We start from the raw sequence: 57671 nt of genomic DNA, 5'->3' as shown, positions 1-57671 counted from the left end.
GATCGTTTTGCCGTCATCGTCACGAACCGTCACGTTTCGCAACTCGATATCCCCGGTGAGATGCGGGATGGTATCTGGAACGCCATCAAACAACCGCTCAGGTATCATGTTTGAAGGCGCAAAACGCTCGATCACGATCTCCCAGCGCAGCGACATATCCTGCACCTGATTGTAGTAGGTCAACAGGTCTTTCCACGGGCCGCTGAGGTCCTTGTAGGCACCAAGCGCGGCCACCAGCGCGCCCACTGTCACCTCACCGGTGATCGCCAGATACCCGCCCACCGAGTAAAATAAAAAGGGCGTAATCTGAGTGATCAGATTATTGAGGAATTTCATAAAGAACTTTTTGTTGTAGATCTTGAAACGGATCTCGAACAAGGTTCCCAGACGATGGCTGAACTGCGCCAGTCTATAGCGCCAGCCACCGTTGGTGCGCAGGTCGCTTATCCCGGCAGCGCTTTCCCCGATTTCAGAGCTCAGCCGCCTGACCTCCTGAATGCGGTCTTTGTTCAGCAGGTTGATCTGGCGTTGCAGCTTGGGGATCAGCCAGGCCTGCAGTGGGATCAGTGCTATACTGGCAAGCCCGAACCAGACGCTTTGCATGAACAAAAAGGTGACGATGGTCATCATTTGACCAAACTGAAACACCGGCTGCGCTATTGCATCGCCCATCAGCCCGCCCATTGGCTCGGCCTCGGAAGTAATCATCGACACCAGCTCACCCTGACTGGTTGTCGCAAAATAGGATTTGGGAAAACGCATAGAGCGACTGATCAGAGTAAAGCGAAGACGCCGCAACATCCGTTCGGCCAAAATGCCTTTCATAGTGTTGATGCGCATTTTCATGACACCGCTGGCGATCACCGTCGCCAGGAAGGCAAAACACAGAATCATCAGGTACTGCACCTGGCTCACAGTGATTCCAAGCACAGTCACAGTGTCCGTTGGTGCACCAATAGCATCGTTGATAATCTGCTTTGGAAGCTCCAAAGAGGCATAGAGAAACGGAAATGATAAAATCGTCAAACACAGCAGTACCAGTTGCTGTTTCTTCGAATACTTCCAGATGAATGAAAATAGGGTGGGTTCCATGCCCCTGCCTCGTCGTGACTTTAATTGATCTGGGGCCATTTCGCCAGAACGCCGACGGTAAGCTGCAGCCCAGTCCATTGCAAGAATTGTGAAGTACCGCCGCCGTAAATTCCAGCTGATCTGCGTGTCTTGTTCAGATCTCAGAAAATATCACTCGTTATTAATCAGGACAGGTTTGTCCATTGCACGGCTTTTGACTAAAGAGAGACAGGTTTGGAAGAGAGGATGATGAGGGAATTTCTGGATCGCTATATTCTGCGCAAGACAATCCGGCGGTTTCAGCGGACAGAGCAGTTGGCCGACCAGTTGGCTTTGCCCAAGCTTAGGCGTCAACGCGATGAGGCGCGGCAATTGCGGGGGCAGCTGGAACGGGTCATCCAAATTGCTGATAATCGATTGATCCAGCCGCGGCTTGGCTCTGATCAATTTCCGAAACCACTGGGAACCGACTGGTCATGGCGCCCAGATTTTTGGCGTTTACCTGCATCGCGCAAGGGACTGGCATCCGCACCGCGTAAGGCGAAGATAGATGGGCAAGTAACCTTGTTTCACGACTGCTCTTTGAGCGAGATTGGATTGCAGCAAACCCGCAATCGGCGGGAAAAGGACTTAGCACCATTTAGCCTGGCGATAGAGATCTTTGAATTTCAAGGGTCATTTCTGTCGTTGTCCATCGAGCTTCCACCAGATGCCGCCGTTGGATTGACTCGTCAGCACATGATGCGGGTGGACACTGTGATTGAATCCGAACGCCCGACAACCGTCTTTTCCCGACTCAACATCCAACATGGCCCCAACTCCGAGCAGGTTCTGCGCGAGCTCGATCTTTCGACGCCAGAATGCTCGGTCGATTTCGATCTGGCACATCTAGAATTGCACGAACGTCGGATTGAAAAACTCTGGCTGGACCTGATTATTGATCAACCTGCAATGAATCGTGTGGTTTTACGCGATTTGACATTTTGCCGCCATCACAGGGCAGATCTTTAGAGGCACATGATGACGCAAACAAGCTTAACCCCAATTAGTTTTGAGAACGCTGTATGGGAAGGTCACCTGAGCAGTGAAAGTACTCCTCAGGTTGAAGTGCAGTATCTGGGTGAGCAATTGCCAGATGTCGAACTGATACCCGATGATGAGGGGTGGATATTGCGCATTCCAGTACCGTCTTCCGCCGTTTCCGAAGGTGTGCAGTGTTTCTTAATCCGTGACACGATAACAGGTGAGAAGTTGGGTGAATTTACCGTCATTGCCGGATCTCCCGCTGCTGATGATCTGCGGGCCGAGGTTGCGTTACTTCGCGCTGAACTTGACATGTTAAAGAGCGCGTTTCGCAGATCTCAGGCATCTTAGACCCGGCTTTGACGCGATCACTAACAGCCATGCGTGATAAAATTCTTTCATTTCAGCGTTGTCCGTGCATCATTGAGGCTTACCGTCATCAAGTGATGAGGGCATGGATCGCAAGAGCATCATAAAAATCATCGCCCTGATGGTGACGGCATTCGGTATCGGGATCGATTTCACCGGGGCCTTGATGCTGGTGCCCGCAATTGAAAGCAGTTTTGACGCAGACATAACCAGTACCCAATGGGTTCTGAATATCTACGCCCTGTTTTTTGCCATGACGATGGTGGCCGGTGGTCGCTTGGGTGACATGTATGGCCATCGCAGGATGATGATCATTGGCCTTTCGATTTTCTTGTTTGCGTCGATTTTGTGCTTTGTCTCGCCCGGATTGGACTATTTGATCGGAGCGCGCGCGTTGCAGGGGATAGGGGCAGGTTGCGTCTGGCCATGCACTCTAGCATTTGGTGCGACCAAAGTTGCGAAAGAGGAACACCGCGCGCTTGTTATGGGATTAATTCTAGCCGGTGTTACCACAGGCAACGTCTTCGGCCCAATGATCAGCGGCGCAGTGGTCAACCTGGGTGACTGGCGGCTATTTTTCCTGGCAAACGTAGTGTTCTCCTGCGTTTCAATGGCCACAGCCATCCTACTGATGGAGCGTGAAACCGAGCATAAGAAAGGGGAGCATATCGATTTTGCAGGTATGGGCATCCTGTCATTGGCGGTATTGTTACTGCTTTACGGCTTAGACGTAGGGGCCGACTGGGGCTGGACGTCGCTACCTCTCATACTGCTGTTTTTTGTCAGCGCTGTATTGTTTTTCTTGTTTCCGAGGGTCGAAAAGAGGGTCAAGGAACCATTGCTGCTGCCTCAGTTAATGCAGAATCGAGAGTTTCTGATCACCCTGGGTTTGAACATGTTCAACGTCTCCGCCGCTTTCGTGGGGTTGTTATATTTTCCACAGTATATGCAGAAAGTTCTTGGGTGGTCTGTCTTTCAATCCGCGTTGGGTCTGGCCCCGCTGACGGTCCTGTTGGCCGTTGGCTCGATTGTCTCGGGCACGCTTTACAATGACTTCGGACCCAAACGATTGCTCTTTTGGGGATATGTCTGTTCGACACTCGGCGCAGCAAGCGTGGTCGTAATGCCTGCCAGCGCCGGATATCTTCAGATATTACCGGGAATGGCCCTGATTGGATTGGGTGCAACGCTGACAGTTGGTCCGTCAGGCACAGCAGCTGTATGCGCAGTCAAGCCCGAACGCGCCGGTCTGGTCGGCGGGCTGAGTTTCATGACCCATCTTGTCTACGGCGCAATATCTGTCGCCTGCGCGACTGCGGTCATGTATGTATCCAGTCTGCAAAGCCTGAAAACTGGGCTTGCGGCTGCAGACATTGATATGTCTGACACCGATCAAAAGGCAATTAATGGTGGGACGCTGACCACAGAATCTGCAAAAGCGGTAATGCAGAAATTAAGTTCGGATGAAATCGAAAAAGTTAAGTCTGCAATTACCGCAGCCTTTGACACCGGAATGAACATGGCCTTTGTCTTCGCCACTTTCTCAGTCGCGGTAGGAATTATCCTTGCCCTGATGCTGGACGAGAAAAAACTGCACAAGATCGAAGAATAAAGCTGAATAATTTGGAGGTGGGGCCGCCTATTGCGGCCCCACGACTATTATTGCGAAGGTCCGGTTGGGTTGAATGCCGAAAGACCTTTGAGGATGTCGATTGCATAGGCCAACTGGTAGTCTTCTTCCCGAAGTTCTGCTGTCGCTTCAGCTTTGGCCCGGTCCTCTTCAATCTGGCGAATCTCGTCTTCGCTCAGGCTGTCATTGTTCAGGCTACCACGAAGATCGGCCTCAGACCGGGTGCGGGCGTTTGCATCGTCCTCATCTTCTTCATCGGGTCGGTTACGGGGTTGCTCGACGATGATGTCCGGGCTGACGCCAAGCGCTTGAATCGAACGACCCGAGGGCGTGTAGTAGCGAGACGTAGTTAGACGCATCGCGCCATCGCCGCGAATTGGCATTACCGTTTGGACTGATCCTTTGCCAAAGCTCTTAGTGCCAACCACAATCGCACGATGGTGATCCTGCAGTGCGCCAGCCACGATTTCCGAAGCCGACGCTGAGCCGCCGTTTATCAGCACAACAATAGGCTTACCACCGGTCAGGTCACCGGGTGTGGCGTTAAACCGTTCACCGTCTTCCGGATTGCGACCACGGGTCGAAACGATCTCACCTTCATTCAAAAACGCATCTGAAACCTTGATAGCCTGCGTCAGCAAACCACCCGGATTATTCCTCAGATCCAAAACGACACCGTTTACATTTTCGATACCACCCGCCTCTTCAATTTGTTCTTCCAACCCTTCCTTGAGGTTTGGGAAGGTCTGATCATTAAAGGTTGTGACACGCAGCACCACACTGGTGCCTTCAGTGCGCGCGCGGACGGCTGTCAGTTTGATTGTGTCGCGCACGATCGTAACATCAAAGGGTTCCTGCTCACCTTCGCGCACGACTGTGATAACGATCTCCGACCCTACCGGGCCACGCATCAAATCAACCGCTTTATCCAGAGTCAGGCCAAGAATACTTTCGCCATCGACATGGGTAATGAAATCACCTGCTTCGATCCCGGCCGCGTCTGCCGGGGTATCATCCATGGGCGAGACAACTTTGACAAAGCCTTCTTCCTGCGTGACTTCGATCCCAAGACCGCCGAATTCGCCTCGCGTTTGCACTCGCATTTGTTCGGCGTCATCAGGCGACAGATAGCTGGAATGCGGATCAAGCGAGGTTAGCATCCCGTCAATCGCCGCTTCGATCAATTCATCGGATTCGACTTCTTCGACATATTGGGCGCGGATACGTTCGAAAATATCGCCAAACAGATCAAGCTGCTCATATACTCCAGCCTTGTTTTCGGCCTCTTGCGCCAACAAGGGCCCCGCAATCTGTGTGGTTGCGATTAACCCCGCCACGGTGCCGGCCAGACCGGCGATCACAAATTTCTTCATACTCGTTTATCCATCCTTGTCCGTCCGGAACCATAATTCCGGGTCCACTGGGCTGTTATCTTCTCTTACCTCTATATAGAGCGTTTCTGACCGATCAGTTCCAGTGCCATCACCGCTTGTTGACATAATAGCGCCGATTCCCGGGGTTTCACCCGGCATTAAACCCACTGGAGTGCCTTCCGGGATCACCTCTCCCGTATTGCCATACACCTCTTGTAAACCCGAGAACACAAAGAGCAGCCCAGATTGAGGCTCAAGGATCACTAGGTTCCCCAGATCCAGCAATGGTCCTCGGTAGCGGATCGTTGCGGCTGTGGGTGACGTTACCAATGCGCGAGGCCGCGTTCCCAACACAAGACCGGCGCGCGTAACGCCAGCCGCATCTGTTTCCCCCGATCGGTGAAGAATGACCCCTTTGGTGGGTAGGGCGATATGGCCTTTCTGATCCGCGATATCGGCGTTTGTATCTGCGATTTCGCCATCGGAAATCTCAGACAATCCACTGGCAAACCCGTCCAGCGTTTCGGTCGAAGATATCAAAATAGCGGTGCGCACGGGATCTTCGACAAAGCGGCGCGGTAGGTCAGTACGGTCCGCAATAGCCTCGCTCAGTTTCGTACGAGCATCTTGCACCCCCGTCAGACCTTTTGTCAGGGTATTGGCGGCATTCTGCTGGAGCTGGCGCAGCGTTTGGACTTCTTGCAAATCGGCTGCAAGATCCTGGGCTTGAGTGTTCAGGCCAGGCGTAACCTCTGACAGCATCATACCCGTTCTAGCCGCTCCCAATGGGCCGGAGGGGTGCAGCATCAGTACCGGTGGCGCGGTGGTCTCGATAGTCTGCAGAACACCAAGCAGCTGCGCCACCTCCTGTTCCCTCACCTGAAGTTCCGCCGTCAATTGCGCTTCTCGTAGGGCCGCACGACGCAGGCCGTCACGCATCGCGGTCAGACCAGCCTCGTACGCCTGAAGCGTTTCGGTCAGCGCTTTGACCCGATCACGTGCACTGTCAGCCTCGGTCAGAGCTATCGAGGCTTGCTCAAGCATCTCCGCCGCCTCTAGCGCCGCCATAGACGGGTTAGTTTGCGCATTGACAGGCGTCGACCAAATCAACACTGATATGAGGACCGGTCGAATCCTCATGTCAGCAGACTTTCTCCAGTCATTTCTGTAGGTTTTGGTAGTTCCATAAGTTCCAGCAGCGTTGGAGCCAGATCGGCCAGACGCCCATCGCGCAGGGTTGCATTTTCGGGGCCGCCAACCAATACAACTGGAACAGGGTTCAAAGTATGTGCGGTGTGCGGACCGCCGGTTTCCGGATCAACCATCATTTCACAATTGCCATGATCAGCGGTCACGATCATCGCGCCACCCACCTGCTTTAAGGCAGCTACGACTTGGGCCAATCCCTGGTCGACCGCCTCGCAAGCATCAATCGCAGCCTGCAGATCACCGGTATGACCGACCATGTCGGGGTTGGCATAATTTGTGACTATCAGATCATATCCGTCATGTATTGCCTCGACGAATTTACTGGTCACCTCGGCCGAGGACATTTCGGGTTGCAGGTCATATGTCGCCACTTTGGGCGATTTGGGCATGAAACGATCTTCGCCCTCTTCGGGTTGTTCTATGCCACCGTTTAGAAAAAAGGTCACATGGGGGTATTTTTCAGTTTCGGCCAGCCGAAACTGGCGCAAACCCTGTTTCGCAACCCATTCGCCCAGAGTATTCACGATGTCCCGCTTAGGAAATACGGTCGTCATATAGGCATTGTGGCCGTCGGAGTATTCGACCATGCCAAGCAAAGCCGATAACTGCGGGCGCGGGCCAGTGTCAAAATCTGCAAAACCTGGTTCGCCAATTGCGCGCAGTATCTCGCGGGCGCGGTCGGCACGGAAGTTCAGACAGAAAAATCCGTCACCGTCCTGGATGTCCGAGTACCCGTTGACCACCGTGGGCGCGATGAACTCGTCTGTCTCGGATTGGTTATAGGCGTGATCAACAGCCTCATGTGCCGAGACCACGGTACGCCCCTGCCCTTTGACAATCGCGTCATAAGCCTCAGAAACGCGTTCCCAGCGATTATCACGGTCCATGGCATAGTATCGCCCGCAGACCGTGACGATCTTTGCCCTTTCGGGCAAACGATCTTCGAGCTCCGCAATGTAGATAAAGGCTGATTTCGGCGCCACATCGCGCCCGTCTGTGATGGCATGCAACGCAACTGGAACGCCGGCATCGGTAATGGCTTTCGCAGCGGCTACGATGTGATCAAGGTGTCCATGTACACCACCATCCGAGACCAATCCCATCAGATGGGCTGTACCACCTGTTGCTTTCACCTTGGCGATAAAATCTTGCAGTGCTTCATTGTTGGAAAAAGAACCGTCTTCGATCGCCAGATCGATCTGGCCCAGATCCATCGCAACCACGCGCCCTGCCCCAATATTGGTGTGACCGACTTCGGAGTTTCCCATCTGGCCGCTTGGCAGGCCCACATCCGGCCCGTGCGTAATCAGTTGCGCATGTGGCCCTTCCGCCACGAGGGCATCAAAGGTTGGCGTGTTTGCCAGATATGGCGCATTGGCTTTGGTGTCATCGGACAGCCCCCAACCATCAAGGATACACAGAACAACGGGTTTGGGGGCGGTCATGAGTGCTCTCCGATTTCGGCGTCGCCATCTTCTACCCCCTGCCCGTGCAAGGTTGAACCGTCTTTTGAAGCTACAAGAGCAGAATTAATCTGATGTGTAGTCCCCAAAGGGCCGTGCCTTACGGTTGCGATACTTCACAGTCAGCTCGAGCGGCATATCATTTTCGTCATAAATGCCGATCACGATGCCAGTCCCGCCGCTCGATCCGCGCATGTTTAGCAGTTGCTCTTCGGACCGGGTGGTACGCTGCGACGGACGGCGGGTCCAAGCAAACAAGTGGTCATACAATTCTGCAATGATGTCTGCGTGCTCTGCACTATTACCCAGATCGGTCAGCTCATTTGGATCATTCTCAAGGTCGAACAAGAGCGGGCGATAACCACCCTCGCAATGGATCAACTTCCACTTCTCGTTCGCGACCATAAACATGACCGCATCCCGAACCGAGACATTCAGCTTCTGAGCTATTGGTGATGCAGAGTAGTCATATTCGCAGATTGCCACATCGCGTGGCGTGCTATCGGCCTGACCGTGCAAAATAGGCAGCAGCGAATGCCCTTCGAGGATGTGGCCTGCGGGCTCCCCGCCAGCAATCTCAAGAAATGTAGGGGCCAGATCGATGGACTCGACCAGTGCGTCACAAGTGGTGCCGCGCGTGGAATCAGCCTCGAACGATGGATCGTAAATGATCAGGGGCATTTTGGTTGAAGCGTCGTGGAAAAATGTCTTCTCGCCCATCCAGTGATCGCCCAGAAAATCCCCGTGGTCCGAGGTTAGCACGATCATGGTATCCTGCATCCGCCCGGTTTTCTCCATCCAGTCGAACAGCCGCCCCATCTGGTCATCGGCTTGCTTGATTAGGCCCATGTAAGCAGGGATAACGGCCTCGCGTACGTCCTGACGCGAGAAAGTTTGGCCAATTTTCGTGTCCATGAATGCCTTCAGCACCGGATGCGCATTCTGGCGTTCTGACTCAGACCGAACCACCGGCAGAACGTGCTCGGGACCATACATCGATGCATAGGGTTCCGGCACAATATAAGGCCAATGAGGCTTGATATAGCTGAGATGACAACACCAAGGGCCGTCATGAGAACCCATGAACTCCATCCCACGGGTGGTCAGATATGGGGTTTCACTGTCTTCCTCGGCAATATTGGCCGCCTCGGAGGAGTTTTTCAGAAACCACCCGGACAGTACATTACCATCCGCATCCAATCCCGAATTGGCAAAGTCGTGCCAGGGGTTGTCGCTCTCATACCCTTTGTCCTTCAGGTATTCGTTATACTTCTTGGCCCCATCCGGATCGTAAAAACCATCTGGTCCCTCGGCCCGCAATCCATCGTCACGCTCGAACACGTCAAACCCGCATTCAGCCACGCGCGCACCAATCACACTGTCGGGCTCCAATCCCAGCCGGGCCATGCCTTCGGCATCCGCGGCCATATGGGTCTTGCCGACCAGCCAGCAATCCATCCCCGCCTTTCGCAAGTGATCACCCAAGGTGATCTCTCCGACTTTCAGCGGGATATTATTCCAGGACGCGCCGTGCGAATGCACATAGCGACCGGTATAGGTCGACATGCGCGAACTGCCACAAATGGGGGACTGAATGTAAGCGCGGGTAAACCGCACGCCCCTCGAAGCGAGCCTATCAATGTTTGGCGTATGGAGATGTGGGTGTCCGTAGCAGCTGAGGTAATCCCAGCGCAATTGGTCGAACATGATGAAGAGGACGTTCTTGGCTTTGCTCATGCCAAGAGGACTATCCTAGCCTTCCATCTGTTGCAGCATCTTTTTTGCACGCTTGCACTGCAACTGATCACGCAGGGGGCTATCGGGGTCGATATCCTTTTGACAAACCACACATTTGTCAGCACCGGAAATTGCATTCAAGCCACCGCAGCTGCCTTTGATGGTCTTACCCATTAGCATCACGCCCAACGACATCCCGACCATGATGATCAGTAACAATACGAATGCCAGAATAAAGGTGCTCATAGCGGTGCCTACCGATCAGTTGGTTCCCAGCGCATCCTTGAAAGCGCTGCTTTGTACGGTGATATAGGCTTCTTCCCCGCTTGTCACATCGCGCGAGATAAAAAACACGGCAAGTTTATTCTTTTCCGCGATTTCCATTCCTTTTTCCTGACCAAGTGCCAGCATCGCTGTCGCCCAGGCATCTGCCATCATCGCATCATCCGCCAGAACCGTGACGGAAGTGGTGCGATGAGTGATCGGCCGTCCCGTGACCGGGTCGATAATGTGCGAGTAACGCACACCGTCTTGTTCAAAGAAGTTCTTATAATCACCCGAAGTTGCCATCCCCAGATTATCCAGCGGAACGATTAGCTGGATGGCTTGTGTGCCAGCTTCGGGCTTTTCGATACCAATCCGCCAGCTTTCGCCCTTGTCGTTCTCACCCATGGCCACTAGATCACCACCAATCTCGACCATATAGTTCTCGATACCAGCGTCGCGCAGCTGTGCAGCAACCGCATCGATACCATAGCCTTTGGCAATCGCAGACAAATTGATCCCCACTCCTGCGTCTGATTTCGCAAGTGTGCGGGCCGCACTATCCAATATCAGTAGGCGGGCCTGACCCACCTGAGCCAACGCTGTTGCAATTTCAGCATCGGCAGGAACCGGGTCTTCGGGTTTGCGCGGGCCGAATCCCCACAACTCGATCAGCGGACCAAGGGTGACATCGAACGTACCACCAGACTTCTCATGCACCTCGTTTGCGGCTTCGATCACGAACGCAAACTCATCTGAAACCGGCATTGGTTCTGTGCTGTCTGAGGCCGAGAAGGTCGAAACCTCGGAATTCGGGTCCCAGTTTGACATCTTTGCGTTAACTTGTGCCAGTGTCTCCTGAACCGCCTGACCCAGTGCAGCTTCGTCCAGATCATCGCCGATAGCGGTAATGTTGAACGTGGTACCCATAGTCTCGCCAGACAGGCGCACCACATCAGGTTCCTTGTCAAACAGGCAAGCCGAAACGAACAACAACGAAGCCAAGGCAATCAACGGGCGCATGGGGCGATCTCCTGCGAGTAGTCTTGCCCGGCATATGCCAGCGGCCCTGTTCAGAGTCAAACCGGCGTCAGATCTTGAGCGGCAAAAACGCAAGGGCAAGAAGCCCAATCGTGGCTGGCACACCAAAGATCCATGCGCGTTTTTGCCAGCCTGAGGGTTGTTGTTTCCACACCATGCGGAAATTGTGACCACAGACAACGACAACAAACAAGATCAACGCAGCAACCGGCGGGGTCAGGTAAAGCTCGCTCAAGAACTTGGAACTCCTTGTAAAGTAGTCCGGTACTTCGGTTTTCGAATTTGCACCTATACAGCGCCTATCCCTGCGGTAAGGTAGAGAATAAGGACACTACCTGTGAAAGAGGAGACCGCCCATGGCCCCAAGCTCTTACCAGCCCCCGACCCGTGGCGACAAGGCCGCGAAGGCGACTCGCAGTCAGTCAGTTGAAACAAACCTGTCGCACACACAGACAACGGTTTCAAAACTGCTGGAAGGCAAAGGGGATGCTGTTTTTTCTGTACGACCCAACGATACGATCCATTCAGTTGTAGATATCTTACGGGAAAAGCGCATTGGTGCGGTTGTGGTCACGGATCAGAATGGTTCGTTGCAAGGGATCCTATCTGAACGTGATATTGTTCGCCGAATGGCGGAAACACCCGGTCAGACATTGCCTCAATCTGTGGCCGACCTGATGACGACTGAGGTCAAAACCTGTAGCCCAGACGACTATCTGAACGATGTGCTGAAAACTATGACCGAGGGTCGCTTCCGGCACATGCCTGTTTTAAGTGACGGCAATTTGCGCGGCGTTATTACTATCGGGGACGTAGTCCATTTCCGATTGAAGGAACTGGAATATGAAGCGCTTAGAATGAAACAGATGATTGTCGGCTAACTCTTAAGCCAATTCCCAGTCGATTCCGGTGTGACTCGCCGAGATAAATCGGACAGAACCGGGTGAGATTTCCGCGGCAGTCAGTCGGTCGGTGACGAATGCACCGGTGTCGATAGAAATGACGTCATTCTCAATCATGGGCTCGTCGACGATCGTATGCCCATGCACTACCCACTGCCCGTCTTTTCGACGTTTCTTACGAAATTGCGGGTGTCCCCAGAGGCAGGTGCTGTCTTGCTGTCCGTCGACCAGCTGCGACGGGTCAAGCGCAGCGTGAACAACGGTCACATTGCCACTTGTCCAGGTCAGCGGACGATCAAACAGCCAATCCACAAGGGATTGCCCCATCGCACCCCGAAGCGCTTCAGCGACGGCATCTGGATCAGAGAGTTCAATATCTGTCAGGTCAAATGAGGCCAAGGTCTGGGCACCACCATTGTGCAGCCAAACACGCTCCCATTTTCTTGGATCATGTAGAAACCCAAGCAACATGTCCTCATGATTGCCCTTAAGGCAGATCGCTTTCTTTTTCGAACGTGTGTCGAGGTGATGCAACTGACGCAACACCTGTGCGCTGTGCTCACCTCGATCAACGTAGTCGCCAACAAACACTGTGGGACAATCATCGTCCAATGCAGGCAAAAGCATCTGCAGGAGGTCCAGCCTGCCATGAAGGTCGCCGATGGCATAGAACTTCTCTGTCGGTGCCAGTGAGGATGTGCCTATTACCTGATCAGGTAGCGCTTGGGACGCAAAAAGCCTTTTGATCCATCCGGTTAGCATATCGCCTGTTACCTTCTGAGACAAAAACGGCGCAGCATCAGTCGAAAATAGGGCACCGGAGTGCCTTTTGACTGATCAACTCTGAGAAAAAAATCGGTTCCAAAGGATGGAACCGATCAATACTGTCTATCCGCCGAAATCGTCGAGCATAATGTCTTCGCGATCCACGCCCAGATCCAGCAGCATGTTGATGACCGACTGGTTCATGATCGGCGGACCACACATGTAGTATTCGCAATCTTCAGGTGCGGGGTGGTTCTTGAGGTATTCTTCGAACAGAACGTTATGGATAAAGCCGGTGTAGCCTTTCCAATCGTCCTCGGGTTGGGCATCCGACAGAGCGACGTGCCATTCGAAATTGTCGAACTCTTTGGCCAGAGTGTCGAAATCCTCGACAAAGAACATTTCTTTCTTCGAACGCGCGCCATACCAGAAACTGATCTTGCGGTTGCGGTTCTCAAGACGTTTGAGCTGGTCAAAGATATGACTGCGCATCGGGGCCATACCAGCACCACCACCGATGAAGACCATCTCTTTCTCGGTCTCGCGAGCAAAGAACTCACCAAATGGACCCGAGATTGTGACTTTGTCGCCCGGTTTCAGGTTGAAGATATACGACGACATCTGACCCGGCGGGATACCTTCGGACCCCGGAGGGGGCGACGCCACGCGGACGTTCAGCATGATCATGCCTTTTTCATCCGGGTAGTTGGCCATGGAATAGGCGCGTTCGATCGGTTCGGCGACGACGGATTTGTACTGCCACAGGTTGAAGCGATCCCAATCCTCGCGGTACTCCTCTTCGACGTCGAAATCCGTATAAGCCAACTGGTGCGCGGGCGCTTCGATCTGGATGTAACCACCGGCGCGGAAGTTCACATCTTCGCCTTCAGGCAGGTCCAGTGTCAGGGCCTTGATGAAGGTTGCTACATTCTCGTTCGAACGAACGGTGCATTCCCATTTTTTGACGCCAAAGACTTCTTCAGGAACTTCGATATCCATGTCCTGCTTGACGGCAACCTGACAAGATAGGCGATCACCGCAAGCCGCCTCACGCTTGGTGATATGGCTTTCCTCGGTGGGCAGGATAGATCCTCCGCCCGAATGCACTTTAACACGACATTGCGCGCACGTCCCGCCACCGCCGCAGGCCGATGGGACAAACAGCTTCTCCGCCGCAAGCGTTTGCAGCAGTTTGCCTCCTGCGGGAACCGAGATAGTTTTCTCGCCATTGATGGTGATGTTGACATCACCGGTCGACACCAGCTTGGATCGGGCCGCCATAATGATGGCCACCAGCGCCAGAACGATCAGGGTAAAAAGGATTACGCCAAGGCTAAAAGTTTCCATTGCGCCCTCCTTACAGTTTCACGCCCGAGAAGGACATGAAGGCCATTGCCATCAGACCTGCGGTGATGAAGGTGATGCCCAGCCCCTGCAGGCCATCTGGAATGTCCGAATATTTCAGCTTTTCCCGAACACCTGCCATTGCGGTAATTGCCAGCGCCCAGCCAAAGCCCGAAGACAGGCCATAAGTCGCGGCCTCGGCAAAGTTATAGTCGCGTTCAACCATGAACAGCGAGCCGCCTAGGATGGCGCAGTTCACTGTAATCAGGGGCAAGAAGATACCCAGCGCGTTGTAGAGTGGCGGGAAGTACTTATCGAGAACCATCTCAAGGATTTGCACCATCGCGGCAATCACGCCGATATACGAGATCAGACCAAGGAAAGTCAGGTCCACATCCGGGAAACCCGCCCAGGCCAGCGCACCCGGTTTCAGCAGATAACTGAGCAACAGGTTATTGGTCGGCACAGTGATCGCTTGCACGACCATGACCGAGATACCCAAACCCAGTGCAGTCGAAATCTTCTTGGATACGGCGATGAAGGTACACATCCCCAAAAAGAAGCTGAGCGCGAGGTTTTCGACAAAGATCGCCTTTACGGCCAGAGAAATAAGCCCTTCCATCAGTGCGCCTCTACCTGCTGGATCTTATATTCACGTTCTTCGACCTGGTTCGGCTTCCAGGTGCGGAAAGCCCAGATCAGCAGGCCGATCACGAAGAAGGCCGAAGGCGGCAGCAACAGCAGACCATTCGGTACATACCAGCCGCCATTATTCACAGTTTGCAGGATCGTCACGCCGAACAGGCTGCCCGAGCCAAACAGTTCGCGGATGAAACCAACCAACATCAGGATCAGACCATAGCCGAGGCCGTTACCTACACCGTCGATGAACGAAGCAATCGGAGGGTTCTTCATGGCAAACGCTTCGGCCCGCCCCATAACGATACAGTTTGTGATGATCAGGCCAACAAAAACCGACAGGGTTTTCGATATCTGGAAAGCATAGGCCTTAAGGATCTGATCCACCAAGATCACCAGTGAAGCGATGATCACCATTTGCACGATGATCCGGATCGACCCCGGAATCTGGTTGCGCAACATGGAGATGAACATTGACGCGAACCCGGTCACGAAGGTCACTGCCAGCGCCATAACGAAAGCAACCTGTAGCGATGAGGTCACCGCAAGTGCGGAGCAGATGCCCAACACCTGCAGTGTGATCGGGTTGTTGTCGACGAGCGGATCGATCAACAGCTCTTTCTTGGTCTGGGACATCATAGATCTCCTGCTTGCAGTTTGGCCAGGAACGGGCCGTAGCCCGCATCGCCCATCCAGAATTTTACCAGGTTATCAACACCGACAGAGGTCAGCGTGGCACCAGCCAACGCATCGACATAAAAATCGGCACCAGCTGCGGGCTGAGATTTGGCGACTGTGATCTGCAGATCACCCGCATCGTCCCGCAGTTTTTTACCGTTCCACAGCGCTTTCCAGCGTGGGTTATCCACCTCGGCACCTAGACCCGGGGTTTCACCATGCTGATAGAACTGAAGGCCGTAGATATCGTTGCCGTTATTCTCCAAAGCAATAAAGCCATAGAGCGTCGACCAGAGGCCATAGCCATGCAGCGGAAGGATCACCTTTTCCAGATCACCGGCATCATCGCGCAGCAGGTAGATGACGCGATACTTGGCCTTGCGACCGATCCCGGCCGGGTCATCGTCCAATGCAACGCTTAGTTCCGGATCACTGGCAGCAGCGATATCATCAAACGTGGCAGGATCGAACTGGTCGTCCACGAAGTCACCAGCGGCAAGATCCAGTACATGCGGTTCAAACGCGGCGAAGGCTTCGGTTACATTTATACCGGGTTCATAAACACCCGCGACTTGCAAAACATTGACCTGCTTGTCCTTCAGCTTGTTCGCTTCCTGCACAGGGCGCAAGCTGACCGCAGCGGCTGATACGACCATCGACGCAACTAGGCATACAGCCACAGCGACGAAAATCGTCTTGCCAACAGAATCCGGCGAGGCCGCCAGAAACTTGGCAATCGCGCCTTTAGGTTCTTGGGATTGCGGATCAGACATGGCGACGCGCCCTCCGTTTGATATTTGCCTGGACGACGAAATAGTCGATCAGCGGTGCAAAGACGTTTCCGAACAGGATCGCCAGCATCATGCCTTCGGGGAAAGCCGGGTTCACCACACGGATCAACACAACCATGACACCGATCAGCGCCCCGTAGATGTAACGCCCAACATTGGTGTGGCTGGCAGAGACGGGCTCGGTGACCATAAAGGCCAGCCCGAAGGCATACCCGCCAAGTACGATGTGCCAATACCAGGGCATGGCGAACATTGGATTGGTGTCCGACCCAATCACGTTCAGTAGCAGGGTAAAGCCGATGGTTCCGGCCAGACATCCTAAGATCAATCGGTAGTTCGCGATCTTGGTCAGAAGCAGGAAGCCCAAGCCGATCATACAGGCCAGTGTCGATGTCTCACCGAAACTTCCTTGGATGGTGCCGTAGAATGCGCTGGACCAAGTGATGCCTTCGGCGGCCAGAGCCTGAACCCCCTCGGCTGCAGAAACAGCTAGGGCAGTGGCGCCGGAAAACCCGTCAACAGGTGTCCAAACCGAGTCGCCAGACATCTGAGCCGGATACGCGAAGTATAGGAACGCACGGCCCACAAGCGCGGGGTTGAGGAAGTTCTTGCCGGTCCCGCCAAAAACCTCTTTGCCGATCACAACACCGAATATGATGCCCAGAGCCACCTGCCACAGTGGTGTCGTTGCCGGCATGATAAGCGTGTAAAGCATAGAAGTAACAAGAAAACCCTCGTTTACCTCATGGCCCCGCACTGTCGCGAAGATCACCTCGAAGATACCGCCAGCAACCAACGTCACAATATAGATTGGCAGGAAGTAGAGCAGCCCGTGCGCTACATTGGCAAAGATACTGGACGGGTCCAGCGAGATGCCGAACATCTGCAAAAGGGCGATCCGCCAGCCTGTGGCCGCATCAGGTCCAAGCGCGGCAATTGCCGAGTTCGCCTGATAACCGGTGTTCCACATCCCCCATAGAATGCAGGGGATCGTGGCGATCACGACATAGGTCATGATCCGCTTCATATCCACATAGGACCGCGCGTGAGGGGCGACGGAGGTTACGGTTTTCGGAGTGTAGATGAAGCTTTCTACCATCTCGTAGATGGGAAAATACTTCTCGTACTTACCGCCTTTGGTAAAGTTCGGCTCGATCCGATCAAAGAAGCTGCGCAAACCCATTCGGCTCAGCCCTCCTTTTCAATCTTGCTAAGGCAGTCGCGCAGCGCCAGCCCGTATTCATATTTCGCCGGGCAGGCAAAGCCCACAAGGCCCAGATCTTCTTCGTCCAGCTCTAACGCACCAAGCGCTTGGGCGGTATCGGTATCCATCACCAACAGAGCGCGCAGCAGCTGTGTCGGCAGGTAATCCTGTGGCATCAGCTCTTCAAACGTGCCGGTCGGAACCATTGCGCGTCGTCCACCATTCAGATTGCTGGTAAACGCATAAAGCTTTTTGGCAAAAGCAGACCCCAGGACCGGCTGAACGGCAAATTTCGACGGCATGGGGAGAATCCAACCCATAGTGATCTGGTCGGGATCTTCGCGGATGATGGTGATCTGACGTGCAAAACGACCGAGATACGCAGTCGGGCCTTCAGCATGGCGTCCAGACAGGATCGAACCCGATATGATCCGAGCGGCTCCATCGACATTGACCTCATCACGGATCAGATCGTCAGTTGAGGCGCCCATGACCGTACGGATCAAACGTGGTTGCCGCGCACCCGGTCCGGCCAGTGCGATCACAACATTCGGATCAAGGTGGCCGGATTGCATTAGGCGTCCGATGGCAATCACGTCTTGATAGCCAATTGTCCATACCTGCTTGTCAGCGGCTAAAGGCTCTAGAAAGTGAATATGTGTCCCGGCCAGCCCGGACGGATGCGGGCCCGAGAAAGCCGCTGCCTCAACCTTAGGAAGATCAGCACCTGGGATGGCTTCTCCATCTTTGTAGCAAAGATAGGTTTTTCCTTCAGTCAGATGTGAGATTGCGACCAAACCTACCGTAAAGGCCTCTGATGCATCGGCGATTACCACGGCAGCATCTGCAGCCAGTGGATCGCTGTCCATCGCGGTGACAAAAATCGCTGCTGGTGTTGTCCCCGGTTCGGGCATCTTCGAATAGGGTCGCGTGCGGAAAGAAGTCCACAGCCCGGCCGCACACAGCTTGGCGGTGATACCAGCGCCTGAGACCGCATCACCAACGCCCGAGAAATCAACCCCGGTATCATTGACGTCGGATATTTCGATCACGACGCTTTGAAGAACACGCCGCGCACCACGGTTAACGGCAACAACTTTCCCACTCAACGGTGCGACCATCATCGCCTCTGGCGCATCCTTGTGACAAAACAGCGGCGTACCGCGCTGAACATCATCCCCTTCCTGAACCAACATGCGGGGTTTTAGACCTAGATAGTCCCCCCCCAGAACGCCAACACTGGAAAACTCAGGCCCCGGTTGGATGTTTTGCTCGGGCGCGCCTTCAATCGGCAAATCCAACCCTTTTTTTAGTTTGAAAGTTTGCATGTCGCTACGTTCTTCCAAGCCTCTGTCCTGCGCCTGCTGCTTGCCACCTTACAATGATGGCAACAAATATCACGATTTTTCCGATCAGTCCGGTCGCAAAAGCACTACAAACCGACCAGAATCCGCAAGCGTAATTCCGATCAAAGCTCCTTTACGCGGGGATGCACGCAAACGCAAACCTGTTACCGCTCTATTTCGAACCGGAAATTCACATTCTTATGATTCAGTTTCACATTGAGTGGATTTTTGCCCTCAATTTGTATGTCGCACCTAATGTTCATCCGGTGTAAGCAGCCTGAATGAAAGACGAAGATGATCTCGAGATATTTTTGGTCGCCACGCCCGGCCTCGAAGCGCCTCTGTATGCGGAAGCGATCGAGGGGGGATTTGGTAGTCCGCAAAAACTCGCGGGTGGTGTTGTTTGCCGTGGGGGCTGGCGTGAAGTCTGGCGTGCCAATCTTGAGCTAAGGGGTGCCAACAAAGTTCTGGTACGGCTGGGCAGTTTTCCCGCAGTCCATTTGGCGCAGTTGGACAAGCGGGCACGCAAGTTCCCTTGGGCCAAGTTCCTGAGACCCGATATTCCGGTAAGGGTCGAGGCAACCTGCCGTAAATCACGCATCTATCATGACAGGGCGGCCCGCCAACGTATTGAACGCGCCATTTCTGAGACACTTGGCGCGCCGGTCTCATCTGATGCCACTGTTCGTGTGCTCCTTCGGATCGAAAAAGATATTTGCACTCTGTCGCTGGACAGTTCCGGTGAGCCATTACACAAACGCGGCCACAAACCCGCCATTGCCAAGGCTCCGATGCGTGAGACCATGGCGGCCATGTTCCTGCGCGAATGTGGTTATGATGGATCTGAGCCGGTCTTGGACCCGATGTGCGGCTCGGGCACGTTTGTTATTGAGGCTGCTGAGATAGCGCTTGGTCTGATGCCGGGAAGATCACGTAAGTTCGCTTTCGAGAACTTTGCCAGCTTTGACCACGATGCTTGGCACGAGTTGCGCAAGCGGACTCAAACGCACGAAACCGAGTTGAAATTCTTTGGTTCCGATCGGAATGAGGGCGCAATTGAAGCGTCGCGTTCGAATGCAATGCAGGCCAATGTGGATCAGATAACCCAGTTTCAGCACCGTTCGGTCAGTGACATCAAACCTCCCACCGGGCCGACGGGGCTGATCATCGTGAACCCCCCTTACGGGGCCCGCATCGGTGACGAAAAGCGCTTGCGATCACTATATGGCAGCCTTGGCAAGGTACTCGCCAACCGTTTTCACGGCTGGCGTGTGGGCATCGTCACCACGACACCTGGACTTGCTCGCGCTACGCGCCTGCCTTTGCTCCCGCCCGGTCCGGTCGTCGATCATGGCGGAACCAAAATTCGGCTGTTTCGCACTGAGCCATTGAAGTGAGATGCGGTCCAATTCCCACTTGGACTTGTTGCGACGGTCGCCATTCTGCCCCCGTGGTTTACCCTATACCGATCTCAGAAATCCTCTTGCACATCCAAATCGCGAGGTATAGATCACCCGCCACGGTCGGAGTGTAGCTCAGCCTGGTAGAGCACTGTCTTCGGGAGGCAGGGGTCGGAGGTTCGAATCCTCTCACTCCGACCAATATATTAAGGGCATTCTGCCGTTTCAGCTTATGGTCAATTTGCTGGATTCTGTGAGCCCTCACACACTTTCAGCGATGAACTAGTGTAAATCCACTGCCCTTTTGGTGATTGGATGTATCCCCGCCGCAAGATTCAAAACGGCAAATCGAAGTGTCAGAAACCCTCCAGACAACCACTGGTTTCTCCGGTTGGAATTTCCGAAATCACCGATTTATGGACGGGCTGTATATATGTCACCCGCGATGCAGTCGACGTATTCGGTTCAACGGACTTCGCATTCAAAAAATTTTGGAGTGCAAAAAGTGCTGCACCAGAGAACAGCCTGGGCGACTGGATTGCGATCAGCGATGCGCCGTCTACAGCGGAGGTTGTGTCGGTGCGATACATGGGATAAGCAATCCCGCCATCTGCAATTGCGGGACCTACAGCGTGATTGGCCAAAACAATGTTCAACCGCTGTGAAATCTATCCAAGAAAGGCCTTCATGATGCTTGACCTCACCCGCTTTCGTCGTGACTTGCACACGCACCCAGAGATCGGCTTTGACCTTGTCAGAACGCCCCGCCTGATAGGCGAGCAATTGGAACAAGCTGGCCTGGAGGTCACGCGTGGTATAGGTAAGTCCGGCCTTGTTGCAACGCTGCGCCGAGGCCCAGAGGGAACCGCGTTTGGATTTCGCGCCGACATGGACGCGCTGCCAATAGACGAGGCCAATACATTTGCCCATCGTTCAGACACCCCAGGCAAGTTCCATGGATGTGGTCATGATGGGCACAGCACAATGCTATTGGGTGCGGCCCTAAAGCTTGCGGATGACCCGACGCTAAAGCGAACCATACATTTCATATTCCAGCCCGACGAAGAGAACGGAAATGGAGCCGCCGCGATGATTGCGGATGGACTTTTCGACAGATTTCCCATGTCCGCGATTTTTGGACTGCATAATATGCCTGGTATGCCGCTTGGTCATTTTGCAACGCAGTCGGGAGCGTTTTGTGCGTTCGAGGACAATTTTGAGATTCAGATTGCTGGCCAAGGCGGTCATGCTTCGATGCCGGACAAAGGAATTGATCCTATCGTGACGGGCTCGGCGATTGTGCTGCAGCTACAATCGATCGTATCTCGGTCGTTACCGGCAAGCAAACATGCGGTCGTTTCTGTCACTGAATTCCTCACAGATGGAGCACGTAATATTCTGCCAAGCAACGTGGTGTTGCGGGGGGATTGCCGTGGCTTTTCCAGCGAGGTGTCTGCCACTATCGAGACCAGAATGCGTGCTATTGTGGAGGGCGTGTGTGCCGCGCAAGGTGCCGCGGCGACGCTAAAATACTCAACATCTTTCAGACCGCTCAAGAACAACCCTGAAGCCACTGCAACCATCGTCAGTGCTGCGCGCGAGGTAGGTTCGGTAGATGCGGAATTTGGTCAAGTAGGTTTCTCTGAAGATTTTGCCGAGTTTCTGACACACCGCCCCGGCGCGTTCATCCTGATGGGTAACGGACTAGACGGTCCGGCTGCGATGCCCCTGCACAACGCGTCTTATGACTTTAACGACGATGCACTGGATCACGGTGTCGCGTTCTGGGTCAATCTCGCCCATCAGAGCACCTAATTTGATGGCGTCTTTTTAACAAGCCGCCACCCTTGGCTTGTGCTGTTCGACATCCTGACAATTAACGTATTTGGTTACGCTTGCGGATGTTCAGCCCGACCGTCTATTGGTAACGGTTGGGCTGTTCAATTGGATCACAGGCATTCAGCCAGTGAGTTTGCCAAATTGCGAATGACTTGCGGATAAAGCTCAACCCCGGGATCAAGGTCAGAGCCCAGCGGGTCAATTACGGCAGTCTTTGCTTCTGTACCGTCTAAAACAGTTGCAACAATTCCTGGGTTGAATTGCGGCTCAGTCAAAACGCACTCAATACCTTCTTTCCGGATACGCCCCTGAATGTCCGAGATACGCGCCGGGCTGGGATCGGTTGCATCGCCAAGAGAAATTGCGCCAGAAGCACGGAAATTAAAAGCGTCCTCGAAATACTGATAGGCGTCATGGAATACGATAAAACGACCGCCTTGAACTGGCTTCAGTGTTTCAGCTACCTCATCTGACAATGCTGCCATTTCTTCGCGCGCTGCAGCCGCATTTGCAAAATATGCACCAGCGTTGTCAGGATCAGCGGCAGAAAGCTGGGCCGCAATGACATTCAGCCAGATTTCTGCATTCGCCGGTGAAAGCCAGGCATGAGGATCATGCTCGCCGTGCCCGTGATCGTCATGATCCGCATGATCATTGTGATCTTCGCTATCGTGATCATCGTGATCGTCGTGGCCATGATCATCATGTGCGTGCTCTTCTTCATGATCGTGCTCATCATGCTTTTCGTCTTCCGCATGATCATCATCATGACCATGGTCATCGTGATCCCCATGGTCATGTGCTTCGAATAATGCGTTCTCACGGAAATCAAGCAGAACCGTTCCATCCGATTCCAGAAGCGTTGTGACCGTGGCACCGTCGCTGAGTGTCTCGACAGCACCTTCCAACCAGGGTGTCAGATCCTCGCCAATCCAGAACACCAGATCAGCCTCTTGCAGCGCAGAGGCTTCCGAGGGACGCAGGTTGTATTCGTGCGGCGATGCGCCCGCTGGGATGACCAGATCAGGTGTTCCAACACCTTCCATAACACTGGCTACCAACGAGTGGACGGGTGCAATGTCGACGGCCACCTTTGGGGCATCCGCCATGGCTGTTCCACCCATTAACGCAGCGGTGATCGATTGTAAGAGCAGCTTTCTGGACATCAGACCCTCAGTGTGATTGTATAACATTGCGAGCGACATACATGATATGGAATAACATGACAAGTGAAGCCACTCCCAATCCTGTTTGCGACGACGCACTTGTTGGGTTTCATAAACACGATCACAAAAATTGCGTTGAGACTGCGCTGACCACAGCTGAAGCTCGGTGCAAACAAGAAGGGTTACGGCTAACGCCTGTGCGGCGAAAAGTACTTGAAATGTTGCTCCAGGAGCATCGTGCCTTGGGGGCCTATGCTATTCTTGATGCGCTGCGCGAGGAAGGGTTTGGTTCGCAGCCACCAGTGGCTTACCGTGCGCTTGATTTTCTTGTCAAAAATGGATTTGTTCACAAGATCGAACGTTTGAACGCATTTGTCGCGTGTTCTCATCCCGGAGCAGACCATTCGCCGGCGTTCATGATCTGCCGAAAATGTGACGCTGTGGCCGAAGCGCAGTCTGCACCAGCCAAAGGGATACTTGGCGCAGCTGCACGTGCAACGGGTTTTGAAATAGAGCGAACGGTTGTAGAAGCCGAAGGGCTTTGCCCCAGCTGCACTGAAAAGGCGTAGAAATGACCTTGATCTCTGTTGAGAATCTCAGCGTGCGTTACGGCGCGAATACAGTTTTGCGACATGTAGATATGGTTGTAGAGGCCGGAGAGATAGTAACCATCGTCGGTCCCAACGGATCAGGCAAGACCAGCCTGTTGAGGGCCATCATTGGTGCAACAAAACCAGCCGTAGGACAGGTTTCATTGAAACCAGGATTGAAAATTGGATATGTGCCTCAAAAACTGCACATCGATCCGACACTGCCAATCTCGGTCGAGAGGTTCATGCGGCTGACCGATCGCGTTTCCAAAGTAAAATGCGAGAAAGCGCTCGAAACTGCCGGGGTGCCGGATCTGCTGAAACGACAGATGTCGCAATTGTCAGGTGGGCAATTTCAGCGCGTGCTGTTGGCTCGGGCCCTGATAAACCAACCAGATGTATTGCTATTGGACGAGGCAACGCAGGGACTCGACCAACCGGGATCGGCTGCGTTTTATCACCAGATCGAAGAAGTCAGGCGCGAAACGGGATGCGCCATTCTGATGATCAGCCACGAATTGCACGTGGTCATGAGCGCCTCAGATCGCGTGGTCTGCCTGAACGGGCACGTGTGTTGCGAAGGCTCCCCCGCTGTGGTGGCCTCGGCCCCGGAGTACCGCGCTCTGTTCGGGACAGGAACAGGCGGTGCGTTGGCCTTATATCGGCATGATCATGATCACGATCACGATCACTGTGAAACCTCTCAAGAAGCGGCAGAATAATGCTTGATGATTTTATGACACGCGCAACGCTGGCAGGCGTTGGCGTGGCTTTCGCCGCAGCCCCGCTGGGCTGCTTTGTCGTGTGGCGTCGGATGGCGTATTTCGGAGATGCCACAGCGCATGCCGCAATCTTGGGGATCGCGCTTTCCCTGACATTTCAGTTGTCAGTCTTTACCGGGGCGTTGGCCGTCGCGCTTGCGATGGCCCTTACCGTAACACTGTTGTCCGGGCGCGGGTATGCGATGGATACTCTGCTAGGTGTTATGGCGCATTCCGCCCTCGCATTTGGCCTCGTCGCCGTTTCCTTTCTGTCCGGCGTACGAATTGACCTTATGGCCTACCTCTTCGGCGATATCCTTGCCGTATCGCGTACTGATTTGCTTGTAATCTGGGGCGGCGCCGTCCTTGTCGTAGCGCTGATCGCGTGGCGCTGGTCTCACCTACTGACGGCCACGTTAAATGAAGAACTGGCATATGCCAGCGGCTTCAACCCCAGACGCGAGCAGTTAATCCTGACATTGGCGCTTGCCATAACAGTGGCAGTGGCAATCAAGGTGGTGGGTGTTCTTTTGATCGCAGCAATGCTGATCATACCTGCTGCAGCGTCTCGAAGTTTGGCGCGATCACCGGAATCGATGGCATTGATCGCCGCCGCTATTGGCGCATTCTCGGCGGTCACTGGTCTAAGGGCGGCCTATATGTTCGATACACCTGCCGGGCCGTCCATCGTCTGCGTGGCCGCAATTTTATTTGCCTGCCTCAGTGTCGTCGGATTGCAAACACGCGACCGATCCAAGCTCAATTAGGTTCGACGCAAAATCTGCGCAGGCGTTTCATTCCTTTAGTCATGATGGACATGATGTACCCGACACCCGCATTCGGTAGAATTGCCCTACGGTACTGAGAGCTTAGTCACAGCCCGCCATTCAGGTCTGATTCAGGGTTATAGATGTCGGATTTGAGAGTATCCAATTCACCAAAATAAAGCGATTCTTTGGAAAAAGGTCTGATTCATGCGATATTCCGGTTTCACCGTCATCAAAGAAGCGCTTCGCGGTCACAAAGGATGGAAACCGGCGTGGCGTGATCCCGAACCCAAACAGAAATATGACATTGTCATCATCGGCGGCGGCGGTCACGGTCTGGCGACGGCCCATTACCTTGCCAAAGTGTACGGCTTTCGCAATGTTGCTGTGATTGAGAAAGGCTGGATTGGCGGCGGCAATGTCGGGCGCAATACGACCATCATACGTTCAAATTATCTGCTGGATGGTAATGAACCTTTCTACGAATTCTCATTGAAACTGTGGGAAGGTCTTGAACAGGACCTGAATTACAATGCAATGGTCAGTCAGCGCGGGATTATCAACCTGATCCACTCGGACGCACAGCGCGACGCCTTCACGCGACGCGGCAATGCCATGATCCTAAACGGCGCGGATGCCGAACTGCTGGATGCCGAACAGGTACGCAAGGAGTATCCGTTCCTCAATTTTGACAACGCGCGTTTCCCGATCAAAGGCGGTCTGGCTCAGCGACGCGGCGGCACCGTTCGTCACGATGCCGTAGCATGGGGCTATGCGCGCTCGGCGGATAGCCACGGCGTCGATATCATTCAGAATTGCGAAGTCACCGGATTCCACATCGAAAACGGCAGATGCGTGGGCGTTGAAACTTCGAGAGGATTCATTGGGGCCGGTAAGGTTGGCTGTGCCGTTGCTGGGAATTCGGGGCGTCTGATGGGAATGGCGGGTATGCGACTGCCGATTGAAAGCCACGTGCTGCAAGCGTTTGTCTCCGAGGGTTTGAAGCCGCTTCTGCCGGGCGTCATCACTTTTGGTGCGGGACATTTCTATGTCAGCCAATCCGATAAAGGCGGCTTGGTATTTGGAGGCGATATCGACGGCTACAACTCCTACGCTCAGCGCGGAAACCTGCCAGTAGTTGAAGATGTCTGCGAAGGCGGCATGGCGCTGATGCCAATGATCGGCCGCGCGCGGCTGCTGCGCATGTGGGGCGGAATCATGGATATGTCCATGGACGGGTCACCCATTATCGACCGCACACATATCGACGGACTCTATTTCAATGGCGGCTGGTGCTATGGCGGCTTCAAGGCCACTCCTGCATCGGGCCATTGTTTCGCGCATCTGCTGGCAAAGGACGAGCCGCACCCAACCGCGACCGCCTATCGCTTTGACCGCTTTCGCACCGGTCGAATGATTGACGAAAAAGGTATGGGCAATCAGCCCAATCTGCACTGAGGAAGCCAAGAATGATCATCCAACATCCATTGCTGGGTCCCCGTGACAGTTCAGAGTTCGTGTATCTGGGTGACGCGTCCTTGATAGACCGTCCCGACTGGCAGGCCGAAAACGCAGCTGAAACATTCTATGACTACGCCTATCTGCGCGACAATCCAGCGGGCGAAAACCGTGAGCTGTGGTTTCACGAAGGGGGGGATCGATCCTGGCTCGTCGTGACACGCAATACGGTTACGCATGAGATTTCGAAAGTGGAGTTGGCGTGTGATGTAGCCCGGATGCGAGGACGTTCCAAATGACCCAAGTCAACCGGCTCAACGGCGGCCAAATCGACCGCACCAGTACTCTGAATTTCAAATTTGACAACCGCAACTTCACGGCGCATCCGGGAGACACTCTGGCATCCGCCCTTCTAGCCAACGGCGTGCGCCTGATTGGGCGATCATTCAAATACCACCGCCCCCGTGGTATTTTGAGCGCCGGGTCTGAAGAGCCCAACGCCTTGGTTGAACTGCGTACGGGCAATCGAAAAGAACCCAACACACGGGCCACGACGATCGAGATGTTTGACGGGCTCGAAGCGCATTCTCAGAACCGATGGCCAAGCCTCAGGTTTGACGCGATGGCGATCAATGATCGGTTTTCAAATTTTTTGACCGCAGGCTTCTACTACAAAACCTTCATGTGGCCCGCCGCATTCTGGGAGAAGCTCTATGAACCTGTTATCCGCCGGGCTGCAGGGCTGGGCACCATGTCGATGCAGGAAGACCCTGATGAATATGACAAGGGATTTAGGCACTGCGACCTTCTAATTATCGGCGCGGGTCCGGCAGGATTGATGGCAGCGCTGACCGCCGGTCGTGCGGGGTCCGACGTGATACTGGCGGATGAGGATTTTGTCCTCGGTGGTCGTTTGAATAGCGAAACTTACTCGCTGAACGACGACATCGCTGCAAACTGGATTACACAGACGGTGGCTGAGTTGTCCGCGATGCCGAATGTCCGCCTGATGCCGCGCACAACCGTTATCGGTGCTTTTGATCATGGAATTTACGGGGCAGTCGAACGGAAAGGAGATCATCTGTCCGCTCCATCCGAGGGCAAACCCCGTCAAATCCTATGGCGCATCTATTCTGGGCGCGCCCTCTTGTGCGCGGGCGCAACCGAGCGCCCGATTGCCTTTGAGAACAATGATCGGCCAGGCATCATGCTAGCCGGAGCGCTGCGCAGTTATGCTAACCGTTTCGCCGCCACCCCCGCGCAACGCGTGGCTATTTTCACCAACAATGACGATGGCCACCGCACCGCAGCCGATCTGCACGCCAAAGGGGTGAAAATCGCGGCCGTTGTTGACATTCGGCCCGAGGCCCCACTGAACGGTGACTATGAGGTGCTGCGCGGCGCTGAGGTGATCGATACCAAAGGGCGTCTTGGCTTAACTTTCGCCGAGGTCAAATTGGCCGACGGCTCAAACCGCACATTGGATGTTGGTGCGCTTGGTATCTCAGGCGGTTGGAACCCGAATGTGCACCTGACCTGCCACCAACGCGGTCGCCCGGTCTGGAATGAGACCCTGTCTGCCTTTGTCCCCGGCGATACGTTGCCTCCGGGCCTGACAGTCGCCGGAGCCGCAAATGGCATCATGTCCACCCATGGTGCCTTGAAATCCGGTGCCGAAGCCGCCACCCACGCACTTGACTTGAAAAGCGATGCCATCGCGATACCAACGGCCGAAGATGCTCCGGTCACTCAGACGCCATTCTGGTATGTCCAAGGCTGCTCGCGGGCATGGCTGGATCAACAGAACGACGTAACTGTCAAAGACGTAAAGCTCAGCCATCAGGAAGGCTTCCAGTCGGTCGAGCATCTCAAACGTTACACCACGCTGGGCATGGCAACCGATCAGGGTAAGACTTCGAACATGGGCGGCTTGGCAATTATGGCCGAAATCGCCGGGAAATCCATTCCGCAAGTCGGCACCACTATCTACCGCCCACCCTATACGCCAGTGCCAATAGCAACCTTTGCGGGCCGTATGAGGGGGAAGGAATTTCACCCCACCCGTCTGACACCATCACACCACTGGGCCAAAGAGCGCGGTGCAGTGTTTGTTGAAGTCGGCAACTGGTTGCGCGCTCAATGGTTCCCGTTACCGGGAGAAACGCATTGGCGGCAATCCGTTGACCGCGAAGTGCGCCAGACTCGTGCCTCGGTCGGGGTGTGCGATTGCACCACGCTGGGCAAGATTGATGTACAGGGCACCGATGCAGCGGATTTCCTGAACCGTATCTATTGCAACGGTTTTGCCAAGCTAGCCGTCGGCAAAACCCGCTATGGGCTTATGCTGCGTGAAGATGGCATTGCAATGGATGATGGCACCGCAGGACGGCTGGCCGAAGATCATTTTGTGGTTACAACAACGACGGCCAATGCGGTAAAAGTTTACCAGCACATGGAGTTTGTCCGGCAATGCCTATTCCCGGACATGGACGTGCAATTGATCTCGACCACCGAAGCCTGGGCACAATACGCTGTTGCTGGCCCGAATTCACGTAAGTTGCTGCAGAAAATAGTGGATCCGGAATTCGATATCTCGAATGACGGTTTCCCCTTTATGGCCTGCGGCAACATTACCGTTTGCGGTGGATTACGTGCTCGTCTGTTCCGGATATCATTCTCGGGTGAATTGGCATTCGAGATCGCGGTCCCATCCCGCTATGGCGATGCCCTCATGCGACGATTGATGGTCGAAGGCGAAGAATTCAACGTGGTGCCCTATGGTACGGAAGCATTGGGCGTTATGCGGATCGAAAAAGGTCATGCGGCGGGCAACGAACTAAACGGGACCACCACCGCACTGAACCTTGGCATGGGTCGGATGGTATCAAAGAAGAAAGATAGCATTGGCTCAGTTCTGTCAGAGCGTGAAGGGCTGAACGAGGCTGATGCGTTGAACATGGTCGGCGTCAAACCCGTGAACAGCGCGGATAAGATCACCGCTGGCGCGCATCTCATGGATGCATCCGGTCCGGTCGATGCAGCGAATGATCAGGGCTATGTCACCTCAGCCGCCTTCTCGCCTTCTCTGAACTGTTATATCGGTCTGGGCTTTCTGAAGAACGGAAGTGACCGTCATCGCGAGAAGATGCGCCTTGTGTCGCCGCTAACCGATCTGACCGTCGAGGTCGAGATTGTTTCGTCCCATTTTGTCGACCCTGAGGGAGAACGGCTCCGTGCATGATCTTATCGCGTTAACCGCACTTGGTGGAGCGGACCCGGAAACCTGCACTATTGGCAGCGTAACCTGCAGTGAAGTCCCCGATGTTGCGCTGGCTTCGGTCGCGGCGCGCCTGGGGCGTGAAGGCGAAACTCATTCGGCGTTGGCCGCTTTGATCGGGCAGAAGGCACCTGGTATCGGTCAGTTTTCAGGACAAACCCTCATAGCCTTTTGGGCTGGACCCGAACAATGGATTGTCGAGGCTCCCTTTGAAAGTCATGAGGGTCTTGCGGAATTGGTGAAAGATGGCACCAAAGATGCTGCTTCGGTGTCCGAACAGACGGATGCCTGGGCCCGGTTTGATCTAGAAGGTCCCGATGTTCAGTCGGTGCTGGAACTATTGTGCAATCTGGACTGCAGAAATTTGGCGACAGGCGGCGCAGCACGAACCTCAATTCATCACCTCGTATGCTTCCTCCTGCGCCGGTCAACCGATTTTTTCAGTATATACGCTCCGCGATCTTCAGCCCAATCTCTGCAACATGCGATTGTCACCGCAATGAAATCCGCATTGTGACACGCAGTTCAGCTTGAGGGCAGCGGAGCATTATCCTCAACTCGAAAGCGGTTGATCCGACGGCGGTCCTCGCTTGGGCTCAAGCCGAAGGCTGCGCGATAATGTGTCACCAACGGTGCGACAGAACTATATCCGACTGCTGCCGCAATCTCAGAGATCGGGTCTTTTGTATAAACCACCATCTGCCGCGCCGCCTTCATACGCATCGCGCGAAAATAATGGCTGGGGCTTTGTCCGGTGGCCTGCTTGAATGCGCGTTCGATCTGACGCGGAGTGACACCCGTCTGACGCGCGACCTCGGTGATCGAAATCGGCTGACCGACGCTGCCCGCGAACAACTCGATCGATTTGGTAACAAGCGGCGGCAATCTGTCACCGGAATCCGATTGACGGACATTCGGAACCTGTTGTTTTACACTCGTTCCACGCATCATCGGGTGCTGGAACCAGCAAGCCACTTCATGCGCGACCTCACTACCCAATCGATCTTGGATCAGATGCAGGGCCAGATCAAAGGCTGCGGCTGCCCCTGCCGCGGTATAACGATTGGCACCAGATACAATCACCTCGCGACGAGCCTCGATATCTGGAAACTCGGCCTCAAAAGCAGCCTCATAGCACCAATGTACGGAAACCGGAAACCCAGTCATTACCCCTGAGCGGACCAAAGGGAAAACGCCACCACTGATACCCCCAATAACGGTTCCATGTCGCGCGAGCGCGCGCAATGCACCATTGCCCTGCTTTGGGTCCCGGAACCCGGCGACGGGACTGCTGAGCATGAAGAGGATATCGATGGATTGACAATCAGATAGAGGCCTGTCGGCCTCGAACCCAACATTGGCGCTGGACCTGACTTTCTGCCCTGCCTCAGAAACCAGATGCCAGCAAAAAGCCTCCTGTCCCACTATCTCATTTGCTGCCCGCAAGGGTTCAATCACCGAGGTCAAACACGCCATCGGAAACCCATCAAACAGCAAAATGCCCAACTCGATTGTTTTTTCAGCCAGCATGATACTTTCACTATCAGGAAATATTGTTGATGTGTTAGCCCGTATGGAGGTTGCGATGCACGGTACATGTTTGCAGAAACAGGCAGTTCAAGTATAGCAATACGCTGAATGTCCAGAACAGAAAATCGCGACACCGAAATGCCTACCAATCTGACGCAAAATCCGCATTCCTTTCGGGCAGGCGAACGAGAGAAGGTGTTAGAAGTTGCGATCGGGCGCGAAGTTCGGGCGTTTCGCAAACAGCAAAACATCACTGTTGCCGACTTGGCCCAATTAACCGGTTTGTCGATCGGCATGTTGTCGAAAATCGAAAACGGCAACACCTCTCCTTCATTGACGACCCTGCAATTGCTGGCAAATGCGTTGTCAGTGCCGCTGACAAGTTTTTTCCGACAGTTCGAAGAACGCCGAGAAGCCGTCCACACAAAAGCCGGTGAAGGGGTGGAGCTTGAACGCGAAGGGACACGCGCCAATCACCAATGTAACTTACTGGGACACTTGGGTGCGAACGGATCGGGCGTAATCGCGGAGCCGTATTTGATCACGCTCACTGCCAAATCCGACATTTTTCCGACATTTCAACACGGCGGGGTCGAAACAATTTACATGCTTGAGGGCGAAGTAGATTATCGCCATGGGGATCAGATCTATCCGCTAAAAGCTGGCGACACTCTGTTTTTTCGACGCCGACGATCCACACGGACCAGAAAGATTGGTGAATCTGCCAGCACGTTATATTTCGATCATCAGTTACCCTCAAACAAACTGAACAATGGCATTTTCTAAAAATATCGATGCGTCCTGAGGGCATTTTCGCTATGCCGCAAGAATTGGATCTCCAATCCGACAAGCAAAAGTGTTGGTCCGGTTACAACAGCTACGCTGCCTCTGATGATGAAAGAAACTTCGTTATGAACCCGTCAAATTTCAGACGACCTATCAAGTGTCCATCAACCGATATGCCTCCTTGGCATTTCCGCCCATGATCGCGCTTTTTTCCTCGGTATTAAGCTCTGATAGCAAAGCATCTGTTGCCTCGAGCCAACGCGCGTAGGTGCTGGCCAAAGTACAAACTGGCCAATCGCTACCCCATATCAATCGACTTGGGCCAAATGTGTCCAACAAATGAGAAACATAAGGGCGTAAATCATCCACGGACCAATCAGGTTTTGCTTCGGTCACAAGGCCTGACAGCTTGCAATAGGCATCCGTGTCCACAGCCAACGCTGCCATGTCTTCCGCCCAGCCTGATACTATACCATCCCGTATGAAAGGCTTTGAGCAGTGATCAATAACCACCCGCATCTTTGGGTGGCGTGACAAAAGTTCTCGCAAAGGCTTCAGCTGACTAGGTAGTGTCAATGCGTCAAATGTAAGGTCATCCGCTGTTATTGCCTCATAAGCGGGTGTCAGCGCTTCACCAAGCATCCATTCGGGGTCTGGAATATCCTGAATCATTGGTCGGACGCCTACAAATTTCGGGCTCTGCGCCAGATGCCCCAAAGTCGCCGCCATTTCCGAGCCTTCGAAATCGACCCAACCGACGACTCCTTTGATAAAGTCTACCTGCTCTGCAAGACCCAACAGGAACTCTGTTTCGGCGACTGTGGGAGCTGCTTGCACCAAAATCGTGCCCCCGATTTCCGCAGACTCCAACAAGGGTTCCAGATCTGGTGGAAGAAAGTCACGATAAATGTCACCTAGATCAGGTGTAAGCCATCCGTAATCTGTGCGCTGTGTCGTCCAGAAATGTTGATGGGCGTCAATTCGCATGAATTATTGACCCCTATATGGATTTGTTTCAGGGATTGGTGCCGCTTCGTGCAATAGACCTCTGGCACGCAAGTCATGCCAAAACGCACTCGGAATGTCTTCGTCGGCCCAACTCATGGTGTCCTCCAGTTCACTCGTGTCTCGCAGACCTGGGATGACAGAAACGACCGCTGGATGGGCCAAGGGAAACTGTAATGCCGCAGCAGAAAGCGAGACATTATGGTCCCGTGCGCTATCGTGCAATCGCGCGATCTTTGAGGCGACATCCACCGGAATTGCTTCATAATTCCATGTATCGCCACCCACGAGAGCGCCGGAATTGTAAGGCCCACCTACAATGATCGACGTTTCGGCGGCCATACACTCGGGCAGAAGTTTATCCAGTGCCATTTGCTCCAAAAGCGTATAGCGGCCCGCAAGGAGGAACATATCCCAATCTCCGACCGCAAAGGCCTCGCGGCATATCGCGATTTCGTTGACCCCAAGTCCAATGGCTTTGATTGCTCCACTGCTGCGAAGTTCGTCCAGTGCACGATAGCCTCCATCACATAAATCTTTGAAGTGCTTATTATTTTCTTCGGCCCCATGCGTGAATTCGCCGATATCATGCACAAATAGAATATCAATCCGATCCAGCCCCAACCTTTGCAAACTGTCTTCAAATGATCGCATGATCGCGTCATAGCCATAGTCAAACCTTGGAGTGAACGGCAGCGGGTCTGGCCAACCCAGCCCGGCAGGGTCGTCATGCATCCCGAATTCAAGAAGACGCCCCACCTTCGTTGACAGGATATAATCCCGCCCACGCAACGCATCCCCTATCGCGCGCTCAGACCGACCAAAACCGTAGAATGGAGCGGTATCATAGTACCGATATCCACGTCCCCAGGTATTGGCCAGCATATCTATTGCGGCGTTGTTGTCATTTGGACGCAACAACCCGCCAAGTGGCGCGCCGCCAAATCCTAGCACAGGCAGATTCAAGCGCCCATTCAACAAACTGCGTGTCGGAAACCGCGAATTGCTCATAAACCGTGATCATCCTGTATCGCATTGCCGAGGAAGTAATTTGTCAGTTGTTCTGCTATTTCGGCAAAAACCTTTTGGGTTTCATCTATCGTCGCCGTTCTCAGATTGTCGACACGCTCGAGGTAAGGACAGCTCAACGCCGCTACGATTTCACCTGAAGGGTTAAAAATCGGAAAACTCAGGTTCGTTACTCCGATCGTAGTATCTGACACACCCCGATAGAATCCCGATTGCCGAATTACTCTCAATTCTTCAAAAAACTTTTCTCTGTCCAATGGCGGCTCACCCAATGCGAGCGGATGCTGTTCCAATAATTCTTCAATCTCATCCTCCGGTCGAAACGCTGCCAGAACCCTGCCCGTGCCAGTGTTCCACAACCCAATAACCGAACCGGTTCGAATGGCCAGTCCCCAGTGCCCCGGCGCTTCGACCGACGAAACGATGACAATATTGCCTCCACTTTCCATGCCAATCTGGCAGGATTGCCAGACCCGCTTAGTAACGCGCCGCAGCAGGGGTGTCGCAACCTCTAACAAGCGAGCAATCGGGGAATATCGTTGGGCCGTAGCAAATAGTTTCAGGCTAAGGCTGTATCCATCACCGGATTGAGTCTTTGACACATACCCATGCTGCACAAGTGTGGCGAGCATTCGAAAGATTTCATTCTTTGAACGCCCTAAGGCGCGCGCGATTTCCGTCTGGGTCAAAGGTTCCTGGCTGGTCGAAAGAAGCTCCAAAATCTCCAGACCCTTTTCCAGGGCAGGCGCACGATATTTGGCTTCGGCCTGGGCAGGCGCGGAATTCGATTGTTCTTTCATGCATTCAGTCTTTGCTGATCACTCTCCAAAAAACAAGTGTTGATTTTTATTTGAAACCAAGTTTTATATTTAAGCGCAATTGGAGTTTCTATCGGAGCTCTGGTGTTGCAAAAATGGGAGGAGAAACAGTGAAGTCCGTACTTTTCAACAGCTTGGTTGCCTGTACCGCGCTCGTCGCCGTGTCAGAATCAGCTGCGGCGCAAGATTATGGAAGCTTTCCAGGCGTAACGATCGACGCCAAACTCATCGGCGGCCAACAGTACGAGGCGCTATATGGGCGCATCGCGGACTGGGAGGCATTGACCGGAGCGAAGGTCAATATCCTTTCAAAAAAGAGCCACTTTGAAATCGACCGCGAAATCAAATCTGACATGGCGGCCGGCACGACCGATTGGTGCGTCGGCTCAAACCACAGCTCATTTGCCCCGCAATATGAGGGGCTCTATACCGATTTGAATGCCTTGGTTTCACCGGATATTGTAGCCGAGTTCGTTCCCGGAAACATCGGTGCCGCAACAGTTGGCGGTGAGTTGCTGATGCTGCCACGCGCCCAGTTCGACGTGTCGGTGCTCTATTATCTCAAATCGAACTACACCGATCCGGAAAAGGCGGCTGAATTCAAAGCTGAATACGGTTATGACTTGGCGGTGCCGGAAACATGGGAGCAGGTCAAAGATCAGGCGATCTTCTTTGCTGACCCACCTAACTTCTACGGCACCCAGTACGCTGGCAAGGATGAAGGCGTCGTCGGACGTTTCTATGAAATGCTGATTGCCGAGGGCGGTCAATACTTGAACGATGACTATTCACCTGCGTTCAACTCCGAGGAAGGCGTTCGCGCGTTGCAATGGTTTGTTGATCTGTATCAGGCCAATGCCGTACCAGCGGGCACCACATCCTATGTCTGGGACGATCTCGGGCAGGGATTTGCTTCCGGCACGATCGCTCTAAATCTGGATTGGCCAGGCTGGGCAGGATTCTTCAATGACCCTGAATCATCGAAAGCTGCGGGCAATGTAGGCGTTGCGGTGCAACCCATGGGTTCTGCAAAACGCACGGGCTGGGCGGGCCTGCACGGTTTCTCGGTAACGAACGACTGCGCGAACAAGGAGGCAGCGGCTTCATTTGTGATGTATCTTACAAGTGAAGAAAGCCAACTGGCCGAGTCCTCAGGTGGCTCACTTCCAACGCGCACGGCAGTCTGGAATGCAAATCTGGAAACAGCAGCCAACGGTGACGATGCCTTCCGCGCCGAAGCACTTGCGGCCTTTGCTGAAGGGGCCAAGCATTCATTCGCCGTTCCCCCGATCCCGGAATGGGGGGAAACGACGAATATCGTGTTCCCTGAACTGCAAGCAGCTATTGTAGGTGACAAAACTGCTCAGCAAGCGTTGGATGACGCAGCTGCAGAGGTTGACGAACTGATGCAGGATGCGGGCTACTACTGAGCCTCCCAGTAACAATCAGGCGGGGTGTAATCCCCGCCTGACCTGAATTCCGACAGATTGAGGGTCGAAATGCGCCGCCGCATTCCCGAGTGGTTTGTTCTGCTAATGCCTGCGTTCATTGTTATCGCGGCAGTTGTGCTCATCCCACTTATCTTTTCGCTATACTCCAGCTTCACGCCCTACAAATTGACACGGCCATCAACGCTTTGGACGTGGATCGGCGAAAGAAATTATGAACGTATCCTAACAGATTGGAAATTCTGGGCCGCCTTCGGGCGTACAATCCTTTTTCTGACCATTGCATTGAACCTCGAGCTCATCTTCGGCTTGGGCATTGCGCTGATGGTTAACAAGGTAACCTGGGGTCAGAGAACGCTGAGAACGGTTCTGATGTTCCCGATGATGTTCTCGCCCATTCTTGTGGGCTTTCAGTTCAAGTTCATCTTCAACGACAATGTCGGCCTGGTTAACAATGTCCTGCAGTCCCTTGGATCCGACGCTGCATTGCCGTGGCTGGTTGACGGAAAACTGGCAATGTTCTCGATCCTTTTTGCCGAGATCTGGATGAGCACATCCGTCTTTGCAATACTCATCCTCGCTGGGTTGTTCGCAATGCCGCGAGATCCGCTGGAAGCGGCTAAGGTTGACGGTTGTACGCCATGGCAGAGCTTCCGACACATTACCCTGCCGTTCCTGATGCCATTTATCTATATCGCGATGACAATCCGATCTTTGGATGTGGCGCGGGCCTATGACATCGTGCAGATCATGACCGGAGGTGGCCCCGCGCGCCGGACTGAGCTTCTTTGGACATTAATGAGCCGCACGGGCTATGTGGATGCGAAGATGGGTCTGGCCAATGCTATGGGCTATGTCTCGATCCTGCTTTCGATCGCCTTCACGATCTATTTCTTCCGCAAACTCAGCGCGGCGCGTGCTGAACTGGGAATGGGGGCGTAATCGATGGATCGCAACCAAGCTCATCGAAACCGCCGCCGCATGCTAAAGGGCCTGCATTTCGTCGGCCTCTTTCTCGTGATGTCCATAATCTGCATTCCCGGGCTCTGGATCATCCTGAATAGCTTCCGGCCGACGGTAGAAATCATGGCGAAACCACCGGTGTGGAACCCGAGCTTCACGCTTGACCACTATCGCGCAATGTTCGGAGGTGCAGGTCAGGGCGGGGTCCCTGTCTTCTCGTATCTTTGGAACTCGATCGTGATCTCGGTGACTTCGACGGGAATTGCAGTTCTTATAGGAATGTCTGGCGGTTATGCATTTGCGCGTTACAAATTCTCCGGAAAGTCAGGTTATTTCGTTGGCCTCATGCTGTTTCGAGCAGTTCCCGGAGTGGCCCTTTCCCTGCCCTTGTTCATCGTATTTGCCAAGGTTGGAATCATCGACACCCATTTCGGGCTGATCCTCGTATATGTCGCAATGAACGTGCCTTTTACCATTTGGTTGACCGATGGGTTCTTCCGGCAAATCCCCAAAGAGCTGCACGAGGCGGCCGAGATCGATGGGTGCACCCGTTGGCAGGCCTTCTGGAAAGTCGAGTTTCCGGTGGCCCGCTCGGGTGTTGCATCGGCGGCGATCTTTGCCTTCCTGACCTCGTGGAACGAGTTTGCGCTAGCGTCGCAACTGACTCGGTCAGTGGGCTCAAAGACCATGCCGGTCGGCTTGCTGGATTTCACTGCCGAATTCACCATCAACTGGGGCGGCATGTGTGCTTTGGCGGTTCTTATGATCCTACCCGCGCTGATCCTCACCTTTATCGTCCAGAAACACCTGATAGCCGGCCTGACCTTCGGCGGCGTCAAAGGATAATAGAATGACAGAAGTTACCCTTTCCAATGTGATCAAACGCTATGGGGAACATCAGGCGGTTCACGGCATTGATCTTGAAATTCGTGACGGTGAATTTGTGGTGTTGGTTGGGCCGTCGGGTTGTGGCAAATCCACGACGCTGCGGATGATCGCCGGGCTTGAAGACATTTCAGGTGGCGAGGTCTCGATCGGTGGGCGGGTTGTGAACGATCTGCCCCCACGCGAGCGTAACATCTCGATGGTGTTTCAGAATTATGCCCTTTACCCACATATGTGCGTGCGCGAGAATCTGGGTTTTTCGCTGCACATCGCAAAACGCCCCGAAAGCGAGATTACATCAGCGGTTAACGAAGCGGCTGCAATTCTTGGCCTAGAAGAGTTGATGGACCGCAAACCAGCCGCTCTGTCCGGTGGTCAACGCCAGCGTGTCGCCATGGGTCGTGCCATCGTTCGGCATCCGGACGTATTTTTGTTCGACGAGCCTCTCTCCAACCTCGATGCAAAGCTGCGCACGCAAATGCGCGTGGAAATCAAAAAACTGCATCAGAAAGTCGGGAATACGATCATCTACGTGACCCATGATCAGGTCGAAGCCATGACGCTTGCTGATCGGATCGTTCTGATGCGTGATGGCCATATCGTACAGGTTGGCACGCCGTTAGAGTTGTTTAACGCGCCCGTGAACACCTTTGTTGCGACATTCATCGGGTCACCACCGATGAATTTGCTGGATGGGGTGGTAACAGAAAACAGAACTGTTCGGCTTATCGATGGTCAGGAACTCCCGATACCTTCGTCGCCGCGGGAAAGTGTGCAGCCGGGCCAGAAGGTCAAATATGGTTTCAGGGCAGATAATCTGAGCCCTGTGGGTCACGGCGTATCTGACGAGGGCGAGACTGCGGACATCGCCCTCAGGATCGATCTTTCAGAACCGCTTGGAACGGAGACTTTGTTATTTGCGACGCTCGCGAGCACTGAAATCCAATGTAAGATGCTGAACCCGCGCCCCGTTACGTCAGGCGAAACAATGACCTGCCGATTGGCGCTTGAAAAAGCACACATCTTCGACGCTCAAACCACCCAAGTGATCCGGAGCAACTGAAATGGCGAAAATCACCCATGTAGAGATCAAGATGATCGATCTGGTGCCAAAGGTTAAACGGGTCGATGCGATCCAGTCCTTTGTAAGTCAGGAAACCCCGATTGTCATTGTGCATGACAGCGACGGCGCGAAAGGGGTCGGTTACACCTACACGATCGGCACCGGTGGACCCTCGGTCGTTGCCCTGCTGGAAAAAACGCTTGCGCCCGCCTTGATAGGAAAAGATTCCGAGCGTTTTGAACAGATCTGGCGTGAGCTTCTATACCTCACTCATGCAACGGCAGTCGGCGCAATTACATCGCTAGCACTGGCTGCGATCGATACGGCACTTTGGGACTTGAACTGCTGCAAGAAGGGCCTGCCCTTGTGGAAGGCTGCCGGTGGGGCGAAAGACAAAATGCGCCTCTACACGACAGAAGGTGGTTGGCTACATTATTCAACATCAGAACTTGTTGAAAACACGCTCGCGGCAAAGGAGGAAGGTTTCAAAGGTTCCAAAATCAAAGTCGGCTCGGAACTAATTGCGCAGGATCGAGCCAGATTGGGGGCTGTGCGTGAGGCCGTGGGCAATAACTTCGAAATTATGACCGACGGGAACCAGAGCTTTAGCCTGTCGGAATCAATCCGCTGTGCACGCATGCTGGAAGAACTGAACATTGCGTGGTTTGAAGAACCCATCAAAGCAGATGATGTCTCGGCGCATGTTGAACTTGCCCGACATACCAGCGTTCCTGTTGCCGTTGGTGAAAGCATGTACTCGATCAGCCAATTCAAGGACTACATGCAAACGGGTGCAGCTTCGATCATTCAGGTGGATGTCGCCCGGATCGGGGGCATCACCCCGTGGCTGAAAACAGCACACATGGCCGAAGCTTTCAACATCGCCGTTTGCCCCCATTTTCTGATGGAACTTCATCTTCCTTTGGTATGTGCTGTGTCAAATGCCACCTGGCTTGAGCATATCCCCCAATTGGACAGTGTGACCAAATCTGGCATGCAAATGATAGACGGGCACGGCATTCCATCCGAGGCTCCCGGGTTGGGAATCGATTGGGATTGGGATGCCATCAAGGCCATGGAACTGGTCTCGCACAACGTCAAAGATGCAGCGTGAGAGGAGTTCGACACGTGCACCGGATGGGAATGATGATCGGGATCAAACCCGAGATGATAGATGAGTACAAACGCCTACACGCCAACGCTTGGCCTGAGGTTCTGAAGCAGATCCAGCACAGCAATATCCGCAATTACACCATATTCCTGCGAGAACCGGAAAATGTTCTTTTTGGATACTGGGAGTATCACGGTACGGACTTTGCTGCAGATATGGCCGAGATGGCCAAGGACCCCAAAACTCAGGAATGGTGGACCCAAACCGATCCCTGTCAGTCACCGCTTACCTCGCGAAAAGAAGGTGAGCAATGGGCAATGATGGAAGAAGTATTTCATACGGATTGAATGATGAAAAATTACAGACCAACGAACCGTTTGGAAGGAAAGCGCATCCTGATCACCGCGGCCGGCCAGGGTATCGGCCGCGCATCAGCCGAGCTGTTTGCCTCCGAAGGCGCAAACGTTATCGCGAGTGACATCAATGACGCGACGCTGGCCGAATTGAATGGAATAAAAGGAATTGTTCCACTCAAACTTGATGTCACCGATGGCGCGGTAGTTACGGCTGCTGTAGCTGATATGCCCGCTCTTGACGTTCTGTTTAACTGCGCCGGTTACGTTGCAAGCGGTTCCGTTCTTGACTGTACCGAAGAGGATTGGGACTTCAGCTTCGACCTGAATGTCAAAGCCATGTACAGTTTGATCCGGCTGGTGCTGCCCGGCATGATTGAAAATGGTGGCGGGTCGATAATCAATATGTCTTCGGTTGCATCTTCGTTGAAAGGCGTACCGAACCGCTTTGCCTATTGTGCATCGAAAGCTGCCGTGATCGGCATCACTAAATCAGTCGCTGCCGATTTTGTTACAAAAGGGATCCGCTGTAACGCCATTTGCCCTGGCACGGTTGACAGCCCCAGCCTGCACGATCGGTTGCGAGCGACTGGGGACTACGAACAAGCAATGACAGATTTCATAGCACGACAACCGATGGGCCGGATCGGATCCGCCGGCGAGATAGCCGAGCTCGCACTGTATCTTGCTAGCGACGCCAGCAAATACACATCCGGTCAGCCATTTGCCATAGATGGCGGCTGGACCATCTGATCGAAGAGGATAGCGATATGAGACTATTACGTTTTGGCCCCGCCGGTGCCGAAAAACCTGGCTTGCTAGACGACAACGGTGCCATTCGTGACCTGTCCCATTGGATCAGCGATATTTCTGGCGATGCGTTAAATGATGAAGGCTTGAACAAAATTCGCGCCCTTGACCATGAGACACTTCCGCTGGTGGACGGTGATCCAAGACTGGGCCCTTGCGTTGGAAATGTCGGGAAATTCATCTGCATTGGCCTGAACTACGCAGATCACGCCGCCGAAAGCGGCATGTCTTTGCCCGACGAACCCGTCGTGTTCTTCAAAGCGACCTCGGCTATTGTCGGACCCGATGACAATATCGAAATCCCGCGCAGTTCGATCAAAACCGATTGGGAGGTCGAATTGGGCGTCGTTATCGGGAAACAAGCCAAATATGTTTCTGAAGAAGAAGCACTGGAATACGTAGCAGGATACTGCGTCGTGAATGACCTGTCGGAACGCGACTTTCAGTTGCATCGGTCAGGTCAATGGGTCAAAGGCAAATCGGCAGATTCTTTTGGCCCGATCGGTCCTTGGCTGGTAACCAAAGACGAAATCGCCAACCCGCAAGATTTGCCGATGTATCTCGAAGTCAACGGCCATCGTTTTCAAGACGGCTCCACTAATACAATGCATTTTGGGGTTGCGACCATTGTTTCGCATCTTTCGCAGTTCATGTCGTTGCAACCCGGTGATGTGATTTCAACCGGTACACCTCCGGGTGTGGGCATGGGGCAAAAACCCGAAACGTATCTCAAGCCGGGTGACAGTATTGAACTGGGAATTCAGGGCCTTGGTGTCCAGCGGCAACAGGTCATTTCTGGGTAGCCGTTAGGCGAAACAACATGGCACAAACTGACTTGCATACAGCCCGAGGTGATTTAGTAGGCCGCTTGTCGGCTCCTGAGATTGGACCACAAATTGTTGTTCTGAGGGACGGCGAGGATTACGATATCACGTCCCGCGACATTTCAACGATACAGTGTCTGTTCGAACTACCAGTTCCCGCTGTGTACGTCGCCACGATCTCGGGTAATGCGAGTGCAAACCTTGCCAATCTTGGGGCTGTGGGTCTGTCTGCCAACAGTCGCCTAACCAAAAGTCATTTTCCTGCCCTCATTGATCTGCATTCGATCAAAGCCGCAGCCGATACTTTTGCCAGATCCAAGCCGGGATGCAATTTTCCTAAGGACGTAATTGAGTGAACTGCAATGCAGAATAACGAACCTGACGCAGCTGGCCATAGGCCGCACCGAAACGTTTTGCGCTTGAATGAGCGGGACAATGTGGTCATTGCCCTGCGCGACATTGCTGCTGGTGAAGCCGTACCGGAAATCTCTGAACCGCTGCCAAGCGCTGTTCCCAAAGGTCACAAGATCGCCACCCGATCAATCGCAGTTGGCGAATACGTCTATCGCTATGGTCAAATCATTGGTCAGGCGACAAAGGACATCGCGATTGGGGAACATGTTCATGTGCAGAACCTTGGAATGGGCGCACATAAACAAGACCATGCGTTTGCGTCAGAAACCAAGCCGCTGCCCGCCTTAGCCGATGCACGACAATTTATGGGGTATCACCGGTCTGACGGAACGGTTGGCACGCGCAATTATGTAGGCTTGATTACAACGGTCAATTGCTCGGGATCAGTCGCGAGATTCATCGCAGAGGCCGCCGAAAGAAACGGGATGCTGGACGCCTACCCAAACGTCGATGGGGTCGTGCCCATCGTGCATGGCACCGGATGTGGGATGTCTGCAACCAATGAGGGCTATCAAGCACTGTTTCGAACATTGTCCGGCTATGCTCAACATCCGAACTTTGCCGGTATCCTGCTGATCGGGCTTGGCTGCGAAGTCATGCAGCTTTCGGAACTGGTTGGGGGAAAATCGATCCGCGCTGATGGAGCTTTGCGCTACATGACTATCCAGAACGAGGGTGGCACGCGCAAAACTATGAGGCGCGGATTGAAAGAACTGCAGGGAATATTGGAACTCGCCAATTGTGTGACACGTGCGCCCGCCCCGGTGTCACATATCACGGTCGGGCTTCAATGTGGCGGGTCAGATGGGTATTCTGGGATTACGGCAAATCCAGCCCTGGGACATGCGTCGGACCTGCTGGTTCAACACGGCGGCACAACGATTCTATCCGAAACATCCGAAATATACGGGGCTGAGCATTTGCTGACGCGTCGCGCCGAAACGGTTGAAATCGGAGAAAAACTGATCAAGCGGATCAAATGGTGGGAGGACTACACGGCGCGGAATGGCGGCGAGATGGACAACAATCCCAGTCCCGGCAATAAACGGGGTGGTCTGACAACCATACTGGAGAAATCTTTGGGCGCAACGGCCAAGAGCGGCACCGCTCCGTTGCGCGACGTCTATGAATTTGGCCAGAAAATCGACAAAAAAGGATTTGTATTCATGGACAGCCCAGGTTTCGATCCTTGCTCGGTCACCGGGCAAGTGGCTTCGGGAGCGAACATAGTTGTATTCACGACCGGCCGGGGATCTGTTTCGGGTTACAAACCAACCCCTTGCATCAAACTTGCGACAAACTCGGAAATGTTCGCCCGTATGTCAGAGGATATGGACCTTAACTGCGGCGACATTGTCAGCCATGATGTCTCAATCACCCAGAAAGGCGAAGAGATACTCGATATGATTATCCGCGTCGCGAGCGGGGAAAAAACCAAAAGCGAAGAACTGGGTTTTGGTGGAGCAGAGTTTGTACCATGGCAGATCGGTGCAGTGATGTAATCAGAGCAACCAGAGCTGTATACCAAATGAATGAGAGCCAAGGGCGTTGGCTCACGTTCCACGGCCCAATTCTACACGGTGATCATGCATCAAATTCCACCCGGTCAAGACGGTGTAGATCAAAGGCTTTGTTTAATTAGTTAGACGTACAGGCGTCTGTGGCGGGCTTCTGGACAATTCTATTTTGCATGGAATGCGGGCAAGTTCCGCGCCGTTGCCTGCCTGCACCTGACGGAAAAGGATGCCTGATCCGAATGAATCCTGCGTTTTGTGCGGACCGTAGGCTTCGGGCGCATCTCGCCACTTTAATCCATTGCGGTTGATGAAGATAATCCCGCCTAGTATCCTTCTATCATCGCCCCATGGTCTGCCGTGCGACTTCGGGTAAAATGCGGAAAACTTGGCCATCTGCTCATCGGTCAGTTGGAAAAGGTCGCTTATATCACCACTCCATTTTCGAGTCGTGAATCATGCAGCGCGTTGAAAATCAATGCATCCTGACCCTAATAGCTTCGGCAAAATTCAGGTGGTCAGGAAACTTTTAGTAGTGAGCGATACACTTGAACTATAGCCTTCGCCTCGCTCTCAATTCTAAAATTCTGTTGGACATGGCATCTGGCAGCACGGCCTTTGACCGTTAGTTTGTCGCGGTCTGAAAGCATTTCTCTAAGCGCGTCAGCCAAAGCCTCGGCATTGGCCTTCTCCACCAGCCGTCCTGTCTCGCCATCTTCAATTTGGGCATTAAAGGCGCCTACCCCATCGCAAGCAATGACGGGAACACCTGAAGCCATTGCTTCCAAAGGAGTCAGTCCAAATCCTTCGTGCCGAGCAGGCGCAACAAACAAGTCCAGTGCACGGTATAATTCGACAAGTTCGCTCCATGGGCGTTCACCTAAGAAGTGCACACGCTCCGCCAAGCCGGCTGATTGCAATTTTGTCTCTTGCTGTTGTTTAAACTCGATAAACTCTTTTGTTGTACGACCTGTGAATACAATTTCGACATTTGGAAACGCAGGCAGCACTTCAATGGCTGCGTCCACCAATAGGTCGACACCTTTTTGGGGGCGAATACGGCCGAAGCAACCAACCAATGTACAGTGAGGAAGTCCAAGTTTGTTTCTTAGAGCTCTTTTATCATCCTCAGGATGGAACAAGTTGGTGTTCACACCATGCATAATGACTGTTGCGGGATGATCTAGGAACGATGCAGCCTGAGGAGTTGTTGCGATCAGTGCATCCATTTTTGATATCAACCATTTGGTGTAAGCAGAATGATTGCGTTGGGCTGCTGACGTAAAGAGTAGTTTGAAGTTTCGCCGGAAGATTGTTGTCAACACCAAGCCCATCAGCATTTCAGCATTTCGACGCGCGTGCCAGACCCGCTTAACATCGCGAGGCAAAAACAATGTTCTCCAGAGCCTTATATGTGGGATGTCCTTCGGAAGACCCGGTCCAGTCGCACGAATGCCGATCATCTCTTTTTGAATTGGCAGTAAGCGGACAATGGTTGTTGTCACCCCCGAAAGACTTCGCTTCAGATTGGGCGCAATGACCTCAAGATTATGCACTCTACGCTCCTGCCTGAATCTGCTTCAGAGATGGTTGCTATATTTTGGGCAATAAAGCGATTCATTAGGTCGATGACAAGAGCGAGCGAGCGGCGCCCCGTATCTATTTGACACAGCCGTAAAAAGCCCCACAGGACGAGATATTTTTTATTGTCAGCTATCGTCAGTTTTTTGGGTTCTGTCGCAAAATTCGCCCCTACCTGTCAGATCGAACACAGTTCTGGTTACGCATGCTGACATGACAGGAGCAGACCGTGACTATCTTTTTTTTAAACGCGCATTTTCCGAAAGACGTGATCCTGCACGCGGTTTTCTTCTACCTGCGCTACGGTGTTTCATACTGGGATCTAGAAGAAATCATGGCGGAACGCGGCGTCGACCATGATACACAACGCTAAACCGCTGTGTCGGTCGGTATGCAGGCCTCATTGCTGAAACAGCGCGGTATGAAAAGCGTCCCGCAGACCGTTCGTGGCGCATGGATGTAACATTTTTAAAAGTGAGGGGCGGGCGGGTTTATCTTTACCGAGCAATCGAAAAACACGGTAAGATTCTGGATTTCATATTGTCCGAGCGCCGGAACAACGCCGCGGCGACGAAGTTTTTCGCCCGCACGCTCGCGGTGAACAGGTTACCACGCAAGATCGCCATCGACAAAAGTGGTGCCAACACAACTGGCATCAAGGCGATCAACAAGATGCTCAAGAGCTTTGGTTGGGGTTTGCTCCGGCTGGGGACAGACCCCCACTTGCGAAGGATCGGTGCCAGGACCTTCACCGAAGTGTTCAACGCAATTGGGGAAATTTGCGAATTGTGCGATCCGGCTGAGTGCTGGAACTACTTCAAGGCTTCCGGATATACCTCAGGTTAATCCCGAAACGCTTTAATACCGACAGCGCGGCACGCTGACTGCACGTCGCTGCCATCCGCAAGCTTCAACTCAATCGCACGCAGCAGCTTCAAGATGTCTTCGTATGAGTGTCGCTTTCTCGCCATCTCAACTCCTCCATTCTCAGCAACATTAATGGCCCAGGTTTAGGGGCTAGGATAAACTGCATCGTTGCAATTTTGACCGCGGGGCAGCTGGTCATTCGTTTACTTATCCAATCAGTGTCATTTGGAAAGTGCCAGCAACACATTGCGAGCTACGCCCAGCTTGAGAACACCTCAGGTGTCTTAATGTCAAAGAAGTGTTAAACACTAGCTGAAGTATTGTGATTATTAATGTTGAAAGATGAACGTCTGATGCTGACGGAAATTAAGCGCTGGAACGCATTGCTGGTTGCCTTTTTATTTCTTGTATCGACACTGCTCTTGTTACGCCGTCTTGTTTACTTGTCCCAAGCTGGCGGTGGTGAATTTCAGCATGCTGACTGGTTGGTGAACTACTCCAGCGGAATAGTTCGTAGGGGCATATCGGGCGAACTCTTCCTGTTTATTTCCGAACTGTCACATGTAAATCCACTGATTCTGGTCAGCACAGTTCAGGCTGTTTTGACGGTGTTGATAATTGCGGTCCTTTTTGCAAAAGGTCTGTCACTGAGAATGCCCGATGTGGTCGTAATCTTGTTGGTTAGCCCGGCACTTGTGCTGTTCTGGGTCAACGATTCCACCGCAGCTTACCGAAAAGAACTATTGGGGTTGGCTGCGTTCCTGCCTTTGCTGTTTCCCCGAAGCAGCGGTTCGGTGGGTGTGGCGACTGTCGTGACCCTCTATGGCCTGTCGGTTTTCTTTCACGAAGCCAATTTGTTTTTAGTTCCAGGGCTAAGCGCGGCGCTTTATTTCCGTCTTGGAAAACAAAAGTCGATAGGGCCGATTGCGATCTTGTGGCTGATCTCGCTGGCGGCAGCTGTTTTTTCGGTGATCTACGTCAGTGTCCCGGATACCGATGCCATGTGCACGCGCTTGTTGAGCGCTGGATTGATTGATCGATTGTGTGGTGGAATATTTCCATGGCTGGTAGACGGATTTGGCGGCACGACTTCAGCGGTGAAGGTTATCGTTCTGGTTCGTGTGAACCTTGCAGTCGTAGCGCTGATGATCGCGCTGCTGCTGTTGTCCTGTCTGTGGATCGCGACCCGAGTTCTGAATGGGTGGTTCGAATGGGCGTTGTTTCTAGTCAGCGCCGGAACCCCTTTCATGCTGTATCCGATCGCTACTGACTGGAGCCGTTGGTTGTCGATGCAGGTATTCGTTATGACATTTCTGTTGTTGGTTTTGGCGGAAACACGCAAAGCCATAAACTTGCCAGTGCACAGGGCAACGTATGTTGTGGTTTTGAGTTTCAGTCTACTTGTAGGAATTAGTCATATAGCGCCAGAGCCAATCGAAGGTTTCGTTTTCCAATTCGTACATGCTGTAGGAGTCGTCTTAGGATGAGCCCGCCTTCACCTGAGTATCAACTGTTTTTGTATTGCGGACATTAGGCGCAGGTTCGATTGATTGTAGCAGCGCGAAGGGTTTCAGTAGACGGCCATAAGTATTTTTTTATGCATTTGTTGGCGGCTAGGGTAGAATCGGCAAGCATTTCTATTGTGGGATGACTCGATGCCTGGTCGCAAAGTACTGTTTGTTGAAGAAAAACAGCCAAATATGGCCCGTGTATCCGAGCTGCTGCAAGCCTGCGCCAGCCAAAGCCAATGGGCGAACCGGGGACCTCTATATCACGAGCTGCGTGCGCTTTGTATTGATCATGTTGGGTTACCCGAAACCTGGGATGTCGTTCCATTGGCCAATGGTGGTATGGCTTTAGAGGCGCTGGCAGCCCTGCAATCGTACCGCGCAGGCCGCCGCATGAAATGGGTTGCTTCGGCATATACATTCCAAAACCTTGGACGGGGATGTTTCGATGATGTCCTGTTTCTCGACTGTGATGACAGAGGCCTGTTGGATCTGCACGCGCTCGAGGCGTTAGATCCGGTCACTTACGATGGTATCATCGTGACCAACCCTCTTGGTCTATACCAGGACTTTTCGGATTATTCAGCGCTAGCGCGTCGCCTGTGCAAACGGCTGCTGCTGGATAACGCGTCGGGGTTTCACACAAAACTTCCGAATGTGCCATGGCAGGCGATCAGCCTTCATCACACAAAACCCTATGGTTTGGGCGAGGGCGGTTTGGCGATCCTCCCAAAAGATCAGGCGGCCCATCTGGTCGAATTGACCAGCTATGGCTTCGATTTGGCCGACAGTGCCTTTTGGGTGGGCAATTGTAAGATATCAGACGTCGCCTGCGCCTTTTTGATCGACCGTATCGAAAGCGCTGGAACCTGGGGACCACCTTCGATTGAACAACGTGATCGGGTGATTTCGATCGCGACAGGTCTGGGTTTGAAGCCGCTGCATACGCCGGTTGCGAATATTCCAATGACCAGCATTCCCTTTCTGGCATCCGATCATGTACTTTATGAGCAGATGGCGTTTACCCGCCATCTGACTTTCCAGAAATACTATGTACCGGCAGCCCCCCGACCCAATGCTGTTGATATCTTCAACCGCGTCGTGAATATCCCTTGCCATAAGGATGTGGCCAAAGTGAACGACGACGAGATACGTGACGATATCCAGAGAGTCTTGGCTCAATCTCGTCCAACGGAAAGTTGTCTAGGTATTGTCAGATGAACTTGACTTGGGATGTTTCGATAGCTCGGGTAACCTCTGGTGTTAGCTGATCGCAATTTGGGCGACCACTTTCGAAAAAGATATGGACAAGGATATCCATACCTGCGGCCACCAAGACTTCTTTCCCATCTAACATTTCGTTTTGTCGGCGAAATCCCGTTTAAAATTGTTCCGCAATGTCGTGCACCTGCGGGTGCGAGAAATCAGCAAACAAGCGTGCCAAGACAAAGGTATCGACATCTTGAGCGCATCCCCAGTGAGCTATTGTGTTTTGCTCATCGTGTCTGATTAAGCACGACGAGAGCTTCAAAATGCAAGTGCGAGGTAGCAAGAGGTGCAATTAAACTGCGAACTGGTACACGATTACGAAGCTAGTAGTTGAAGGATGGTGTAGTGGACACACAAGCGTTCTGTTCCGCCTCTAGACTGGCAAGTGAAATATGGATGGCTGTTCCACCACCCCCCTTGCAATGAGTTCAGAGACCGATAAGCTATTCTATTTGTATTCCTAGTGGGCCATCTCGTTGATGAGGGATTAGCAGTTGGTCACTATAGTTTCGACAAAATACCGGACATGATTTCTTGATTTACCCTAGCAAGCCAAATGAACTCATCCTGTTGCCGGTGTTGAAGGCCCACCGCGGTCCTGGCGGAGGGCTAGTTCTAACACAAAAATACCTCGATGGGGCAGCCGAATATGCAAAGCACTGGGACGGTGAAGTAACAACTCTTGCTGAAGTTTCTCCGACCGCCTCTTCCGACATGGATCATGTCGAAGTTCACCTTGACCAAAACCTGCGTACTCGGGTTGAAGAACGACCCAAAGCATTGGCTGATTTGGTTCAGCGTATAACTGGAGCGGGGGCCGTCGTTGGTTTTCTTGACCCGAGTCAAGCAGAACTGACGCGCCAGTGTTTTTCTCGTGGGATACCCGTGATTCACGTGTGTGAGTATACGTTAAAAACCGAATTTCAGATTATTGACGCTACGCGGGCAAACTTTTTAAGAAAACTGCGTCGAAAAATATGGATCTGGAATGCAGAGCGTACCCGAAGGGAACTGCTCGGTTTCGTGGCCGGACTGCAATGCAACGGTGTGCCAATACATGATGCGTACAGACCCAACCGGCCTGATGCGTTTGTGTTTTTTGACAATCGGGTCCGCAGATCAGACGTTGCAAGTGACGACGACCTTGCAAGGAAGGCGGAAGTATTGCGCTCCGCAAAACCACTTCGCCTGATCTTTGGCGGGCGCTTTGTTCCGATGAAAGGGGTACTGCATCTACCGCGCGTAGCGCGCGGACTTGTCGACCGTGGTATCAACTTCCAGTTTCGCATCTATGGATCAGGGCCGGAGGAAGCCCGTCTTGTCGACGCGATAAGGCGAAATGGCGTCGAAGACTGGGTCACAATCCACCAACCTATGGATTTTCTATCTGGTTGGGTTCCATTGCTCAAACGCGAGGCAGATTTGTTCGTCAGTTGTCACCCACAAGGTGACCCCTCAAGCACGTATTCAGAGGTAATGTCCTGCGGCGTGCCTATCGTCGGATTTGCAAACGAAGCTTTCATGGGCATAGCATCACATGCTTGCAGTGGGTTTGTCAGACCTTTAGGTGATACCGAAAGTATGGCGGAGCAGATAGCAGTACTTGATCGCAATCGCGAAATGCTGATTGAATCCGCATATCGTGGCCGAAACTTTGCTCGCGAACATTGCTTCGAGAAGACTTTCAAGCGTCGCGCGCACCACTTCGCCGAGGCAGCAAAATCGTGGCGACGTAGCAGAACTCGCTAGGCTCCAGACTCATTGATTTACAGCCAGAATAGGACTGTAGCAGCGAGAGCGATGGCCGAGAGGAATACCTTTGGGCATCGGTCATAGCGCGTAGCAACCCGGCGCCAGTCTTTCAAACGTCCAAACGTAATCTCGATCCAGTTGCGGCGTTTGTAGCGACGCTTGTCGTACCGTACAGGTTTATTGCGTGATTTGCGGCTCGGGATACAAGGTCTTATTCCCCTGTCATTAAGGGCTTCGCGGAACCAGTCGGCGTCATAGCCTCGATCTCCCAGCAGCCAGTCAGCCGATGGCAGACTGTTCGCCAGAGCCCTGACGCCCGTGTAATCGCTCACCTGCCCAACGGATATGAAGAAGCGGATGGGGCGTCCCAGACTGTCAGTAACAGCGTGCAGTTTCGTATTCATACCACCCTTGGTGCGCCCTATCAGCCTGCCACACCCCTCTTTTTCAACCGCGGGCTGGAAGCCGTGCGGAGCGCATTGAGGTATGTTGCGTCAATCATGATGGTTTTATGATCTGTTCCCTGCGCAGCCAGCCCGTTCATGATCCGAGCGAACACACCCATATCGCTCCATCGTTTCCAGCGATTGTACAGTGTCTTTGGCGGCCCACATTCGCGCGGCGCATCGGACTAACGTAACCCATTGCGATTGATGAAGATAATTCCACTCAGAACGCGTCGATCATTAACCCTCGGCTTACCATGGCTCTTTGGAAAGTAAGACTGAAGCCGCGCCATCTGCTCGTCAGTCAACCAGAATAGATCGCTCATGTTATGCCCCTGAAACTCACGGATATGAATCACGCAGGCCGGATCACGGCAACCAAATTATTAGGTTCAGAACCTAACAATCAACTTTGACCAGTCAGATGAGGCTGCTCACATCCAGTTAATGCCCTTCGGGGCTCCTTTCAACGAACTAGGAACAAATCGTTGACAAATTACTGATGTATGAAAAATCTTGTAGTCCAAATATGATGATGAGCTAGGATCATTTTTCAGTCTGATAGTGTCAGTAAGATATAGGTTAAAGATGGAAACAGAGAAACATGGCACATTGCTTTTGTACGCCCCTGCCCCCCTTTATTCCCAAAATGACACTCTGTTTGCAGAGGATCAGGCTTTGAATGGTCTGAGACTTTGGGCGAAATCTTTTGAGCGCGTCATGGTGATGATGCCGCTTATGAAAGGGACCCCACCTCAAGGTTGGAGTTCGATAGAAATCAGCAAGCATTTGCTTGATCGGGTTGAGATTATCCCAATGCCGGAGGCCTTTCGTCCGGATCAGTTTTATAGACAATTACGCGCAACCAGACGCCGAATAGCAGGGTATATCGCTCAAGCCGACTATCTCTCTTTCGCTATTGGCGGTCTGTTCGGTGATTGGGGATTAGTATCTTGCAGCGTTGCGGTTCAAATGAACAGACCGCATGCTGTTTGGACAGATAGTGTACACTCGCAAGTAGTGTGGAGGACACGAAACGAAGGAAACTGGCGTAGGCGCCTAATGGCACGTGTGACTTACCTTCCGATGGTGGTGTACGAGAGGAAAGCAATACGCCAAGCGAACCTCGGCCTTTTCCACGGGCGTGACACGTTCGAAACCTACAAACAATATTCGATCAACCCGCAGATTGTGCACGATATTCATTATAGCGCTGAAGACCATATCACAGAGACAGCATTAAACCGTAAGATTGAGGGCGCCCAAAGTGGTCCGATTAAAATAGTCTATACGGGCCGAGCTGAAGAGTTAAAAGGGCCTCTGGACTGGATAGAAGTTCTGGAAAATCTCGCCTCGGATGGGATAGATTTTCAGGCTACGTGGCTGGGCGGCGGATCGCAGATGTCGCGGATGAAAGAGCGTATTGCCCGGAGCGGGCTGTCGGACAGGGTTCGAACGCCTGGGTTTGTCTCAGATAGAGAAGAGGTCTTAAAGGCAATTCAAGAGGCACATATTTTCCTATTTTGCCACAAAACACCCGAGTCCCCCCGTTGCCTGATCGAAGCTCTTATTTCAGGCACGCCATTGATTGGGTATGATAGCGTATACGCTCGAGATCTCGTGGATGTCCATCAGGGTGGAAAATTCGCTAAAATCGGAGAAATTGATAAGCTATCAAGTCTTATCGAAGAGCTCGAAATAGATCGTACCTTCCTCGCGGACCTCATCACCAAAGCAAAACTGGATGGCGAGCCATTCGACGATGAAGCGGTTTTTATCCATCGCAGCGATTTGATCAAAAAGCACCTACCCGTTAATCCATGAAGCGTCTTCACGATTGGGATTTGGATCACTTTCTCCTTTCTATACAATTCTGAAAAAGCCCACCATTTTTTCCAATGATGGGCCTTCATAATCACAAAAGCAGAGAAATTGTATCTGCGTTTAGCTCGCAGAGATCAGATATCGAAGACCTCAATGGTGACGGTTGCTTCGGTCAACTGCCCGGAGGAATCCGCAACCCAGTAATCGAAGCTATCCGTTCCCTCATAGCCGAGATCTGGCTGATACAGCAAACTGCCATCTTCCTGCACGTATACGTCACCATGCTCAGGGTCAGTGAAACCGCTGACATTCAGCACCGCATCTTCTGCATCAGAGTCATTGGCCAGCACGTCAACCAGGATTCCCTGACTCATGTTGGTGGAAAAATTGTCATCCCGTGCATCCGGAGCTGATCCACCCAGATTGATCACACCATTATATCTGGCACCGTTTGCGGCATTGTTGATCATCCAGTTGTTGGCCAGCTCTTCATGGGTCATTTCCAGCGTCACAACGTGAGTGATCCGGGTCAATTCACCAGTGGCGCGGTCAGCGAGGAAATCGTCGATCAGAATGACGTTTCGGCCATCTGGCGTGGAATAATACCCCTCTTCCGAGATGATGTGGATGATATGATTATAGAAATCGAGCTCCAGTGGATCCTGAGACAACACACGATCGCGGGTTCCGATCGAGTCCGTCTTGATCCCGTCGAAACTGAAGCTCTCACCCACTGCAAGGCTGGTGTCGCCATTGTGGATAAACTCCATCCGACCAGGTGTGAGATCATCTGATGTCAGCAATTGATGCTGGTTCGGATTGAAACCATAAAGATCAGTTCGGTTGTTGATGCCTTCATAATCAATAATGATGTGGGCGATGTCTTCATCCGGAACGGTCCAGTGCGGATCCCATTCCATGTCAACACCTCTGTCAAAGCCTTCGACACGCAGACCATTGAACACCATATCGGTCGTGTTGCTGCCTAGAAGCACCCCATAATGCGTGACATCGCCAAACCGCTCGGTCGTGTTGATCAGATCAAAGTCTATCAGCGTGTAATGCGATGTATAGCTCAGATTTACCCCGTTCGCGGTCTCCCAGTTCAGGAACCCGTCAAACACAGATCGGATTTCATGCGTCTCCTGCCAAGGCATGTCTTTGAGAACGATAATGCCTGTGTTTGTTCCAAAGGCTTCATTGTCACGGAAACCCTGAATCGGAGCATAGTTGTTCAGAATCTCATCTTGACCATACGCGATCTCGGGGTGATCCAGGTTTGCAGAGTCAGGATTCTCTTTGCTGTTGCGATGCATCCAGACGAAGCCGTTATTGGTGTTCGCCGCGACGTTTTCAGCCGCTTCCACCAGACGTCCGGCGAAAAAGAAACCGTCTCCAGTGTGGCCGGTGTCCTGCGCGGCGACGCGCGTTGCGTCTTTGACGTTCCAGTCACCCCAGTTAGTACCTTCGACGTTGATCGCCATATTTCTGAGCCAAATACCGGTTTCATCCCCGGCTTCTGCCGCGAAGGCTGCACCAAAAATGTCGAAGGCGACGTTATCGGTGAAATTCGCATTACTGGAGTGGTGCACAAAACCCCAACCCGGAGAGCCATCAACAACGTTCCCGACAGCCATTGCCGGATCATCTGGGTCCGACGTACCGGTTCTGTGGAAATGAAGCGAATAGCGTCCCTGAATATTGCTGTCTGGCTCTACAACCGCCAGATCCGCTGTGCTCTGAACGGCGAGGAAAGATTTATCGGTACGACCAAGATCCTCGAACGCTGCGTAACGCACATCGACATCATCGTTATGCATAAACATCACGTGCCCGCGATGATGAGTTTCGGTGGCGTCACCATCCTCGCTCGAGATCGTGATGTTGCGTGACATGTTCGAGACGTAAGCGAACAGATCTTCGCGCGGAGTATCATGATCATACTCCAAAGGAGGTTCAAAGATAATCTGGTTGCCGTTGATCGCCGTGATCGTCAGTTCTTCATCCTGAGGCTCGACATAACCCTCTATGGTACTGGAATGGCCCCTCTGGTGCGTGCCAGTAAGTACAATTTTGTCGCCCACTTGCCAGCCATCGGGCACCTCAGACAGAGACAAACTAGTATCTCCAGTCATCGGTGCTTCAGAGACATTCAAAAACGCGTCTTTCTCAGCGCCATAAATCTCAACCTGGCCGTGCGAAATCACCCCGCGCGACAGCAAGGATGGATCCCAGTTGACGTCGATATCACCATTGTTGGCAATGACAATGTCGACATTCACATTCGCCGCAATCGGATTCTCGGCGGTGCCAATTTCAAGCCGGCCCGATGTATCAACCACCAATGTGTCGACAACCATGCGGCTATCAATATCGGTTGCGAATGAAAGCTCACCATCGACACGAACCGTGAACAACGAAGCATCACTTTCGCCATTATAACGGACCGCAATGTTTTTCGGGATCAGAACATTGGCCCCTGCATCCGGTATTCTACCTTCGTGCCATGTATTGGGATCGAACCAGTCACCATCAGACACCGCCACATGCGTTGCCTCTGAGCGCGGAACCAGGTCCAGCAATTGGCCGTGTTCCACCATCCTGCTCGTGTCATCGCCATGCGCATGCGCATTCGGTTCGGCCATCACCGCTTCAACGAAAGCATCATACTCTTCCGGGCTGGTCGGTTCCGGGATCGTGCCCGGAATGTTGGCACCGCCGTGGTCCACTTCGTCGTCGCTACCATGACCGCCATGGTCACTGTGGTCGGTTCCGTCGGTGGTATCGTCGGTGGTATCAGTGCCATCCGTGGTGTCGGTACCGTCGTGACCGCTATGATCCGTACCATCGGTGGTATCGGTCCCGTCTGTCGTGTCAGTACCGTCATCACCGCCCTGGTCCGTTCCGTCTGTGGTATCGGTGCCATCTGAGGTGTCAGTACCATCGTGACCGCCGTGGTCCGTACCGTCCGTGGTATCGGTGCCATCTGTGGCATCGGTACCGTCGTGACCGCCATGATCCGTACCATCCGTGGTATCAGAGCCGTCCGTGGTGTCGGTACCATCTGTCGTATCGGTACCGTCGTGCCCGGAATGATCCGTATCATCTGCACCGTTTGCCGGTTGCGTCAGGCTGTCGCCCGAGATAACTTCGGTCGCCCCGTTTGTATCGGGACCGCTCCATTCCAATCTGAGGACCTGTTCGCCCCAAATCTCGAAATACCGGATTTCGATGTCGTGTTCGCCCGCTTCCAGATCAAGTGTGACCGGGACGGTTACGCCAGCATGGGCGCCGTCATTGTTGATCACCTGCTCACCATTCAGATAAAGCGCAGAGCCATCATCAGACGTTAGATAAATCGTGTAAGTTCCGGCCGCTGCCACATTCAGTGTGCCAAAATAACGCGCCGCGAACTCATCATGCACACCGCTCTCCCAGAAAGGGTCATTTGAGCTTTGGAAGTTCAGTTCAGAAACGGAACCAGTGGCATCAGGCGTCGCATCGAAATCGATATCCGCAAGGCTCCAAGCCGCTGTTGGCAATACGAAATACTGAGCGGCAAGACCTCGATTTTGCGTCGCCTGATCGTCCGTGGTGTCGGTACCATCATGCCCACCGTGATCGGTGCCGTCTGTCGTATCGGTACCGTCTGTGGCGTCCGTACCATCCGTGGTGTCGGTACCGTCGTGCCCACCGTGATCGGTGCCGTCTGTCGTATCGGTACCGTCTGTGGCGTCCGTACCATCCGTGGTGTCGGTACCGTC

The 57671-nt window shown here is 53.2% G+C and carries 51 protein-coding genes, 1 tRNA gene and 4 pseudogenes (1 of these 56 running past the window's edge); 31 read left to right on the top strand and 25 right to left on the bottom strand.

Annotated features, from left to right (window positions below; genetic code table 11):
- Positions 1 to 1092, bottom strand: partial view of an ABC transporter transmembrane domain-containing protein gene (locus AC2FI7_RS10485; protein ID WP_010441366.1) — the start only. Its footprint begins 2004 nt before the window's first position; only the first 1092 of its 3096 coding nucleotides appear in the window; its start codon is at positions 1090 to 1092; its stop codon lies beyond the left edge, outside the window.
- Positions 1093 to 1320: 228 nt separating this feature from the next.
- Here AC2FI7_RS10485 and AC2FI7_RS10480 point away from each other — a divergent pair, with 228 nt between their 5' ends.
- The 3 genes from AC2FI7_RS10480 to AC2FI7_RS10470 all read left to right on the top strand — a co-directional run bounded on the left by AC2FI7_RS10480 (position 1321) and on the right by AC2FI7_RS10470 (position 4075).
- Entirely contained in the window at positions 1321 to 2082 is a 762-nt protein-coding gene (locus AC2FI7_RS10480) for a DUF6478 family protein (RefSeq protein ID WP_496816127.1), read from the top strand.
- Between the two features lie 6 nt (positions 2083 to 2088).
- The gene (locus AC2FI7_RS10475) at positions 2089 to 2445 is read left to right on the top strand and encodes a hypothetical protein (protein WP_375154072.1); all 357 of its coding nucleotides are present in this window, start codon (positions 2089 to 2091) and stop codon (positions 2443 to 2445) included.
- Between the two features lie 103 nt (positions 2446 to 2548).
- Positions 2549 to 4075, top strand: a complete 1527-nt coding sequence (locus AC2FI7_RS10470) for an MFS transporter (RefSeq protein WP_010441361.1) — start codon at positions 2549 to 2551, stop codon at positions 4073 to 4075.
- 47 nt (positions 4076 to 4122) lie between these two features.
- Here AC2FI7_RS10470 and AC2FI7_RS10465 read toward each other — a convergent pair whose 3' ends face one another.
- The 7 genes from AC2FI7_RS10465 to AC2FI7_RS10435 all read right to left on the bottom strand — a co-directional run bounded on the left by AC2FI7_RS10465 (position 4123) and on the right by AC2FI7_RS10435 (position 11415).
- The gene (locus AC2FI7_RS10465) at positions 4123 to 5466 is read right to left on the bottom strand and encodes a S41 family peptidase (protein ID WP_010441359.1); all 1344 of its coding nucleotides are present in this window, start codon (positions 5464 to 5466) and stop codon (positions 4123 to 4125) included.
- 6 nt (positions 5467 to 5472) lie between these two features.
- Positions 5473 to 6606 (bottom strand): murein hydrolase activator EnvC family protein, encoded by a 1134-nt coding sequence (locus AC2FI7_RS10460; RefSeq protein ID WP_010441357.1) that lies wholly within the window; start codon positions 6604 to 6606, stop codon positions 5473 to 5475.
- Complete coding sequence (gpmI, locus tag AC2FI7_RS10455) at positions 6603 to 8120, bottom strand: 2,3-bisphosphoglycerate-independent phosphoglycerate mutase (RefSeq protein ID WP_010441356.1); 1518 nt, start codon at positions 8118 to 8120, stop codon at positions 6603 to 6605. The genes AC2FI7_RS10460 and gpmI overlap by 4 nt, the downstream gene beginning before the upstream one ends.
- Before the next feature lie 84 nt (positions 8121 to 8204).
- Complete coding sequence (locus tag AC2FI7_RS10450; protein WP_029621924.1) at positions 8205 to 9875, bottom strand: sulfatase-like hydrolase/transferase; 1671 nt, start codon at positions 9873 to 9875, stop codon at positions 8205 to 8207.
- A 15-nt stretch (positions 9876 to 9890) separates the two neighbouring features.
- Positions 9891 to 10121: a (Na+)-NQR maturation NqrM gene (gene nqrM, locus AC2FI7_RS10445; protein ID WP_010441352.1), complete on the bottom strand. Its 231-nt coding sequence runs from the start codon at positions 10119 to 10121 to the stop codon at positions 9891 to 9893.
- Between the two features lie 15 nt (positions 10122 to 10136).
- The gene (locus tag AC2FI7_RS10440; protein WP_010441350.1) at positions 10137 to 11162 is read right to left on the bottom strand and encodes an FAD:protein FMN transferase; all 1026 of its coding nucleotides are present in this window, start codon (positions 11160 to 11162) and stop codon (positions 10137 to 10139) included.
- Between the two features lie 67 nt (positions 11163 to 11229).
- Entirely contained in the window at positions 11230 to 11415 is a 186-nt protein-coding gene (locus AC2FI7_RS10435; protein WP_010441349.1) for a hypothetical protein, read from the bottom strand.
- Positions 11416 to 11536: 121 nt separating this feature from the next.
- On the opposite strand from AC2FI7_RS10435, the gene AC2FI7_RS10430 reads away from it, so the two are divergent.
- Positions 11537 to 12061: a CBS domain-containing protein gene (locus AC2FI7_RS10430; protein ID WP_010441346.1), complete on the top strand. Its 525-nt coding sequence runs from the start codon at positions 11537 to 11539 to the stop codon at positions 12059 to 12061.
- A 3-nt stretch (positions 12062 to 12064) separates the two neighbouring features.
- On the opposite strand, the gene AC2FI7_RS10425 is transcribed toward AC2FI7_RS10430, so the two are convergent.
- From AC2FI7_RS10425 to AC2FI7_RS10395, 7 genes are all read right to left on the bottom strand, one after another.
- Complete coding sequence (locus AC2FI7_RS10425; RefSeq protein ID WP_029621920.1) at positions 12065 to 12868, bottom strand: metallophosphoesterase family protein; 804 nt, start codon at positions 12866 to 12868, stop codon at positions 12065 to 12067.
- 102 nt (positions 12869 to 12970) lie between these two features.
- Positions 12971 to 14194, bottom strand: coding sequence for an NADH:ubiquinone reductase (Na(+)-transporting) subunit F (gene nqrF / locus AC2FI7_RS10420; RefSeq protein WP_010441342.1), 1224 nt, complete (start codon positions 14192 to 14194; stop codon positions 12971 to 12973).
- A gap of 10 nt (positions 14195 to 14204) precedes the next feature.
- Entirely contained in the window at positions 14205 to 14813 is a 609-nt protein-coding gene (gene nqrE, locus AC2FI7_RS10415) for an NADH:ubiquinone reductase (Na(+)-transporting) subunit E (RefSeq protein ID WP_010441340.1), read from the bottom strand.
- The gene (locus tag AC2FI7_RS10410) at positions 14813 to 15466 is read right to left on the bottom strand and encodes an NADH:ubiquinone reductase (Na(+)-transporting) subunit D (protein ID WP_010441338.1); all 654 of its coding nucleotides are present in this window, start codon (positions 15464 to 15466) and stop codon (positions 14813 to 14815) included. Before AC2FI7_RS10410 ends, nqrE begins: the two co-directional genes overlap by 1 nt.
- The gene (locus AC2FI7_RS10405; protein WP_010441336.1) at positions 15466 to 16281 is read right to left on the bottom strand and encodes a Na(+)-translocating NADH-quinone reductase subunit C; all 816 of its coding nucleotides are present in this window, start codon (positions 16279 to 16281) and stop codon (positions 15466 to 15468) included. The genes AC2FI7_RS10410 and AC2FI7_RS10405 overlap by 1 nt, the downstream gene beginning before the upstream one ends.
- Positions 16274 to 17482, bottom strand: a complete 1209-nt coding sequence (locus tag AC2FI7_RS10400) for an NADH:ubiquinone reductase (Na(+)-transporting) subunit B (RefSeq protein WP_010441334.1) — start codon at positions 17480 to 17482, stop codon at positions 16274 to 16276. The genes AC2FI7_RS10405 and AC2FI7_RS10400 overlap by 8 nt, the downstream gene beginning before the upstream one ends.
- A 5-nt stretch (positions 17483 to 17487) precedes the next feature.
- Entirely contained in the window at positions 17488 to 18831 is a 1344-nt protein-coding gene (locus tag AC2FI7_RS10395) for a Na(+)-translocating NADH-quinone reductase subunit A (RefSeq protein WP_010441332.1), read from the bottom strand.
- Between the two features lie 299 nt (positions 18832 to 19130).
- Here AC2FI7_RS10395 and AC2FI7_RS10390 point away from each other — a divergent pair, with 299 nt between their 5' ends.
- From AC2FI7_RS10390 to AC2FI7_RS10375, 4 genes are all read left to right on the top strand, one after another.
- Entirely contained in the window at positions 19131 to 20246 is a 1116-nt protein-coding gene (locus AC2FI7_RS10390; RefSeq protein WP_010441331.1) for a THUMP domain-containing class I SAM-dependent RNA methyltransferase, read from the top strand.
- 127 nt (positions 20247 to 20373) lie between these two features.
- Positions 20374 to 20450: transfer RNA gene (locus AC2FI7_RS10385), tRNA-Pro, on the top strand.
- Positions 20451 to 20564: 114 nt separating this feature from the next.
- Complete coding sequence (locus AC2FI7_RS10380) at positions 20565 to 20846, top strand: hypothetical protein (RefSeq protein WP_139056603.1); 282 nt, start codon at positions 20565 to 20567, stop codon at positions 20844 to 20846.
- A 90-nt stretch (positions 20847 to 20936) separates the two neighbouring features.
- Positions 20937 to 22064: an amidohydrolase gene (locus tag AC2FI7_RS10375; protein WP_037321331.1), complete on the top strand. Its 1128-nt coding sequence runs from the start codon at positions 20937 to 20939 to the stop codon at positions 22062 to 22064.
- A gap of 134 nt (positions 22065 to 22198) precedes the next feature.
- Here AC2FI7_RS10375 and AC2FI7_RS10370 read toward each other — a convergent pair whose 3' ends face one another.
- Positions 22199 to 23254, bottom strand: coding sequence for a zinc ABC transporter substrate-binding protein (locus AC2FI7_RS10370; RefSeq protein ID WP_496816126.1), 1056 nt, complete (start codon positions 23252 to 23254; stop codon positions 22199 to 22201).
- 56 nt (positions 23255 to 23310) lie between these two features.
- On the opposite strand from AC2FI7_RS10370, the gene AC2FI7_RS10365 reads away from it, so the two are divergent.
- The 7 genes from AC2FI7_RS10365 to AC2FI7_RS10335 all read left to right on the top strand — a co-directional run bounded on the left by AC2FI7_RS10365 (position 23311) and on the right by AC2FI7_RS10335 (position 30624).
- Positions 23311 to 23823: a Fur family transcriptional regulator gene (locus AC2FI7_RS10365; protein WP_029621918.1), complete on the top strand. Its 513-nt coding sequence runs from the start codon at positions 23311 to 23313 to the stop codon at positions 23821 to 23823.
- Between the two features lie 2 nt (positions 23824 to 23825).
- Positions 23826 to 24566 carry a metal ABC transporter ATP-binding protein gene (locus AC2FI7_RS10360; protein ID WP_010441281.1) on the top strand — a complete coding sequence of 247 codons (741 nt, stop codon included), beginning with the start codon at positions 23826 to 23828 and terminating at the stop codon, positions 24564 to 24566.
- On the top strand, positions 24566 to 25372 hold the full coding sequence (locus tag AC2FI7_RS10355) for an iron chelate uptake ABC transporter family permease subunit (protein WP_010441279.1): 807 nt from the start codon (positions 24566 to 24568) through the stop codon (positions 25370 to 25372). The genes AC2FI7_RS10360 and AC2FI7_RS10355 overlap by 1 nt, the downstream gene beginning before the upstream one ends.
- A gap of 207 nt (positions 25373 to 25579) precedes the next feature.
- Positions 25580 to 26830 (top strand): sarcosine oxidase subunit beta family protein, encoded by a 1251-nt coding sequence (locus AC2FI7_RS10350; RefSeq protein ID WP_010441277.1) that lies wholly within the window; start codon positions 25580 to 25582, stop codon positions 26828 to 26830.
- Between the two features lie 11 nt (positions 26831 to 26841).
- Complete coding sequence (locus AC2FI7_RS10345; RefSeq protein WP_010441276.1) at positions 26842 to 27129, top strand: sarcosine oxidase subunit delta; 288 nt, start codon at positions 26842 to 26844, stop codon at positions 27127 to 27129.
- On the top strand, positions 27126 to 30071 hold the full coding sequence (locus AC2FI7_RS10340; protein ID WP_010441275.1) for a sarcosine oxidase subunit alpha family protein: 2946 nt from the start codon (positions 27126 to 27128) through the stop codon (positions 30069 to 30071). The genes AC2FI7_RS10345 and AC2FI7_RS10340 overlap by 4 nt, the downstream gene beginning before the upstream one ends.
- A complete protein-coding gene (locus AC2FI7_RS10335; RefSeq protein WP_010441274.1) occupies positions 30064 to 30624 on the top strand; it encodes a sarcosine oxidase subunit gamma in 561 nt (186 codons plus the stop codon). The genes AC2FI7_RS10340 and AC2FI7_RS10335 overlap by 8 nt, the downstream gene beginning before the upstream one ends.
- Positions 30625 to 30632: 8 nt before the next feature.
- Here AC2FI7_RS10335 and AC2FI7_RS10330 read toward each other — a convergent pair whose 3' ends face one another.
- Entirely contained in the window at positions 30633 to 31637 is a 1005-nt protein-coding gene (locus AC2FI7_RS10330) for a GlxA family transcriptional regulator (protein ID WP_010441273.1), read from the bottom strand.
- A 138-nt stretch (positions 31638 to 31775) separates the two neighbouring features.
- Between AC2FI7_RS10330 and AC2FI7_RS10325 the strand changes: the two are divergent.
- A pseudogene (locus tag AC2FI7_RS10325) lies at positions 31776 to 32406 on the top strand (helix-turn-helix domain-containing protein).
- A 170-nt stretch (positions 32407 to 32576) separates the two neighbouring features.
- On the opposite strand, the gene AC2FI7_RS10320 reads toward AC2FI7_RS10325, so the two are convergent.
- The 3 genes from AC2FI7_RS10320 to AC2FI7_RS10310 are packed head-to-tail and all read right to left on the bottom strand — an operon-like array spanning position 32577 to position 35257.
- Positions 32577 to 33410, bottom strand: coding sequence for an amidohydrolase family protein (locus AC2FI7_RS10320; protein ID WP_010441271.1), 834 nt, complete (start codon positions 33408 to 33410; stop codon positions 32577 to 32579).
- Between the two features lie 3 nt (positions 33411 to 33413).
- A complete protein-coding gene (locus tag AC2FI7_RS10315; RefSeq protein WP_010441269.1) occupies positions 33414 to 34439 on the bottom strand; it encodes an aldo/keto reductase in 1026 nt (341 codons plus the stop codon).
- A complete protein-coding gene (locus AC2FI7_RS10310; protein WP_496833369.1) occupies positions 34436 to 35257 on the bottom strand; it encodes an IclR family transcriptional regulator in 822 nt (273 codons plus the stop codon). Before AC2FI7_RS10310 ends, AC2FI7_RS10315 begins: the two co-directional genes overlap by 4 nt.
- Before the next feature lie 128 nt (positions 35258 to 35385).
- On the opposite strand from AC2FI7_RS10310, the gene AC2FI7_RS10305 reads away from it, so the two are divergent.
- The 10 genes from AC2FI7_RS10305 (at position 35386) to AC2FI7_RS10260 (ending at position 44648) form a co-directional block, all read left to right on the top strand.
- Positions 35386 to 36705, top strand: coding sequence for an extracellular solute-binding protein (locus tag AC2FI7_RS10305; protein WP_010441265.1), 1320 nt, complete (start codon positions 35386 to 35388; stop codon positions 36703 to 36705).
- A 69-nt stretch (positions 36706 to 36774) separates the two neighbouring features.
- Entirely contained in the window at positions 36775 to 37665 is an 891-nt protein-coding gene (locus tag AC2FI7_RS10300) for a carbohydrate ABC transporter permease (protein ID WP_010441263.1), read from the top strand.
- Positions 37666 to 37668: 3 nt separating this feature from the next.
- Positions 37669 to 38532 carry a carbohydrate ABC transporter permease gene (locus tag AC2FI7_RS10295; protein ID WP_010441261.1) on the top strand — a complete coding sequence of 288 codons (864 nt, stop codon included), beginning with the start codon at positions 37669 to 37671 and terminating at the stop codon, positions 38530 to 38532.
- Positions 38533 to 38536: 4 nt separating this feature from the next.
- On the top strand, positions 38537 to 39634 hold the full coding sequence (locus AC2FI7_RS10290) for an ABC transporter ATP-binding protein (protein ID WP_010441260.1): 1098 nt from the start codon (positions 38537 to 38539) through the stop codon (positions 39632 to 39634).
- A gap of 1 nt (position 39635) precedes the next feature.
- On the top strand, positions 39636 to 40748 hold the full coding sequence (locus tag AC2FI7_RS10285) for a mandelate racemase/muconate lactonizing enzyme family protein (RefSeq protein WP_010441257.1): 1113 nt from the start codon (positions 39636 to 39638) through the stop codon (positions 40746 to 40748).
- A gap of 23 nt (positions 40749 to 40771) precedes the next feature.
- Entirely contained in the window at positions 40772 to 41092 is a 321-nt protein-coding gene (locus AC2FI7_RS10280; protein ID WP_010441250.1) for an L-rhamnose mutarotase, read from the top strand.
- Positions 41093 to 41851, top strand: coding sequence for an SDR family oxidoreductase (locus AC2FI7_RS10275; RefSeq protein ID WP_010441248.1), 759 nt, complete (start codon positions 41093 to 41095; stop codon positions 41849 to 41851).
- A 17-nt stretch (positions 41852 to 41868) separates the two neighbouring features.
- The gene (locus tag AC2FI7_RS10270) at positions 41869 to 42711 is read left to right on the top strand and encodes a fumarylacetoacetate hydrolase family protein (RefSeq protein ID WP_496816124.1); all 843 of its coding nucleotides are present in this window, start codon (positions 41869 to 41871) and stop codon (positions 42709 to 42711) included.
- A 17-nt stretch (positions 42712 to 42728) separates the two neighbouring features.
- A complete protein-coding gene (locus AC2FI7_RS10265; RefSeq protein ID WP_496816123.1) occupies positions 42729 to 43088 on the top strand; it encodes a hypothetical protein in 360 nt (119 codons plus the stop codon).
- A 6-nt stretch (positions 43089 to 43094) separates the two neighbouring features.
- On the top strand, positions 43095 to 44648 hold the full coding sequence (locus tag AC2FI7_RS10260) for a UxaA family hydrolase (protein ID WP_010441242.1): 1554 nt from the start codon (positions 43095 to 43097) through the stop codon (positions 44646 to 44648).
- Positions 44649 to 44912: 264 nt separating this feature from the next.
- On the opposite strand, the pseudogene AC2FI7_RS10255 reads toward AC2FI7_RS10260, so the two are convergent.
- Both AC2FI7_RS10255 and AC2FI7_RS10250 read right to left on the bottom strand, forming a co-directional pair.
- Positions 44913 to 45089: pseudogene (locus AC2FI7_RS10255) on the bottom strand (transposase); the annotation flags it as partial.
- Between the two features lie 89 nt (positions 45090 to 45178).
- The gene (locus AC2FI7_RS10250; protein WP_496816122.1) at positions 45179 to 46216 is read right to left on the bottom strand and encodes a glycosyltransferase family 4 protein; all 1038 of its coding nucleotides are present in this window, start codon (positions 46214 to 46216) and stop codon (positions 45179 to 45181) included.
- 254 nt (positions 46217 to 46470) lie between these two features.
- Here AC2FI7_RS10250 and AC2FI7_RS10245 point away from each other — a divergent pair.
- Positions 46471 to 46931: pseudogene (locus AC2FI7_RS10245) on the top strand (IS6 family transposase); the annotation flags it as partial.
- 152 nt (positions 46932 to 47083) lie between these two features.
- Here the strand turns inward: AC2FI7_RS10245 and AC2FI7_RS10240 are convergent.
- The gene (locus AC2FI7_RS10240; protein WP_010441235.1) at positions 47084 to 47212 is read right to left on the bottom strand and encodes a hypothetical protein; all 129 of its coding nucleotides are present in this window, start codon (positions 47210 to 47212) and stop codon (positions 47084 to 47086) included.
- A 249-nt stretch (positions 47213 to 47461) separates the two neighbouring features.
- On the opposite strand from AC2FI7_RS10240, the gene AC2FI7_RS10235 reads away from it, so the two are divergent.
- The 3 genes from AC2FI7_RS10235 (at position 47462) to AC2FI7_RS10225 (ending at position 51634) form a co-directional block, all read left to right on the top strand.
- The gene (locus AC2FI7_RS10235; RefSeq protein ID WP_139056602.1) at positions 47462 to 48595 is read left to right on the top strand and encodes a hypothetical protein; all 1134 of its coding nucleotides are present in this window, start codon (positions 47462 to 47464) and stop codon (positions 48593 to 48595) included.
- A 168-nt stretch (positions 48596 to 48763) separates the two neighbouring features.
- Complete coding sequence (locus tag AC2FI7_RS10230; RefSeq protein ID WP_496816121.1) at positions 48764 to 49837, top strand: DegT/DnrJ/EryC1/StrS family aminotransferase; 1074 nt, start codon at positions 48764 to 48766, stop codon at positions 49835 to 49837.
- A 582-nt stretch (positions 49838 to 50419) separates the two neighbouring features.
- A complete protein-coding gene (locus AC2FI7_RS10225; RefSeq protein WP_010441229.1) occupies positions 50420 to 51634 on the top strand; it encodes a glycosyltransferase in 1215 nt (404 codons plus the stop codon).
- Positions 51635 to 51651: 17 nt separating this feature from the next.
- Here the strand turns inward: AC2FI7_RS10225 and AC2FI7_RS10220 are convergent.
- A pseudogene (locus AC2FI7_RS10220) lies at positions 51652 to 52409 on the bottom strand (IS5 family transposase).
- Positions 52410 to 52671: 262 nt separating this feature from the next.
- On the opposite strand from AC2FI7_RS10220, the gene AC2FI7_RS10215 reads away from it, so the two are divergent.
- Complete coding sequence (locus tag AC2FI7_RS10215) at positions 52672 to 53907, top strand: glycosyltransferase (RefSeq protein ID WP_010441225.1); 1236 nt, start codon at positions 52672 to 52674, stop codon at positions 53905 to 53907.
- Positions 53908 to 54041: 134 nt separating this feature from the next.
- On the opposite strand, the gene AC2FI7_RS10210 is transcribed toward AC2FI7_RS10215, so the two are convergent.
- A partial coding sequence (locus AC2FI7_RS10210) for an Ig-like domain-containing protein (RefSeq protein WP_496816120.1) occupies positions 54042 to 57671 on the bottom strand: 3630 nt, incomplete at its 5' end.

This window comes from Ruegeria sp. YTSA064, from assembly GCF_059610325.1.
Note: the sequence above shows the minus strand (reverse complement) of the source record. Positions and strands in the feature narration are given on the sequence as shown.

Bases quoted from the DNA above. Each gene is read 5' to 3' on its own strand.
- AC2FI7_RS10340 (WP_010441275.1), top strand. From the start codon at position 27,126: ATGACCCAAGTCAACCGGCTCAACGGCGGCCAAATCGACCGCACCAGT.
- AC2FI7_RS10480 (WP_496816127.1), top strand. From the start codon at position 1,321: ATGAGGGAATTTCTGGATCGCTATATTCTGCGCAAGACAATCCGGCGG.
- AC2FI7_RS10370 (WP_496816126.1), bottom strand. From the start codon at position 23,254: ATGTCCAGAAAGCTGCTCTTACAATCGATCACCGCTGCGTTAATGGGT.
- AC2FI7_RS10360 (WP_010441281.1), top strand. From the start codon at position 23,826: ATGACCTTGATCTCTGTTGAGAATCTCAGCGTGCGTTACGGCGCGAAT.
- AC2FI7_RS10355 (WP_010441279.1), top strand. From the start codon at position 24,566: ATGCTTGATGATTTTATGACACGCGCAACGCTGGCAGGCGTTGGCGTG.
- AC2FI7_RS10405 (WP_010441336.1), bottom strand. From the start codon at position 16,281: ATGTCTGATCCGCAATCCCAAGAACCTAAAGGCGCGATTGCCAAGTTT.
- AC2FI7_RS10280 (WP_010441250.1), top strand. From the start codon at position 40,772: ATGGGAATGATGATCGGGATCAAACCCGAGATGATAGATGAGTACAAA.
- AC2FI7_RS10315 (WP_010441269.1), bottom strand. From the start codon at position 34,439: ATGAGCAATTCGCGGTTTCCGACACGCAGTTTGTTGAATGGGCGCTTG.
- AC2FI7_RS10375 (WP_037321331.1), top strand. From the start codon at position 20,937: ATGATGCTTGACCTCACCCGCTTTCGTCGTGACTTGCACACGCACCCA.
- AC2FI7_RS10450 (WP_029621924.1), bottom strand. From the start codon at position 9,875: ATGAGCAAAGCCAAGAACGTCCTCTTCATCATGTTCGACCAATTGCGC.
- AC2FI7_RS10345 (WP_010441276.1), top strand. From the start codon at position 26,842: ATGATCATCCAACATCCATTGCTGGGTCCCCGTGACAGTTCAGAGTTC.
- AC2FI7_RS10235 (WP_139056602.1), top strand. From the start codon at position 47,462: ATGCTGACGGAAATTAAGCGCTGGAACGCATTGCTGGTTGCCTTTTTA.
- AC2FI7_RS10320 (WP_010441271.1), bottom strand. From the start codon at position 33,410: ATGCGAATTGACGCCCATCAACATTTCTGGACGACACAGCGCACAGAT.
- AC2FI7_RS10285 (WP_010441257.1), top strand. From the start codon at position 39,636: ATGGCGAAAATCACCCATGTAGAGATCAAGATGATCGATCTGGTGCCA.
- AC2FI7_RS10460 (WP_010441357.1), bottom strand. From the start codon at position 6,606: ATGAGGATTCGACCGGTCCTCATATCAGTGTTGATTTGGTCGACGCCT.
- AC2FI7_RS10400 (WP_010441334.1), bottom strand. From the start codon at position 17,482: ATGGGTTTGCGCAGCTTCTTTGATCGGATCGAGCCGAACTTTACCAAA.
- AC2FI7_RS10395 (WP_010441332.1), bottom strand. From the start codon at position 18,831: ATGCAAACTTTCAAACTAAAAAAAGGGTTGGATTTGCCGATTGAAGGC.
- AC2FI7_RS10410 (WP_010441338.1), bottom strand. From the start codon at position 15,466: ATGTCCCAGACCAAGAAAGAGCTGTTGATCGATCCGCTCGTCGACAAC.
- nqrM (WP_010441352.1), bottom strand. From the start codon at position 10,121: ATGAGCACCTTTATTCTGGCATTCGTATTGTTACTGATCATCATGGTC.
- nqrF (WP_010441342.1), bottom strand. From the start codon at position 14,194: ATGGAAACTTTTAGCCTTGGCGTAATCCTTTTTACCCTGATCGTTCTG.
- AC2FI7_RS10230 (WP_496816121.1), top strand. From the start codon at position 48,764: ATGCCTGGTCGCAAAGTACTGTTTGTTGAAGAAAAACAGCCAAATATG.
- AC2FI7_RS10310 (WP_496833369.1), bottom strand. From the start codon at position 35,257: ATGAAAGAACAATCGAATTCCGCGCCTGCCCAGGCCGAAGCCAAATAT.
- AC2FI7_RS10350 (WP_010441277.1), top strand. From the start codon at position 25,580: ATGCGATATTCCGGTTTCACCGTCATCAAAGAAGCGCTTCGCGGTCAC.
- AC2FI7_RS10290 (WP_010441260.1), top strand. From the start codon at position 38,537: ATGACAGAAGTTACCCTTTCCAATGTGATCAAACGCTATGGGGAACAT.
- gpmI (WP_010441356.1), bottom strand. From the start codon at position 8,120: ATGACCGCCCCCAAACCCGTTGTTCTGTGTATCCTTGATGGTTGGGGG.
- AC2FI7_RS10380 (WP_139056603.1), top strand. From the start codon at position 20,565: ATGTATCCCCGCCGCAAGATTCAAAACGGCAAATCGAAGTGTCAGAAA.
- AC2FI7_RS10365 (WP_029621918.1), top strand. From the start codon at position 23,311: ATGACAAGTGAAGCCACTCCCAATCCTGTTTGCGACGACGCACTTGTT.
- AC2FI7_RS10240 (WP_010441235.1), bottom strand. From the start codon at position 47,212: ATGGCGAGAAAGCGACACTCATACGAAGACATCTTGAAGCTGCTGCGT.
- nqrE (WP_010441340.1), bottom strand. From the start codon at position 14,813: ATGGAAGGGCTTATTTCTCTGGCCGTAAAGGCGATCTTTGTCGAAAAC.
- AC2FI7_RS10440 (WP_010441350.1), bottom strand. From the start codon at position 11,162: ATGCGCCCGTTGATTGCCTTGGCTTCGTTGTTGTTCGTTTCGGCTTGC.
- AC2FI7_RS10300 (WP_010441263.1), top strand. From the start codon at position 36,775: ATGCGCCGCCGCATTCCCGAGTGGTTTGTTCTGCTAATGCCTGCGTTC.
- AC2FI7_RS10295 (WP_010441261.1), top strand. From the start codon at position 37,669: ATGGATCGCAACCAAGCTCATCGAAACCGCCGCCGCATGCTAAAGGGC.
- AC2FI7_RS10270 (WP_496816124.1), top strand. From the start codon at position 41,869: ATGAGACTATTACGTTTTGGCCCCGCCGGTGCCGAAAAACCTGGCTTG.
- AC2FI7_RS10260 (WP_010441242.1), top strand. From the start codon at position 43,095: ATGCAGAATAACGAACCTGACGCAGCTGGCCATAGGCCGCACCGAAAC.
- AC2FI7_RS10430 (WP_010441346.1), top strand. From the start codon at position 11,537: ATGGCCCCAAGCTCTTACCAGCCCCCGACCCGTGGCGACAAGGCCGCG.
- AC2FI7_RS10390 (WP_010441331.1), top strand. From the start codon at position 19,131: ATGAAAGACGAAGATGATCTCGAGATATTTTTGGTCGCCACGCCCGGC.
- AC2FI7_RS10265 (WP_496816123.1), top strand. From the start codon at position 42,729: ATGGCACAAACTGACTTGCATACAGCCCGAGGTGATTTAGTAGGCCGC.
- AC2FI7_RS10470 (WP_010441361.1), top strand. From the start codon at position 2,549: ATGGATCGCAAGAGCATCATAAAAATCATCGCCCTGATGGTGACGGCA.
- AC2FI7_RS10275 (WP_010441248.1), top strand. From the start codon at position 41,093: ATGATGAAAAATTACAGACCAACGAACCGTTTGGAAGGAAAGCGCATC.
- AC2FI7_RS10475 (WP_375154072.1), top strand. From the start codon at position 2,089: ATGATGACGCAAACAAGCTTAACCCCAATTAGTTTTGAGAACGCTGTA.
- AC2FI7_RS10330 (WP_010441273.1), bottom strand. From the start codon at position 31,637: ATGCTGGCTGAAAAAACAATCGAGTTGGGCATTTTGCTGTTTGATGGG.
- AC2FI7_RS10215 (WP_010441225.1), top strand. From the start codon at position 52,672: ATGGAAACAGAGAAACATGGCACATTGCTTTTGTACGCCCCTGCCCCC.
- AC2FI7_RS10465 (WP_010441359.1), bottom strand. From the start codon at position 5,466: ATGAAGAAATTTGTGATCGCCGGTCTGGCCGGCACCGTGGCGGGGTTA.